The sequence below is a fragment of the Planococcus beigongshangi genome (assembly GCF_016820495.1).
Taxonomy (GTDB): Bacteria; Bacillota; Bacilli; order Bacillales_A; family Planococcaceae; genus Planococcus; species Planococcus beigongshangi.
Map to the genome: position 1 here is coordinate 515851 of NZ_JADHDU010000003.1, position 57197 is coordinate 573047.

Below are 57197 nucleotides of genomic sequence, written 5' to 3' on the forward strand. Positions count from 1 at the left end.
CCACGGATAAGGCAGGCACTTCCGGCGGATCAGGAACAGGCAGTCCGTTCAACGACTCGACTCCAAGCGGCGGCGCTTTCGGCGGCAGCACCGATTACACCGATTCCCTGAAAAAGGATCTTGATAAAGACGCAGAGAAAAATGATAAGAGCGATAAGACGTTCGATAAATGATCTGCGCCCGAACTTCAGCACCCGGCTACCACTCGCAAACAGTGAGTGGTAGTTTTTTTACCAAAAAATATCTGAATATTATAAATCCGTGAGGAGGGTGAATATGTTCCAGTCGTATTCGGTCAAGCCATTTTTTGATGAAATGTTCAATGAAGATAAACAGCCCAAACCTCATTACAGGAACTTCTTCAAACTGCTCCAGCATTTCAGTGAAGACGAATTGCGGGAAAAGCATGAGACAGCCCAATTGTCCTTTCTCAGGCAAGGGATCACGTTCACTGTCTATGACAATAACGTTGGGACGGAACGCACGATGCCATTCGATTTTATTCCGATCATCATTCCTCCGGAAGAATGGGAAGTGGTAGAAAAGGGGATGATCCAGCGAGCCGAGGCCTTGAATCTTTTCCTTGAAGATGTCTACGGCGAGCAGCGGATCCTTGAAGCCGGAATCGTGCCGAGAAATCTGGTCGAAGAGAATCCCTATTATTATGCAGAACAGGTGAAGGGCATCGGGATCCCTTTGAATAATCATATTTTCCTCGCAGGCATTGACCTGATACGGGATGAAAATGGAAAGTATCATGTGCTTGAAGATAATCTCCGCAATCCTTCGGGAATGTCCTATGTCTATCAGAACCGTTACGTGATGAGGCAGGTTTATCCTGAATTCTTTGCCAAACATTCCGTTCAAAACCTCGAACATCAGATGACCCACATGCATCAGGCCATTCTTGACCATGCGCCGGCTTCCCAGAAAGGCAAACCATTTGCCGTTTTATTGACGCCGGGCATGTACAATTCAGCCTATTACGATCACCTCTTCCTGGCCCAGCAGATGGGTATCGATCTCGTTGAAGGAAGGGACCTTATCGTCAAAAAGAATATCGTTTATATGAAATCCATCCGGGGATTGAGGCGGGTTGATATCATCTACAGACGCATAGACGATGATTACCTGGATCCGGAAGCATTCAAGGAAGACTCGGGGCTTGGGGTCCCGGGACTCCTTCAGGCATACAGAAACGGCAATGTTGCCATACTGAACGGCATCGGCAACGGCGTGGCGGATGATAAGGCGATTTACGCTTATGTACCTGAAATGATCCGCTATTACCTCGGCGAAGAACCGCTGATAGATAATGTGAAGACCTATCTTTTGGGAAATGAAGAAGAACGGGCATGGGTGCTCGACCATCTGGATGAACTTGTCGTAAAGAATGTCGGGGCTTCCGGCGGTTACGATATGCTGGTCGGGCCGCATGCTTCGAAGGAAATGATCGAGATTTTCCGCGAGAAGATCATCGAATCGCCTCATCAGTATATCGCCCAGCCGACGATCAAATTATCACGTGCGCCTGCTTATCAGGGAGAAAAATTCTATCCCTGCCACGTTGACTTGAGGGTGTTCGTCATGCGCGGCAAAGAAACGAATGTCTTGCCGGGCGGCTTGTCGCGCGTTGCATTAAAAGAAGGTTCATTAGTCGTCAACTCTTCTCAGGGCGGCGGCGGAAAAGATACATGGGTCTTCAGGAAAAAAGAAGAAAGGGGCGAATCCTGAATGCTGAGCCGAGTGGCGAATTCCTTGTACTGGATGTCGAGAAATGCGGAGCGGGCAGAAAATAATGCGCGCATTCTGGATGTGCAATTGCTGCAGATGATTGAAGCATCCGATGAAGAACTGGTCCGTGCGGATGATTGGAAACTTATCTATGAAATTTGTGCTTCAACGGATATGATGGAGTATATAAAATCCCTTCCGGAATATAATGAAGACCAGCTGGTGCATTATCTTGCAATGGAAGCGGACAACCTGAATTCTGTTGCAAGCTGTGTCCGTTTCATTCGTGAAAATGCCCGGGTCAGCCGTGACCATATTACGGATGATTACTGGGAAATCTGGAATAGATGTTATTTGTCGCTGCAGGATCTGAATGATGAAAAACTTTCCGTCCGGGAGATGCAGGCGTTTTTGGATAAGGTGAAAAACACGGCGCTGACTTCACAGGGGATCGTGGAGTCAGCGATGGCCCGCGGAGTCGAATACCAGATGATCAAGATCGGCAAGTGGCTGGAACGGGCTGAAAAGACTGCGCGCATCCTCAATGTCGTATGCGAGCGGACCATCGCCCGGGCGAAAGCCCAGCAGTCGGAAGATTATTATTACTGGCTATCGGCTCTCCGGATGACCAACGGTTACGATGCCTACCTGAAGGCGAATCCACCGAAAATGGATCCGTCCCTGGTCCTGTCTTTTCTTGTCTCGAATCCCGATTTTCCGCGCTCGATCCGCTATTGCCTGGATCATATGCGTGACGGGATTACGCGGTTGGAGGATGGGAAGATCTCCCATTACTCATGGGAATTGTTTGCGAAAATCGATCAATTGACAGCAGATTTTGATGGGCTGAACTTTCAGGAGCTTGAACCTGAAGACATGCTGAACTTTTTGAATGATTTTCAGAATGGCTGCAACGAAATCGGCCATCTATTCTCGAAAACCTATTATCTTATTGACCCTGCCATGGCAAACAACACGAGCACCCAAAGTCAGACAGGGGATGCGAAAGGAATTACTTCCATGAAATATAAAATTGAGCATACAAACATTTTTAAATATGATACAGTCGTCGACCAGAGTATGAATTCGATCCGCTTGAAACCCAGAACGGATGAAGTTCAGCGTTTACTGTCCTACCGCGCAGAAATTACACCTGCTTCTTTGACGAAAGAGCATATCGATATCTGGGGCAATAACGTGGAGACATTCTTTATCGCTGAACACCATCAGCATCTGGAAGTGAAAACTACATCCATCGTCAGCATCCAGAAGAGCCCATTTATCCATCAGGTCGACTACTCTCCGGAAATGAGCAATATTTTCCATTCCAAATTATTCGGTGAACATTATCTGGCCTATTTAAGTAATACAGCATATACGTATTTGACAACCGTTCAGATGGATCAGGTGGACCGTGAACTGGGGCCGATGGAAAATCCGGTGAAATATGCCATTGATGTAATGGGCTATATCCATGACCACTTTACGTATGACGGCGAATCGACGGATGTTTCAACAAAAGCTTCCGAATCATTCGATCTCCGGAAAGGCGTATGCCAGGATATCACGCATGTTATGCTCGGAATCCTGCGCAGCAAGCACATCCCGGCGCGCTACGTCAGCGGTTATTTATATGTCGGTGAAAACTCCGCGCTGGTCGGGGACGCTGCGAGCCATGCTTGGGTGGAAGTGATGGTGCCGGGTGTCGGCTGGGTAGGGCTCGATCCGACGAATAATGTCGAAGCGCTTGAAAATCATATCCGCGTCGGAGTCGGCCGGGATTATAACGATGTCAGTCCGGTCCAAGGCGTTTACCGCGGCGGCAGCCAGTCGCTTGATGTCAAAGTGTCAGTGAGTCTGCTGGATCAATAAAACTTATCAATCGTTTTGGATCAACTACCAGTCAAAGGGAGATGAAACTCCCTTTGACTGAAGTTTCTCTTTAATGGAGATTGCCGGAATTCCGTGCCATAATAAAACTATCTATATAAGTTGAACTAAATAGTCTACAGAGTCGATATTCCGCAAACGCTGTTTTGCTCCATATCTTAGAAATTTCCCTATTACTAAAGTGAATGCCATAAACTAACTCGGACCTTTGTCCGAGTGGGTGCTCAACACTATACTGAGATGGCAGGGAGTCTTTACTGCTTCACTTCAAATCTAGAAGTCGACCTCAGCAAAGGCGCGGCTCGGGACTGGGTGGAGCAATAAGACGAGTGCTCTTCTCGGCTTATTGCGGGAACCAAGGTACGCCAAACGTAGATGGCGTTACCTTTGCGACGAGCGCAGCGGTGGAGCATAATCTTCGCACTGTCCAAAGCGCCGAAGCGGTATATAAATGTCATTTCTTTGTTTCAACTTATATAAGCTTTTGGACGGAGAAGGAGAATCATACATGGATACAACGCAATTCAGAGATTACAAAATCAGTGAACCCATCCTGCGGGCGCTTGAAGGCTTAGGCTATAAGCAGCCGACAGAAGTGCAGGAAAAGGTGATTCCGGTCGCATTGCAGAAGACTGATATCGCAGTAAAATCGCAGACGGGGAGCGGTAAAACTGCAGCTTTCGGTATTCCGGTCTGTGAAATGGTGGACTGGGAAGAAAATAAACCGCAGGCGCTGATCCTGACGCCTACACGTGAACTTGCCGACCAGGTAAAAGAAGACATCACCAATATCGGCCGTTTCAAACGCATCAAAGCGGCAGCGGTTTACGGCAAACAGCCTTTTGCCTATCAACAGGCGGAACTGAAACAGAAATGCCACGTGGTAGTCGGTACGCCGGGCCGTGTCCTCGACCACATCGAACGCGGTACGCTGAAATTGGAGCGTATCGAGTTTCTGGTACTCGATGAAGCGGATGAAATGCTGAATATGGGCTTTATTGAACAAGTCGAAGCGATCATCAATAAATTGCCGAAACAGCGGATGACGATGCTGTTCTCGGCAACATTGCCGGAAAACGTTGAAAAGCTTCAGCAAAAGTACATGAACGAGCCGGAGCATATCGAAATCGCTTCCACTGAAACATTGAAGAACCAGATTGAGCATGAACTGATCCGAGTTGCCGAAAAACAGAAATTCTCCTTGCTTCGTGATGTGACGATCGTCGAAAATCCGGATAGCTGCATTATTTTCTGCCGGACGAAAGACAATGTCGATTTTGTCATGGAGCAGCTTGAAAAGCATTATTACACCTGCGATGAATTACATGGCGGCATGGTCCAGGAAGACCGTTTCGCGGTGATGAATGATTTCAAACGTGGCGAGTTCCGTTACCTGGTGGCGACGGATGTTGCGGCAAGAGGCATTGACATCGACAGCATTACGCACGTCATCAACTATGACATACCTCTTGAAAAAGAAAGTTATGTGCACCGGGCAGGACGTACGGGACGCGCCGGTAAAACGGGTAAAGCGATCAGCTTTGTAACCCCGTACGAAGATAAATTCCTGCAGGAAATAGAAAAGTATATCGGCTTCGCGATTCCGGAAAAAGCGGCTCCAACTCCTGAAGAAGTGTTCGCGGCTGAAGAGGCTTTCACCGAAAAACTCGAGAGCCGTCCGAAGCTCAAGCGCAACAAGAACGAGCAAGTGAACAAAGACATCATGAAACTCTATTTTAATGGCGGTAAAAAGAAAAAATTACGCGCCTTTGACTTTGTCGGCACTTTGACGAGCATCCCGGGAGTTACCGCTGAAGACATCGGCATCATCAAAATCCAGGATACCGTCACCTATATCGATATCCTGAACGGCAAAGGGCCGATGGTGCTGAAAGAGATGAAGAACAAAACTGTCAAAGGCAAAACTTTGAAAGTACACAAAGCCAATAAATAGTATTTTAAAAACCGTCTCATTCGAGGCGGTTTTTATGTTTAAATTCTAATCTTTTCTTATTATTTCTTCATGATTCTCCCTATTTTGTAATTCAAAGTTACTGCTCACTCAAAACAGGGTATGTTTATATAGAATTTACTTTACTGTGATAAAGTGTCTGATACATAATATTAGTCTTTTTAGAATCGTTAATGTATAATTTTTATACAAGTAATGTATAACTAAAGAATTATAAAAGATGCTTCATTCAGAGGGGATTGTTCTAAACCTCCCAGTGAATGTCAATACGGAATAAGCGGGGGATTCAAATGACGAAACGGATAATTATAATCGGAGCCGGGCCCGGAGGTCTTGCAGCAGGCATGCTGATGGCAGCCAAAGGCTATAAAGTGGATATTTATGAGAAGAATGAGCGGGTCGGCGGACGGAATGCGGCGCTGAAGCTGGGGGATTTCACATTCGATACAGGTCCCACATTCCTCAGTATGCTTCATATAGTGGAAGAGCTTTTTGAAGTTGCAGGACGCAACCTCTTTGATTATATGGAACCTGTCGAACTGGATCCCATGTATGAACTGATTTTCGAAGATCAGAAAATGGTCATGACGCGCAATGCGGAAGAAATGAAAGCGAAAATCGACAGAGATTTTAACGGCAGCGGCGAGGGCTACATCCGTTTCATGAAAGATACGGACCGCAAGCTGAGAGTGTTATCTCCGCTCCTGCAGAACCGGATGGATAAACTGCAGCATATGGTTCAGCCGAAAGTGCTGAAAGCGTTGCCGGAACTCGAAGTCAATAAGAGCCTCTATGACGTGCTTTCCCGTTATTTCAAGGATGAAAGGCTGAAGCTGGCTTTTGCTTTCCAGTCGAAGTATCTCGGAATGTCACCTTGGGAATGTCCAGGCGCGTTTACGATCCTGTCCTATATGGAGCATGCTTATGGCATCTACCACCCGATTGGCGGCGTCAATCAGCTTTCGGAATCGATGGCAAAAGTGATCAGGGAGCTGGGCGGGACGATCCACACAGGCACGGGTGTCAAGAAATTATGGATTGAAAACCGGACAGTAAAAGGTGTCGACCTGGAAGACGGCAGCAGGGAAGCGGCGGATGAAGTCATCATCAACGGAGATTTCGCGCATGTGATGACAAAGCTCGTTGAACCAGGTATTTTGAAGAAATATACACCGGAAAAACTGGCAAAGAAAAAGTATTCATGTTCAACATTCATGATTTACTTAGGTCTGGATAAAAAATACGACCTGTCGCACCATACGATCGTCTTTTCGAAAGATTATAAGAAAAACGTGGAAGAAATCACTGAATCCAAGCTTCTGTCAGCGGATCCATCCATCTATATCCAGAATGCGAGTGTCACAGATCCGACTTTGGCACCTGAAGGGAAATCGGCTCTTTACATATTGGCCCCTGTACCGAATAACTTCAGTGACATCGGCTGGGACAATGAACAGCAGGAATTCCGGGAGCTTGTATTGAATATTATAGAAGAGAAAACAGAGTTCAAAAATCTCCGCGACCACATTGAAGTGGAAAAAGTTTTGACTCCGTTTGGCTGGGAGGAAGATTACTCGGTTTATAAAGGGGCAACGTTCAATCTGGGCCATCAATTGTCCCAGATGATGGTATTCCGTCCGCACAATGAATTCGAAGAGCTGGATCATTGCTGGCTGGTCGGCGGTGGGACCCACCCGGGAAGCGGTTTGCCAACTATTCTGGAATCTGCGCGGATCACTGCCAATGGAATTCTGAAAAAAGATGGCAACGAAGGGATCCCGATTCTTCCTTTGCCTGCATTGGAGGGATTTGCATGAAAATCGCAATCATCGGCGGGGGCATCGGCGGTATGATGGGTGCCTTGTATTTAAGCAAAGAAGGGCATGAAGTGACGATTATTGAGAAAGAAAATCGGCTTGGCGGCCGGATGAACTTCGTCGAAAGGGACGGGTTTAAAATAGATGAAGGCCCGACAATCGTTTTATTGCCTGAAATGTTCAAGGAACTGCTGGCAAATGCTGGAATTTCGGAAGATGAGTATGAATTGCTGCTGTGCGATCCGCTCTATACGATCCGATTCAACGATGGAAAAGTTTATACAAAATATCCGGGCACCGAGCGGCAAATTGAAGAAGTCGCCAAAGTTTTTCCGGGACAGGAAGAAGGGTTCCGCCGATTCATGGAGGAAGGCAATCAGCGTTTCGCAATCGGGAAATCCGCTTTTCTGGAAAATTCCTTTGTTCGGAAAAAAGATTTTTTTACACCCGGCAATGTTAAAAATCTGTTAGCGCTGAAGCCGCAGCTGTCTGTCAAACAGCTGATGTCCCGCTATTTTACAGATGAGAGGCTGCAATTGGCTTATACGCTGCAGGCTTTGTATATCGGAGGCGACCCGTTCAACGCGCCTGGCATGTATTCACTCGTGCCGTTCAGTGAGCATGAACACGGGGTACATTATTTAAAAGGCGGTTATGCAAGCATCGTGCCGCTGCTTGAAGGGAAACTGGAGTCCTTGCCAAATGTGGCGATCCGAAAAGGGCAGACGGTAAAACGGATCATGACAGAAAACGGCACAGCGAAAGGGCTGGAGTTGGAGAACGGCAGGGAAGAGTATGATGCTGTCGTATTCAATGGTGATTTCCCTGCAATTTCCGGTTTAGTGGCTGACCGCAAGAGCAAGAAATTCACACCGTCATCTGCCTGTGTTTTATTGTATTTCGGCTTGGACCGTATCTACGACGAAGTGAATGTGCATCAATTCTTCATCGGAAATGATTACGCGAAACATATGAAAGCGGTATTTACAGACAGGGAAAAACCGGATGACCCGGCATTTTATACGTTTCATCCGTCGAAGATCGATAAAACTTTGGCGCCGGGGGGAAAAGGGGTATTATACACGCTGATCCCTGTGCCAGCCGGTTCTGAAGTCGATTGGGCTTCTGAGCAGGAGTGGATTGACGGCATCATCGACCGGATGGAAGAGCTGTCGTTTCCAGGGCTGCGTGATGCCATTCAATGGATGGAAGTGAGAACTCCCACCGACGCAGAGGCGTTCGGCCTGTTCAAGGGAGGGAGTTTCGGCATCGGGCCGACGCTGTTCCAATCAGGTGTATTCCGTCCGCAAGTGAAGCCATTTGATACGAAAGGGCTCTATGCGGTGGGCGCGTCCGTCCATCCGGGCGGCGGTATACCGATCGTCATGCAGGGAGCCAAATTGCTTGCTGAACAAATCGAGCGTGATCTTCTAAGTGAGAGGAGAGGTTCTTGATGGAATTAAAAGAGGCTTATCGTTTTTGTGAAGAAGTCATCGCAGCCAATTCAAAAAGTTTCTACAAAAGTTTTTCGCTCCTCCCCAAAGAGAAGCGGAAAGCTGTGTGGGCTATTTATGCATTTTGCCGGACAGTGGATGATATTGTTGACGAAGGAAACGACCCGATCCGGCAATTAGCCCTCTTCAAACAGGTGTTCAGGGATTTTTTAGCAGGTAATTACGATGCCCGGAACCCAATGTGGCTCGCTCTTTCCGATGTCTTCAAGAATTACGATATGGATGATGAAGCGTTTGCGAGCATGATTGCGGGACAGGAAATGGATTTATTGATAAAACGTTATCAGACTTTTGAAGAAGTGCTGGATTACAGCTATCATGTAGCAAGTTCGGTGGGGTTGATGCTGCTGCCGGTGCTCGCTCCCGGCAAAACGGCCCTATTGAAAGATGGCGCCATTGCCCTCGGCTACGCAATGCAAATTACGAATATCCTGCGGGATATCGACGAGGATCTGGGGATGGGGCGGATCTATCTGCCGTCTGAACTCATGACTAAATACAATTTAAGTGAGCAGGATCTGCACAATAAAACAGTGACTCCGACTTTTGTAGCCGTATGGGAAGAGATGGCGATCAAGGCGGAATATTATTATCGGAAGGCATTTGAAACGATCAACGAATATCCTGTGAGTTCACGGATTCCGGTAAAAGGCGCAGGCTTGGTATACCGCGAGATCCTGACCACAATTCGGAAGAAAGACCATAATGTATTCGGCCAGAAGCATTTCGTGCCGGATCAATCAAAGCAGCAGATTTTAGCTTGCTTATGAAATGAAACAAAAGGTCTCTGACAGGTAGAGTGGAATTCATAAAAAAGGTATGCCCCGAGATGAACTGTTCCCAGTTCATTGGGGCATACCTTTTTTGAGTGTTTTGCAGCAGAAATTCGATGCCGATCATAAACATCGTTATAGCGATCACAAAAGTGCAAATGGCGATCATAAAAGTCATTATGCCGATCACAAAAGGCGTAATGCCGATCACAAATGAATAAATGGCTCGAATTAACCCTGTTTCGGCTTGCCGAAACTTGAATTTATTCGCAATGGAAGAGGCTTTTCGAAAAAACAGCATGAATCCTGCCTAAACAAAGCCGCCGGTTCAAAAAAGTGTCAAATTCCAAACTTCTTCAATATCCGCAGTGCGACATTATGGCCGCTCATCGTCACCATGGGCGAACCGCCGCCGGGATGGGTGCTGCCTCCGACGAAATAAAGGCTTTTGATATCTTTGCTCCAATTGGGCGGACGCAGAAATGCGTCCTTTTTCTTATGCGATGACGGGCCATATAAAGCGCCGCGGTATGCATTGAAATTCTCCGCAATAAAAGACGGAGTAAAGGTTTTTTCCTCAACCAGATGGCTTCGTATATCGATGCCGTAAGTCTCAAGAAAATCATAGATCCGGTCCTTATAGGCATCGGCGTCAATCTGCAATTTCCCATCAGCGGTCAACGCCGGTGCATTCACAAGGATGAACAGGTTATCCCCGTCGGGCGACACTTCTGGATCAGTGAAAGAAGAGTTGCTGATGTAGACGGTCGGCTGATCGGAATAGCGGTTCTTATTGAAGAGATCTTCAAACTCACTGGCGTAATCATCCGAAAAATAGACATTATGGTGTTTCAGCCCAGGAAGATGGGTGTCCAAACCAGCCAGAATGACGAAAGCGGAAATCGACGGTTCATAAGAGACACTCCTTTTATCGCTGAAAGAAGGGCGCTCGCTTTCTGCCGTCAGTTGAGGGAACGCCGTAAGCAAATCACCATTCAAAATCACGGCATCCCCTTCAGACACACTGCCGTCTTCGAGTTCCACGCCGACAGCCTGTCCGTCACGGACAAGGATCCTGTTCACCGCTGTATCTGTCTGCAGCTGAGCTCCCTGCTTTCTCGCAACCGCGGCAAAGCCTTCAGCGATGCGGACGTTTCCGCCCCTTGCGTAATAAACTCCTCCCACCAATTCCAGGCAGGCGATCAATGAAAAAGTGGCGGGCGCTTTATAAGGGGATGAGCCGATATAAGTTGCATAGCGGCCGAACGCCTGCAGCAATTTAGGATTCTGGAAATAGCGTTTATAGAAATGCTCCATCGTCTCCAACGGACGGACCTGCATCAAAGCCTTACCTAAGGCAGGAGACAGATAATCCCGCCATGATTGGAAACTGGAAGGGAAGAAATAGCGTTCGGACAGATTATAGATGCGGGTGATTTCAGTCAGGAACGATTTGAAATTCGCTGCATCTCCAGGTGCCACACGCCGGAGTTCTTCCAGCATCGCCTCTTGGTCAGACGAAAAATCCAGATGGCTGCCATCGGGGAAATGGTTGCGTGTATGGGCAACCAAAGGAATTAATTCGAAATAATCCCCGGCCCTTTCACCCGTCTGTTCAATGACTGAATTGAAAACTTCGGGCATGGTGATGGTATTCGGGCCGAAGTCGAACGTATGGGTTCCAAGCCGGACCGGCATCAATTTGCCGCCGAGATGGCTGTTTTTTTCATACAGCTCCACAGCCATACCCGCGTTTGCCAGCGTGACTGCCGCCGATAAGCCGCCCAGGCCGCCGCCGATGATAATCGCTTTTTTCATGAGTAATTCCTGCCTTTCCACGAATAGGCCTGCTTGCTCCATGCCTTTTTCATTGCGTGCAGCAGGACGGCAATCATCGCTCCTGCCTGAAGCGGCATGAGAAATGCCAAAGCAGGATTTTGCCGTGTCCGAATCATGATATAGAACTGCTGGAGGCAAGTCAGGATGTACGGAATAAAGAAGAGCCAATTCCATGTAAAAATTCCGGTTACAGCGATGAAGAGAGGAGCTATGTAAAAGATCGTGTAGAAAACTGTCAGGCCAAGCGCCATTATAGGTGAGCGGCCGATGCCGGTGTAGCTGTTTTTCAGAAACCCTTCCCATACTTCAGGGTTGGTTTCGTACATTTTGCTGCTGACGGATTTAGTGACGTTTGCCAGCAGCATCCTGTAGCCCGCTTTTTTTATTTCCCGGGAAATATGAACATCTTCGACGAGCGAGTTCCGCACAGAGAGATGTCCGCCGATTGCATCGTATGCAGTCCGTTCAAAGAGCATCCATGCGCCGTGGGCGGCAGTTGCAGCCGGAAATAAAGCATAATTCGCCAGTGGGAGAGGCAAGTGGAAAAAGACGACAAAGTGCTGCATGGGTACAAGCAGTTTGCTGAGAAAAGGCGCTACTTCGAAAGCCGGAAAACCGGATAGTGCCTGAGCCTTTTTCTTCTGCAATAAAGCGAGGGACTGCCCAAACGCATCAGCGCTGAAACTGATATCCGCATCCACAAACAGCAGATATTCTCCGGTTGCCGCCCGTTGAAGCTGATGGCATGCATGTACTTTCCCCACCCAGCCGTCAGAGAGTTCAGCGCCCTGCAACAGAGTGAAACGGCTGTCGCCGGCAGTTTGCGACTCCAGCAATTCCTGTGTCCGGTCTGTGGACTGGTCATTCAGGATGATGAATTCACAATTCGGATAAGTGCTTCTTTTCAAGGAAGCGATAAGCGCTTTGACGTTCCGCTCTTCATTGCGCATCGGCACCATTACAGAGAGTAATGGGCTGCCATCGACTGAGGGAGAGTCCGGCAAGCGGGGCATGAAGAAGCCGTTGAAAACCGTCCAGACGAGGAAGGCTCCAAGGCATAAGATGAAAATCCATAACGCCATACTTTTCTCACCCCTTTTTCAATAGATCTGTGAAGGCATCCGTATTTTCCGCAATGGCTTCATTTCTTAAATCATCCAATTGCGCCGTGAGCGTCTGCTGCAGTGAGCGGCTCTTCTCTTTACGGGAATTGCCCGGAATCTCTTCAATGGAAACAGGATCGCCTTGACGGATCCATACTTCCGGCTTCTGTTCATGCCTGAATGAATAATAGAACGTAATCGGAACGACCGGAATTTCAGGATGCTTTTCCAAGAGGTAGCCGATGCCGCTGTGAAAATCGAGGGGACGGATTTCCTGATGGAATTCGTCACCCTGTGGAAACAGGACGACCGATTTTCCGTTATTCAGCAATTCTTCCGCATATTGAAGGGAGCGGATAATGTCTTTCGGGTTTCGCTTGTCGATCGAAAAAGCTCCCAAGTAACGGAAGAAGATATAATTCTTCAGATTCTTTTCGTGCATCATCATGTGGATATCATGTTTCCAAACCTTATGGTTCAGCTGGAAAAACAGCAGTCCATCCCACCAGGAGCTGTGATTGGCGATGAAAATGACGGGCCGCTGAGGGATTTCCCGGACACCGGAACCCAGAAGATAGGAGAAAGAGCGGCGCAGCAAAGGCGCAAGATACATACCAAAACCTTTTTCAAATAAACGGCTTTTCTTTGCCTGTATCATAACGGTTTCATTCTCCAGGCGATTGCCGTCAAGATGATTGCCGGCAGGGTGCTTGCCGCAACCGCCAGCCATAATCCGCCAAGGGCTCCGAGCATCGCGAACATACCGATCATCAGGAGATAGAGCAGCACCAGGCGCCGTTCATACAGATCATTTTCAATCATCATGGATTTGCGGCGCATGATGACATCGATCATAAGGTGCAGCACAAAAGAGACGACGAACCAGCCGAAGAAATTCGTCCACGGAATGTCGTAATACCAGCCGGTGTCTTCCCAGATCCAATAGCCCTTGATGTGATAGGCGACAGGGTCGATGATCAAGTCCATGATGACGGCACCAATTCCGCCGATGAAGGCATAGCCGAGCGTGTTGTCAGGGAAGATCCACCTGGCAATTACGTGCGAAGTCGCAACGACCATCAGCCAGGCAAATCCGATGGCAATGGGCACACCGAAGAGGTTGGGTGCGAACCGGTCGGTATAATCGTAGGAACCGAACAGGAAACCGGAATTGGCGCCGGCGCCTTCAACGATGAATGTTGAAAAGAAGATGACCAGGCCGATAATTGTGCCGGTAACCGTTCCAAACCTTCGCAAAAAATAAAGGAAGCCGATTGTACCAGCGAGTATCAGGAATACGGCATTGGCCCATTCTAGCCACGAAGGCAGGATATCAAACCCCAATAAAATGATTCCGACTATGTACCAAAAGATGAATAAACGATAAATCCTGTGATCCCATTTCACTGACAACACTCCAATAGCTAAGTTATACAAATAGTATACTTGAAAAATTTCCGAACTCACAGAATAAGGAATTCAAGGAAATATTCCTTGGTAGTTTAGGGGCATGACAGGTGGGGAAAAAGAGGTAAGAAATTATTTATTTTTTTCATTTAAGAAGAATATTCGAATAACTATTGAAGGAAATCCTGCATTAATGTATACTTATTAGTATAAATTAAGAAGATTTTTCACCTGGGGGCTGAAAAAATGCAGGATTTACTGCGAAATGTGTCGAATTCATACAAAGATTTCAGTTCCGGACAGAAAAAGATTGGAGACCTGTTTTTCAAAGAGCCTATTTTCCTGGCTTTTTCTTCAGCTCTCGAAGTCGGAAGAAGAGTGAATGTCAGTGAATCGACTGTCATTCGGTGGTCGCAGAAATTGGGGTACCGGGGTTATGCAGAGTTTCAGCATGTCCTGCAGCGGAAACTGGCGGAAGAGCGGTTTGAACAGGTCGAAGAATCGGATGCACAGCCCGCAGTCGAGCAATCGTTCCTGGCAAATCTGCTGGATGCGGATATCGCAAGCATCGTCCAGTTGAAACAAACGATGGATGAGGACCAATTGCTTCAGGCAGTCGAGATCATTGGCCAGGCAAGACGTTTATATGTCACCAGCAATTTCTTTGATTACGGTCTCGCGCATTTCATGACGTCCTGGCTGAACCTCACACTTGATCACGCTGAACTCCTGATGCACGGGGATGGCCAATATTACAGGCAATTATCAGCTTTGACGGAGGAAGATACCGTCATCGCCTTTGTCTTTCCGAGGTACTCAAAATCGGTCATTGATACGCTGATGACTGCCAGGAAACAAGGCGCTAGAATTGTGCTGATTACCGATTCGGAAATTTCGCCTGCCATAACTTACGCCGACATTTCACTGAAAGTATATGTGAATTCGAACCTGAACATCGATTCCTATACGGCAGTGCATGCGCTGATCGCTTCCATCATGCGCTTCGTCTATGTAAAGGAACATTCGAAAGTTAAGCGGAATCTGGAAAAGGTGGAAGCGATTTATTCGGAGAAAGATGTCTTTATCTGATCGGCACCCATTACACGGTAAGTCCCGAAATGCCTTTGCGTTTTGGTCACTCATAAATTGAAAAGGGGAGAACAACATGAAAAAGAAGTATTCATTATTAGGAATTGTTTTATCGGCAGGTTTGATCCTTGCAGCTTGTGGCGATGACGACACGTCGAACGGTTCGGATGATACAGGATCTGAAGGGGCAGGAAGCGATTTGAATTTATTGAATGAAGGCCAGTTTACAACGGCTGCAAGCGGACTTTATAAACCTTTTAACTATGAAGAAGGTGGAGAACTGACTGGATTTGACATCGAAATCGGGGCTGCCTTGGCCGAAGAGATGGGACTGGAGCATAATCCGGTTACGAATCCTTTCGAAACGATCATCCAGGGGTTGATCGGCAATAAATTCGATGCGATCCTCGGATCGATGGCCATAACGGATGAACGTGCCGAAACGGTTGCGTTTTCGGAACCCTACTATCTGTCAGGGGGTAAAATCTGGGTTTCAGCCGACAACACGGATATTACAGAAGCAGCGGACCTGGAAGGCAAGAAAATCGGTATTGTAGCCCAAACAACATATGAACCGGCAGCAAAAGAATATACGGACGATATCCAATATTACAATAGCGACGTCGTTGCCCTGCAGGATTTAGTGCCAGGCCGAGTGGACGCTGTCATTACAGCTGACGTTGTCGGGTTTGAAGCACAAAATGCGGGACTGGAAATCAAGGACATCGGTGAAAACCTGTGGATTGAAGAAGCTGCCATCGCAGTGCGTCAGGAAGATACGGCATTATTGGAAGAAGTGAACAGAGCGCTGCAGGCAATTATCGATAACGGAACATATGCTGAAATTTCCGAGAAATGGTTCGGCACTAACCTTCTCGAAGTGGAGACAGAAGGAATTGAAATTCTGCGCTAAACGGAGAGAGGGGAATTGCCATGGAGACCATTAGAACCATATATGATATTTTTATCACCACATATCCCGGTTTTTTGGAAGCGGTAGTCATTACGCTGCAGCTGACAGCGATCTCAATTGTTCTCGGTACAATCCTGGGATTGATCTTCGCGTTGATGAAGATATCAAAATCCAAAATTCTTCAGGGCATCGCCAATCTGTATATTACACTTATACGGGGTACGCCGTTATTGGTACAGATCATGTTCCTGTATTTCGGGATCACGCAGATTATCATTCTCGATAACTTCTGGGCAGGGGCAATCGCTCTCGGAATCCATAATGGCGCTTATATCGCTGAAATTTTCCGCGGCGCCATCCAGGGCATTGATATCGGCCAAACAGAAGCGAGCCGGGCGCTTGGTATGACGAACAACCAGGCGATGAAGAGAATTGTCTTTCCGCAGGCGTTGAAACGTTCAATTCCGCCGCTTGGCAACCAGTTCATCATCGCATTGAAAGATTCTTCCCTTGTGTGGATGATCGGAGTAGCAGAGCTGTTTTCGGTGGCGAACCGGTCCGCCGCCGCTTCATTCAAACAGTTCGAAACTTTTATAGTCGTGGGCTTTTACTATTTAGTGCTGGTCATGATTTTCACTTATATCGTCAGATGGTATGAGAATAAACTCGATGTGGACAAAGCCTAAGGAGGGCAAGACATGATTATCGGAAAGAATATACACAAATCCTTCGGCGATCTTGAGGTACTTAAAGGTGTGGATTTGCATGTGCAACCTCAAGAGGTGGTCGTTCTCGTCGGTGTCAGTGGATCAGGGAAAAGTACGCTTCTCAGATGCTTTAATTTTTTGGAAATGATCAACAGCGGTGAAATAACCATTGATGGCCATACGATCAATCCGAAAAAAGAGAATTTGGCTAAAGTCCGTGCGGAGGTTGGAATGGTGTTCCAGCACTTCAACCTGTTTCCTCATAAGAACGTTCTGGAAAATGTCATCGAAGCACCGGTCACGGTGAAGAAGATGAATAAAGAAGAAGCGAAGAAACTGGGGATGGCATTGCTGAGGAAAGTCGGTCTTGAAGACAAGGCGGATGTGTATCCGAGCAAATTGTCGGGAGGGCAAAAACAGCGGGTCGCCATTGCAAGGGCGCTTGCAATGGAACCGAAAGTCATGCTGTTCGATGAGCCGACTTCAGCACTCGATCCGGAACTGGTCGGAGAAGTGCTGCAGGTCATGAAGCAGCTTGCTGAAGAAGGGATGACGATGGTTGTCGTCACCCACGAGATGAAATTCGCAAAAGAAGTTGCGGACCGGGTCATAATGATCGACCAAGGGAAAATCATTGAATCAGCGGATCCGAAAAACTTTTTTGAGAATCCTCAGAATGAACGAACGAAACAATTTATCCAATTGGTTGAATAACCAGGAAAGCGATTCCGCAGAAGAAAGCGGAATCGTTTTTTTATGTTGAGGAAATGTTTTATTGCCGTTAAAACGGCTAAACAAGGAATACCATAAAAATAAGGAGGCTTTTTCGATGAAAGTGACAGACATCATGACGAGTGAAGTCGATACTTGCACACCGCAGGCGTCCCTCCAGGAAGTGGCAGCAAAAATGAAGGAAATCGATGTCGGATCCATTCCCGTCGTCGATAATGACAAGCTCGTCGGCATCATCACTGACCGGGATATTGTTGTGCGGGGAATTGCAGAAAATATTTCATTGGATGCAGCAGTTTCTGAAATTCTTACGGAGAACATGGTGACAGGCAGCAAGGACATGTCAGTCGAAGACGCAGCTGAATTGATGGCGGACAACCAGATTCGCCGTTTGCCGATTGTCGAAAATGATAATGTCGTTGGAATGGTGTCGCTCGGTGATATTGTGGTTAAAGATAAATCTTATGGCAATGCGGACATTGCGCTTGATGAAGTTTCGGAACCAGCTGAGCCTGATAAATGATCCGAAACCCGCATATTGAAAAACCGGCCCATCAAATGGCCGGTTTTTTCGTTTATTGGACAGTGATGATGGAAGCTGATATGAGTGGCACGTCTTCTTCGGCGTTGCCGTCATATATTCCTTCAACCTGAACGTTATCACCTGTCTCTACAGGAGTTTCAGCCATATTGCGGATGTAGATCTGCTGATCTTCATGGGTAAGGATAAAAGAAGGGAAGCCGACTTCATCCACCAGTTCTTCCACAGTCCCTGATATTTTGACGGGGGCGCCGTCCTCAATGGCGCCATCTGCGAGTTCAGCAGCAGTCACGGTTTCTGCATTCTCCACTTCTACGGGATCGGTGGGGTCAAGTTCATCGCCTTCAGGTGCCGACACTTCAGTTTGGGATTCTTCTTCCAAAGGGGGTGTATCTTCTCCGCCGCAGGCAGAAAGCATAAGGACAAGGACAAGGACAAGGACAAGCGGCAAGTACCATTTTTTCATCGTTGATCACTCCAGTGCATCAGAATTTAGTAGTTACAGGAAATATACCCTTCTTCCCGGTTTTTTAAAACGGTGCAGGGTAGTCGCTGTCTGTTGTCGAATTGACAAGGGGAGGAGAAGAAAAGAGGTGCAGAATGGAACTGTTTAAACTGCCTGATCACTTGAAGGGTAAAAACAAGCATGTGCAAAAACTCGTAAAGTTTGAAAAAACCAACATCGTCAATATGCAACTGGCTGCAGGTGAAGAAATCCCTACACATAATTCCAGCGCGGATGTATTGATCATTGTAATCACTGGTAAAGTCGAGCTTACAGTGGAAGGGGAAACGGCTGAAGTATCACCGGATGTCATGATGAGGATGGCGCCGAAAGAAAAGCACAGCCTCAAAGCCATTGAAGATTCAAATTTCCTGGTCATTCAGATCCAGCCATAGTAAAAGCCCAAGTCCGATAAAGACTTGGGCTTTTAAATTCCCTGCAACTCACCATTCGAAGTCCTCGGGATACTCTGCAGAAACTTCAATTTGATGGATCTGTTTTTTTGCCGGGGCTGCAGCAGAAAGAACCTGCTTGCGGAATGCCTGGTATTCCTTATCCGGGACAGCAAGTTTCATGGCGACCGTCGACAGGCTTTGTTGGCGCTGCTGTTTTGCCATCTCGATCCACTTCAGATTTAAAAGATCCACGTATTGGATGGCATAATCATCCATCGTCAGCGGCTGGTCGAATGCAGCGAGCACCGTCCCGTATTCCTCATCGGGGATATGCCCGCGGAGGCAGTCAAGAACGAGTGACTGGAACCGGTAAATCACGGGGAGGTGGATATCCCAAACAGATTTCGATACCTTTTTCTGATAAAGGCCGACAAAATCTTTCAATGCAATTGCTGCGAAGATCAACTCAGGCCACAGGACTTCCACGGAGAAATAAATGTTTTTATCCGGCGCAATAAAACCATGTTCTTTCATTGTATGGTCATGGAGACCGTTAAAGACAAAATCGACATTGCGGTCGCCTTGGGCAGCGTGGCGGATTTCATAGGACACAGCAAGAATCCGCATGCGCGTCCCTTCATAGCCATGGTACTGGCCCTCATCTCCGATTACTTTATAAATCGCCTGGTTCAGCTCATCGAGATCAAAATAATCACCGCTGATTTTAACTCCGGTGTGATTCGGGGTGCTCATCATTGTCAGCATGCAAAATCCTCCTCAGCGTTTCGGTTTATAGTCGAGCTGCCTGAATAATTCATTGCGTTCATCATCGGCCAGGTCACGCCATTCGCCGACAGGCAGGTCATCCAGGCGGATATTCATGATGCGCACCCGCTGCAGGCTCCGAACTTCGTATCCGAGTGCGGAGCACATGCGGCGGATCTGCCGGTTCAATCCCTGACGTATCGTCAATTTGAAAATATATTTTGTGAGCTTTTCCGCTTTGGCAGGGAGCGTCACCGTATCCAGTATTTCAACGCCCTCTTCCATTTTCTTCAGGAAGGAGTCGGTGATCGGCATATCAACTCTGACGATATACTCTTTTTCATGTTCATTTTCAGCCCGCAGGATTTCATTGACGATATCGCCGTCATTGGTAAGAAGGATCAGACCCTCGGAATCCTTGTCGAGACGGCCGACGTGGAAAATCCGCTCCGAATGATTGACGAAGTCGACGATATTCCCTTTGATGTGGCGTTCCGTCGTACTGGTTATGCCGACGGGTTTATTCAAGGCAATGTATACATATTCCCGCTCCGGCTGTTCGATCACCCGGCCGTCAACCCGGACTTCATCACCCGGCTGCACTTTACTGCCGAGTTCTGCCGGCGCACCGTTGATCGTGACGCGTCCGCCTTCAATATATTTATCAGCGCCGCGGCGTGAGGTGATCCCTGTTTCACTTAAAAATTTATTGATTCGCATAATAAAATCCCTTCGTTCTGTAGAATGTACCCTATATTTCCATTATACCCTCAAAGCAAGGAGAACAAAACGGTCTGCTGGTTATGCAGATTATTAAAAAGAAGAGATTAATCTATTGCAATTTTCCGATTAATTTGACAATATAGGAGGTAAGCTGTTTAATTATGTGCAGTCAAGGTATCGCATTTAATGAAAGCGCATACAAAACGGCAATTCATGTAAGGGGAGGAAACAGAATGGTAATGGAATACGCAATTCCGAATACGGCCGGTGCTAAGAGTTCATTTAAGGAAAGGTACGAAAATTATATTAACGGTGAGTGGAGAGCACCGGCAAAAGGACAGTATTTTGACAATGTTTCTCCTGTAAACGGAAAAAAATTCACAGAAGTTGCACGTTCGACCGCCGAAGATATTGAAGCTGCGCTGGATGCGGCCCATGCAGCGAAAGATGCCTGGGGCAAGACATCAGTTACGGAACGTGCCAACATTCTTTTAAAGATCGCAGACCGGATGGAACAAAATCTGGAAATGCTGGCAGTCGCGGAAACCTGGGACAACGGGAAGGCAGTCCGTGAAACCCTGAATGCCGATATTCCGCTGGCAATCGACCATTACCGCTATTTTGCAGGGGTCATCCGTGCGCAGGAAGGCTCACTCAGCCAATTGGATGAAGATACGGTCGCCTATCATTTCCATGAGCCGCTGGGAGTAGTGGCGCAAATTATTCCATGGAACTTCCCATTGCTGATGGCGACCTGGAAGCTGGCGCCGGCGCTGGCAGCAGGCAACTGTGTCGTGTTGAAACCGGCAGAGCAGACTCCCGCCAGCATCCTGGTATGGGCTGAACTGGTCGGCGACCTGCTGCCGCCAGGCGTCCTGAATATCGTCAATGGTTTCGGCCTTGAAGCAGGGAAGCCGCTTGCCTCCAGCCCGCGTGTCGCAAAAGTCGCATTCACAGGTGAAACGACGACTGGCCGGATGATCATGCAGTATGCATCACAAAACTTGATCCCTGTCACATTGGAGCTGGGCGGAAAATCCCCGAACATCTTCTTCAAGGATATTATGGACCAGGATGACGCGTTCCTCGATAAAGCCATTGAAGGCTTCGTCATGTTCGCACTGAATCAAGGAGAAGTTTGTACTTGCCCATCCCGCGTTTTGATTCAGGAAGATATTTACGAAGAATTCATGGAACGTGCGCTGAAGCGCGTCGAAGCGATTAAACTCGGAAATCCGCTTGATCCGGAAACGATGATGGGCGCACAGGCGTCTCAAGAGCAGATGGAGAAAATCATGTCCTATCTGGATATCGGCAAACAGGAAGGTGCGGAAGTCCTTGCCGGCGGCGAACGGAACATGCTGGAAGGCGATCTCGCAGAAGGCTTCTATATCAAACCGACCGTCTTTAAAGGAAACAATAAAATGCGGATTTTCCAAGAGGAGATTTTCGGACCGGTGGTGTCGGTGACGACATTCAAGACGAAAGAAGAGGCGCTTGAACTCGCCAATGACACGCTGTATGGACTGGGAGCTGGCATCTGGACGCGCGATACGCACACAGCCTACCGTTTCGGCCGCGGCATCCAGGCGGGACGCGTCTGGACAAACTGCTATCACCAGTATCCGGCTCACGCTGCATTCGGCGGTTACAAAATGTCCGGTTTCGGCCGTGAAAACCATAAAATGATGCTTGACCATTACCAAAACACGAAAAACATGCTCGTCAGCTACAGCCAGGACAAGCAAGGGTTCTTTTGATCTAGAGAAGGTTTCTTCTTTAGTGTCCAGACTCCGGCGGCCCAGCTCTTCGGGTCATCATAAGCCAGCTCAGCTGCGTGGCAAGAAGCGCCACTTCGCTGATCCGTCATATGCCGTTCAGAGCTAAGCGGGCGCCGTCACTTTTCTTCATGGAAAGGAAGGGATCTCAATGGTTGAACGTGTCGTAGCTACGGATGCTGCCCTTGAATTGATTGAGTTTTTAAAGGACAAGCATGGGCCTTTGATGTTCCACCAGTCTGGGGGCTGCTGTGACGGCAGCTCGCCGATGTGCTATCCGGAAGGCGACCTGTTTATCGGCGACCAGGATATGTACATGGGCGAAATTGGTGGAGCTAAGTTTTACATGCATAAAAACCAATTCAATTATTGGAGCCATACCCAGCTGATCATTGACGTGGTGGATGGCCGGGGCGGGATGTTTTCGCTCGAAGGCGTCGAAGGGAAGCGTTTTTTGACCCGCTCCCGCGCATTCACGGCAGATGAAACGAAGGAATTGCAGGAACAGATTTGAGTAAAAGGCGGGATGCTATCCCGCCTTTTTTATATTCATTAAATAAAATTATTTCCAGATAGATGGGAATAAAAAGATGGCGATCACAAATGGTCAAATGCCGATCACAAATGGCGCGATGCCGATCACAAATGGTGAAATGGCGATCACAAATGGTGAAATGCCGATTACAAATGGCCCAATGCCGATCACAAAAATCCACTCAAAAATACATCCTCGAAATTCCCTCAAAACTGCCGGCAATACGGCAGTTTTTCATCGGAAAAGACCTGTAAATAATTATTTCTGTAAAGAATTTGAAAAGAAAAACGAACCAGAATCAGAAGTTTGAAAACGCATGGAAATCCAAGCAGGAAACTAGTGGAATCAATCATTTTTTCATTGGAAAAAGCCTTGCTGTCAATGGATATACCAACAGAGAAATGGTATAATGAGAGAATGAAAGGTGGTCATCAATTTGACGAAATTAGGTAGCCGTATTTCTTTTGAACAGGCGGAACACGCCCTTTCCTATGCTTCACATTCCCTCCATATCGAGGGCTTTGATGTGACACACGAGGACTGTGATTTTGTCCGTTCAGTTCTGACTGGAGAAAAGACGGAAGCTCAATTCCACAAGGCCATTCGAAACCGATTTGATGTCTAGATACAAGCATTCTTCGATGTATTGTTATCCGGACACGGATGTTCTGATCAACCATTTCTCGATCATGGATGATGAAAAGCTGAAAGAAGTCGAAAAGGTCTACACGCTGTTCCGGCTTTCCGAATTGCAATTGAAACAGCCGGCGGATCCGCTTGATTCAAAAGCATTTATCGAAATCCACCGGTGTATTCTGCAGGATGTCTATCCGTTTGCAGGTGAATTGCGGAAAGAGATGATTTCAAAAGGATCTTCTTCTTTTGCCCATCCTGATCACATAGAGACGCAATTGAACCGGGTCTTCAACGAATTGAAAGAAGAGAATTACCTTAAAGATCTGCCGCGGGACAAGATGATCAAGCGCCTGGCCCATTATTTGGCGGAGCTTAATGCGCTGCACCCATTCCGTGAAGGCAACGGGCGCACGGTCCGCGAATTCGCACGCCAGCTGATGAGCAACGCCGGCTACGAATTGGATTGGGAGAAAATTGCCGGTCCCGCTGAAATCATCAATGCGTTCGTGGACTCTTTTAATGCCACCAACGACAGGCTGGAAAATATTCTCGATGAAATGATAAAACCATAGGATCACGCAAAGACAATGCGGCGATCCTATGGTTTTATTTTTTTGTGTTTTCTTTTAGCCACTCCATTCCGAAATTCACCAGCGGCCGCATTTCTGTGAGGCGGCATTCTGCCTGTCCAAGCAGGCCAATTTTAATGTCCCCCGGGTAATCCTTGGCGATTTCCGGAAAGCGGTCCGAATCCATATCCACACACTCATAATGCTGCCAGACTCTTTCGCCGTTCAGCATGATAGCTGCCCCCTGCGGAGAAGTGGTGCGGTCATCCTGCGCGAATTCGGCATAATGCAGAGCCGTGCATGTGTCGAAACCAACGCCGATCAAAAGGATTTTGACGTCAGCATGCATCATTTTTTGCAGCGGCGATTTTTTGCCGAAAGAATCTTCCAGTGGCTGCTCACTCATCCAGTCTGCGGCATTTTCACCCCAAGCCATGAAGGAATGCGCAGGATGCGGGCTTCGGATGGTGTCCGGATGGCGATGAAAACATTCTGCGATTTTCCCCATCCCCCGAAGCGGAGTCAGGTGGGGGTCATATGCCGGGAAATTTTCCCGCAGCTCGAGGTGCCAGTTTTTCGGAATCGGGGGTTCCATCCAATAGATCGGATCCGAATTATCCGCAGATTGTGCCGGCATCACGATTGTGCCGCTTTCTGTAACGGTTTCCATCAGCGCTTCAACCACGGCCTGCGCGCCTCCGGCAATCCAGCCCATTGATTTCAGCGAAGAATGGATCATGACCTGGTCGCCTTTTTGAATGCCGAGTTCCGCCAATTGCTTCTTTACCGTCTTCTTTGATTGGAATTCGGGAGTGTTTAAAATACTCATCAATTCTGTCATAAGGCACCTCCTGTATTTTCAATATACCATAATGCTGAAAGTTGCCGCTTCGATCATTTATGGTTAGCATGGAATAAACGGCAATGCTATTTTAATTGAAATGGAGTGAAGGTCATGGAAGCAAGGCTGATGAAAGAATCAAGAACGATCCAGACAAAGTTGGTTCTGCCGCCGGATACGAATCACATGAATTCGATTTTTGGAGGAGTCGTGCTTGCCTATATCGATGAAATTGCCGGTATCACAGCAATGAAACATGCCCGCAGGCAAGTGGTGGTGACAGCTTCCATCGATTCGGTCGATTTCCTGTCATCTGCACATGTGGGGGATATACTCGAGCTGGAAGCCAATGTCACGTCAACCGGCCGTACCTCAATGGAAGTTTACGTCAGGGTGAAATCGATAAACCTGCAGACGGGTGAAGAGAGGCTCACGACGGAATCTTTCCTGACGATGGTGGCGATGGGCGAAGACGGTAAGCCGACGCCGGTTCCAGCGGTCATCCCGGAATCGGAAGGGGAGAAGAAGTTCTTCGAAACGGCGCCGGCACGGAGGGAATACCGCAAAATGAGAGCGAAAACGCCGAGATAAAGAAAGGCTCCGGAAGTGTGTCCGGAGCCTTTTTGATTTTAAAGGTCTTCTGCACCTTTCACATTGGCAAGCGCATCTCCCGCTTCGCCTTGGATGATTGACATACTGCCGTCCGTTTCCAGCACCACAGCCTGCACTTCTTCCATGCTGCCCTTGCCCTGATTGCGGACAGCCTGCAGAATCTCGATTTTATTGATGCGTTCCTTTTTCATGGCATCCGTCATAAACCTGCCGTTCAGATAAAGCAATCTGGGCTCGGATTTGATGATTTTATTGAAGGCATCCGAGCGCATCGCCAGGAAAGTGATGCTGTATTGCATGGCGATCAGCAGTGCAAAGGCAGTCAGCCCTTCCAGGAGGCTGATGTTGCTGTCCAATAGAATCGTGGCCAGTGTTGAACCGAGTGCCACCGTGACGACGAGATCGAATGCATTCAATTTGGTCAGCGTCCGCTTTCCGGAAATCCGCAGGAATACGACCAGTCCGATATAAGCGAGCAGCCCGACAGTGACAATTCTTATGAAACTGCTCATTGTGATTTCAAACATCTGCTCAACTCCTTTCTTTCACCTTTTCCCTGCCTATGAGCAGACAAACTGATTCCCTGTGATTTTCCTTCCGCCGAATAGAAAAGGGAAAATGGGTATATAGAGTAATAAGGTAATTACTAGAAGAGGGGAGATAGTCATGAACGGTTTTCTGAATGCCGTCCGTTACACGGGACTCGTGGTTTTCGGAGTGGGTATCCTGCTGCTGCTTGCCGCCATACTCAATTATTTGGTGTCGTTCACTGATGTGATCTGGATGCAACCGTTATTCATGCGGCTTTATCTGTTTCTTGCGGTCACGGGAATCCTTGCCTATATATTGGTCACGTTCAGAAGAAGGGAATGAAAAAAGAGCCGCTAAAGAGCGGCTCTTTTTTCATGATAAAGAAGTGAATTCTAAAACCTTTGCTCCTGTCTCTGTCCCTGCATCGCTGCGCTAGCTTCGGGACATGAAAGTGCGCTGCATCGCTAACGCTAGCTTCGTCGCAAAGCCTTGTCTTCATCTTTCCTTATTTCTTCGCCAGCAATTCCTCGAAATAAGCGCCGAATTCCTTCGAGCGTTTCAGGATTGTGCTTGAAGACACGTCGAATTTCTCGCTTAATTGTTTCGGTGCAAGCATTGGGCCTTTGATCAATTCGTGGTCCTGCAGGAATCTCCAGTAACCGCCGACAAGTGCTTCAGGCTTTTGGACGCTTGGCTGCTGGCTTACAAGATAGCTGTTCAGGATACTCGTCACGTTTTCGACAGTTTCCTCATCCATTTCAGCATCTTTAATGTGCTTCTGTAATTCGTCCATGACGGATTGGTGTTCCGGAGAAAGTTCGATGCTGTCGTCGACTGTGCCAGTCGAATACTTGACGATGCTTTCAACAACTGCCAAATAATTGTCACGTACATATTGTTCGCCGTCAGTTTCGTTCGCTTTCGCCATCTCGGCTTTCAGCTGCTCAAAGAATGGTGCGAATTCACCCACGATAGTCAAATAGCCATTCAGGAACAATGCGCCGTCTTTTCCTGCACGGGAATCCGGTAAAAGAATGGCAAGGAGGCCCTGGCCATCTTCCATATCCGTCGGAGGCTGATCTGCCATTGTGTATGTTTCTCCTGTGAAGGCATCTTTGAACTGCGCGGAACTTTCATCGCCTTTCAGATACTGGCCGACGAAGATCTTGACGTTCGTCCAGTCTTCCAGCACTTCCTGAGTGGTCGGACGCTGGGAGATTTCGATCTGCTTGTTCAGGTGCTGCTCCCAAAGTTCAGGTTTTTTCATGAACAGGAAATTTTCGATGACAAATGCTTGGGCATCGTTTTCTGCCATCGTCTGCATCAGACGAGGCTGCCATTCCTGCTGTAATTCGCGGAATTCCGCAATGTTATCCTGGTTCGGGTTTTCTGAAAAGAACAATTGGCGCACTTTGAATAGTTCATCGTTCACCAGGTCATTAATCGACACAGTTTGTTCTTTTCCGTGGCATTTCTTGTATTTCTTTCCGCTGCCGCATGGGCATGGGTCATTTCTTCCTACCATTCTAATCACCTACATTTTTTCTTCAGTGTACCATACATGGCAGTTTCGCTCAAAAGTCCGACGATTCTGACGCCATTTTCATCCATTCTCCGTGAATAAGTGAATCCCAAGAGCGTCCAACACATATTGCGGAACAAAAAAGCGAGCAGTCACCAGTGGATCGACAACCTGGCTGATTTGCGCTTCGCCGGCTGCGCTCATCAGCATGGTCATTCCGCTGACACTGAGATCGGTGAATGGCAGTAAAAGATCGATCATTTCTTCAGTTGCCGTTTTCACAGCTTCGTCGAGGGTCATGGCGGAAACCAGAATGGCTGCGCCTTCCTTATTAACGAGCACCGGGAACTTCGAATGGAAGCCTTTGATCACTTCGAGTGTAACGGTGGCGCGTCCCGGCACTTCAATTCCGGAGACGCTGACTTCGCCGTCCCCCATTGCAGCATGGAAATCGCCGAGCGCAAACAAGGCGCCTTCCGCAAATACCGGGAAATACAGCGTCGCGCCTTCAGCGATGAATTTCGTATCCATATTTCCGCCGTGGGCACCCGGTGTTCCGCAGGAAACGGGCTCACCTTCAGGGGCTACACCGATAACTCCGATCATCGGGTTCAGCGGGAGATGCAATTTTTCATTGAAGAGGGCTTTATTGTTTTCGATCGGAATGATTTTGGATTCCATCGTCTCCAACCGGTGTCCCATCACACCGAGGTCCGGCCCGGTCACCATGACACCCTGATCTCCGATTTCCAGTTTATCGATCGTCACTTTCAGCAAGTCTCCGGAAACTGCGCCTTCGACATAAACAGGGCCGGTTGCCGGATTGATGCGGTCCCAGTCGATCGCTGACACTTCCTGGTCCGCCGACTGGATCTGGTTTGTGAAGCAGTCGAAAGTTTCGATGCGGACGGTATCGCCTGATTGCACGTGCAGGACAGGAGAGTTCTTTCTTGAAAATGAATAAATCACATCTTTTGTGGACAATTCATGCATGGATTCCAACTCCTTTTCATACTATTTAAACAATTGTAGCAAGGGGGAGTTTAAATGGCAAAGCGTCCGGATGCACCTGGATCGGCAGTATAGTATGATGATAAAAAACAACTATATAATTTGAACTAAAGAAATAAAAGAAATATCGCTTCGGCGCCAGGTTTAGCACCCACTCGGACGAAGGTCCGAGTTAGCTTACGGTAACCACATCAGTAGGAAAAGGATTTCTTACATATGGAGCAAAACAGCGAAGACTCGGCCTCGCGAACGTCGGCTAATGTCTTCGGAGCTGTTTTACGGTATATCGGTTATTGAAAATTATTAGTTCAACTTAACTATTCCTTAAGGAGGCGGTTTTCTTGCCTAACGAACCTTCCCAGGTGCTGATCGCCTGGATGAAAATGATTATTTTAGGGGCGATCGTCATTTTGGCTTCACGCCAATTCATTTATGAGCCGGTGGAAGTCCACGGCAAATCCATGCTGCCGACTTTTGAAGAAAATGATCGGATCATTTTGATGAAAATAAGCAAAATCGAACGCTTCGATATGATTGTGTTTGAGGTGAATAACGAAAAGAATTACCTGAAACGTGTAATCGGAATTCCGGGAGATGTAGTGAAAATGGAAGATGACCGTCTGTACATCAACGGGGTTGAAACTGAAGAACCGTATCTCGAAGAAAACAGGATGGCAGCCGAGCAGATGGGCTATCAGCTCCTGACGGCTGACTTTCCCGCCGTGACCGTGCCTACAGGCTATTATTTTGTGCTGGGTGACAATCGGTTGAACAGCGTAGATTCGCGGATACTTGGGTTTATCAAAAAAGACCGGGTGATGGGGGAAGTGAAATTCAGGCTGTCCCCGCTGGAGCATATCGGACCGGTGAAATAACATTGGGGAGAAAGAGGGGGATTTTGTGAAAATTGTCGTGATGTCGCAAAATGACCTGGAAGCACAAGGGCTGAAATGGGTTGCAGAATCACATCTGAACAGGGTGGAGGTCTCGTTTTCCAAAGAGGGCGACGCCGACTGTTTTATTGTCGATATGGAATTATGGGATGAAGAGCTGGAAAAGGATTTTTCTCAGCGGAATGTCCCTTGGATCGGCCTGTCATCCGATCGGACGTTCTTGACCGCTTACCGGGCGTTGAAGGGGAAAGCCGCCGATCTATTGTTTCGGCCGTTTGATCCTTTGCTGTTGGTGAAGCAGCTTCAGCAGATCCGTTTCCAGCTCCGCAATGAAAAATCAGGGCAGAAAAGTGAAGAGCCCGCATACCTCAGATACGAAGATTTCTTCGATGCGGATGTGCTGTCTCCGCCAATCACTCTCGCGGCTTTCGTCTTGCCGGATAAAACAAATTATCCATTATTGAGTAAACAGCTGAAGCAATATCCTTTCCATAAAGGAGCGGAGATTTTCGCCTTCTCGGATTTCGTTCTTGCCGCATTTCTGACGAATGATGAGCAAGCCTGCATCGAAGAAAGCCGCATGTTCCATGAATTATGGAAACGGGAAATAAAAGAGGACCTGTCGATTTTCGTCAATGCCCGCCGGCGGAACAAACTGAAGGATTATTATCAGGATACCCGCGATATGACTTCGCTGGTTTTTTACGAGGGCTATGATATTTCGGTGATTGAACACGAACCCATTGCGTGGCTGCCGGTCGATCCATTTTTGACGCCGGTGGAGCAGCGGCAATGGATCGAGATGCTTGAAAGTAAAGATACAGCTGCCATCCATGCCTGGATGCAAAATGAGTTTCTTTCCTATTCCCGTCCCTATCCTGATCCCGAAATGATCCGTGTGCGATTGACCAGCGTGCTGGCACAGGCCCGCCGCTATATGAAATCCGTCCATCTTGAGGATGGACACTGGGAAAAGAGCTATCATGAAGTTTTCGAAATCATCGTCAAAGATCCGGTTGTCTACCGCATCGCCCAGTCGACGCTGAACTTCATTGTCACCGTAGTGTCGGCAGCCGTTAAAAAAGCGGAAATCGGGGAATCGGCGATGTCAGAGGAAGTCCGCGCGCTGATGGAAGCGAATTACTGGAATCCGAATTGGAATCTGGCAGCATGCGCGGAGCAGCTGGGGATGAGTAAAAGCACGCTTAGCCGCCGGTTCCAGCAGCAGAATGGCCGGAAATTCAGTGAATTGCTGATACAGCTCCGGATCCGTGAAGCCAAACGGCTGATGAAGGAAACGGAAGTGCCTCTCGATGAAGTGGCGCGGCTTAGCGGTTTCGGCACCGCGTCCTATTTCAGTTCCGTCTACAAAAAACATGAAAACCTGACGCCTTCCCAATACCGGCAAGGCAAACTTCATCTATAGAAAAAGAACGGCATCCCGGATGATGCCGTTTTTATTTTATCAAAAAATCAGCAGAAAAATGATAAGTATAAAATAATTTAAAAAATTTTTAAATTTTATGATAAAAAATGAAACAAAGCGATAAAAATAAAATATATTAAAACTAAATAACAGAATTTTTCCTATAGAATGAAAATATAGACAAAGGAGGAGTTTGAAAATGAAAACGGTTTCAGAACAAAAGGTCATCCAATACAGAGGCACAAAACTCAATACGAAAGGCTGGCAGCAGGAAGCAGCTTTGCGGATGCTGATGAATAATTTGGATCCTGATGTGGCAGAACGTCCGGAAGATCTGGTTGTATACGGAGGAATCGGCAAAGCGGCACGGAACTGGGAAAGTTTCGATGCCATCGTCCGTTCGCTGAAGGAACTTGAAAATGATGAGACGCTGATGGTGCAATCGGGCAAGCCGGTCGCTATTTTCAAAACGCATGAAAACGCGCCGCGGGTGTTGATTGCCAATTCGAATATCGTGCCGGCCTATGCCAATTGGGAAACGTTCCACGAACTCGATAAAAAAGGGTTGATGATGTATGGGCAGATGACTGCGGGAAGCTGGATCTATATCGGTTCGCAGGGCATCGTCCAAGGGACATATGAAACGTTCGCAGAACTTGCAAAACAGCATTTCGGCGAATCGCTGAAAGGGACGATTACGCTGACTGCGGGACTTGGCGGCATGGGCGGTGCGCAGCCACTTGCAGTTACGATGGCGGGCGGCATCTGCATCGGCATTGAAGTCGATGAGACGAGAATCGACCGGCGCATTGCTACACGCTATACAGATATCAAAACCGATTCGCTCGATGAAGCGATTCGTCTCGCAGAAGAAGCGAAAGCGGAAGGGCGTGCCGTGTCGATCGGGTTGCTCGGCAATGCATCGGATGTACTGCCGGAAATGCTCGAAAGAGGTTTTATACCGGATGTGCTGACAGACCAGACTTCCGCACATGATCCACTGAACGGCTATATCCCATCGAAAATGTCACTTGAAGATGCAGCATCTCTCCGCGAATCGGATCCGGCTGCGTATATGAAACTGTCGAAAGCATCGATGGCGCAGCACGTACAAGCTATGCTCGACATGCAGGAAAAAGGCGCCATCACATTCGATTACGGCAATAACATCCGTCAGGTCGCGAAAGATGAGGGTGTTGAAAATGCCTTCGATTTCCCGGGATTTGTACCTGCATATATCCGTCCGCAATTCTGCGAAGGAAAAGGTCCGTTCCGCTGGGTGGCGTTATCCGGTGATCCGGAAGATATCCGTAAAACGGACGAAGTGATCCTGCGTGAATTCAGCTACAACACACATCTCTGCAATTGGATCAAAATGGCGCAGGAGCGGATCCAGTTCCAGGGGCTGCCAGCCCGCATCTGCTGGTTAGGATACGGCGAGCGTGCAAGGTTCGGGAAAATCATCAACGATATGGTGGCGAGCGGCGAATTGAGTGCACCGATCGTTATCGGCCGCGATCATCTGGATTCCGGTTCAGTTGCCTCACCGAACCGTGAAACAGAATCAATGAAGGATGGTTCAGATGTGGTCGCTGACTGGCCGATTTTGAACGCGATGGTCAATGCAGTGGGCGGCGCGACGTGGGTATCACTTCACCACGGCGGCGGAGTCGGGATGGGGTATTCGATACACTCCGGTATGGTCATAGTTGCGGATGGCACGAAAGATGCCGAAGCGCGTTTGGAAAGAGTATTGACGACAGATCCGGGAATGGGCGTAGCGCGCCACGTGGATGCCGGCTATGACATTGCTGAAAAAACAGCACGTGAAAAAGGCGTCAATATTCCGATGATGAAAGGTGGAAACCAGAAAAATGGTTAAAGCGGTTTGGATCAAACATGCACAGTTAGCGACGATAAAAGGACAAAATGGACCGAGGTCAAAAGAAGCGATGAGCGAACTCGGCTTGATCGAAGACGGCAGCGTCTGGCTGGAAGACGGCAGGATCAAAGCGGTCGGCACGACGACGGAACTGGAGCAGCAATTTGCAGACCGTGCAGCTGAAGCGGAAGTCATCGATGCAGGCGGGCAACTCGTGACACCCGGGCTGGTCGATCCGCATACACACGTCGCTTATGGGGGCAGCCGTGAAGGTGAATTCGAAAAACGCCTTCAGGGAACTTCCTATATGGATATCATGAATGCAGGCGGTGGAATCCATGCCACGATGCGCATGACGCGTGAAGCGACGGAAGAGGAACTTGTTGAACAGACGACGAAACGGCTCGATTCTTTCCTCGAACATGGCGTCACGACAGTCGAAGGCAAAAGCGGCTATGGCATGAACCTGGAAACTGAATTGAAGCAATTGAAAGTCATGCAACGGTTGAACGCAGAACACCCGATCGATCTTGTTCCGACGTTCATGGGCGCGCATGCGGTACCTTCCGAATATAAAGGGAAAGAAGACGAATTTGTCGATTATTTAATAGAAACGATGCTGCCGGAAGCGGCGGAACTCGCTGAATTCAATGACGTATTCTGCGAAAAAAATGTTTACACGCCGGAACAGTCCGAGCGCATTTTGGAAGCCGGTAAAAAATATGGCCTGACTCCGAAAATCCACGCTGATGAAATTGTCTCCTATGGCGGAGCGGAACTGGCTGCGAAAGTCGGCGCCATTTCAGCCGAGCATTTACTGAAAGCATCCGACGAAGGCATCAAAGCGATGGCAGCTGCGGGCGTCATTGCCTGTCTGCTGCCGGCGACGGCCCTTTACCTTCGGGAAGACGCAGCGCAAGGCCGCAAAATGATCGATTCGGGAGTGGCTGTCGCGATTTCAACCGACTGCAATCCCGGTTCATCGCCGACTGTTTCCATGCCGCTCGTCATGAACCTGGCCTGCATTTCAATGCGCCTGACACCGGCGGAAGCCCTGGTGGCCGCCACTTATAATGCTGCCTGCGCCATCAAACGCGAAGACCGTGCAGGATCGATTGAAGTCGGAAAACAGGCGGATATCGTTTTATGGAAAGTGAAATCCTATCAGGAACTTCAGTATTTATTCGGCGTGAATCATGTGCAGCGTGTCTGGAAAAACGGTGAGAGGGTGGTTGGATGATTTATCTGAAGAAACCGGAATGGAGCTGGCAGCCTGCGGAGCGGGTAACGCATGTGCATCATTGGGTGAAACAGGAAGGGGAAGCGGACGTCATTCTGTTTGGCGCGCCGCTGTCCCGTTCCTCTATTTCCGCTTCTGCGGCTTCCGAATACCCGGAAGCGTTCCGGAAAATGTGGAAAGGTTTCGCCGCGTATAACCTGGATGAACGAATCGATCTGACGAAGGTTTCTGTACGGGATGCAGGTGACGTCGCCATGCATACGACGAACATCAAAGAGTCGCACCGCCGCATTGAAGACACGGCAGAAAGTCTCGCGAACGGCAAACTGACCTGCATGATCGGGGGCGACCATTCGACGACCGCCTGTGCAGTGAGAGGTTTTAAGAAAGCATTTCCCTATGAACGGATCGGCATCCTGCAGCTCGATACCCATCTTGATGTCCGGGACCCGAAAGAATTGGGTCCGGCAAACGGCACGCCGATCCGCCAGCTGATAGATGGAGATACGGTCCGCGGGGAAGATGTCGTGAACATTGGCCTCCATGGCTATTTCAATACGAAAGAGCTGGTGGATTATGCGGATGAAAAAGGCATCCAAATGGTGACGATGCGTCAGACAAGAAAAAAAGGCCTCACTGAAACCATCCAGGAAGCCATCCAGGCACTTGGTGATGTCGATCGCATATACGCCACAATCGATATGGACGTTTTGGACATTGCTGTCGCTCCCGGCGTCCCGGCTTCGACACCGGGCGGCATGAAATCGGAAGAATTGTTCGAGGCTTTATTGGAAATAGGCAAATCGGAGAAAGTTCGGCATATCGATTTTGTCTGCCTGGATCCGCAAAAAGATGATCATGTGTCAGCCACAGTCAAAACAGGGGTGTATGCGTGGCTGCAATGGATGACAGGGGTAGCAATGAGAACATAAACAGCAGATCGCCTACCTCATCCTTTAGTATGCTAACGCGTTACCGCTGTATCTTGTTAAAATATGGTAATTAATCCTTGAGATTTAGGTTAATGAAATTTATACTGAGGGTAACTCAAGATGCGATGGCGGCTGCTATCGCATCTTTTTTCGAAGGGATGGGAAGTATCATGATTACTTTGACAGGGAACGATTTAACGATTGAACAATTAAGAAGAATTTTATTTGAAGGCGAAGCCATTGAACTGGACGCAGGTGCCATGGAACGTGTCCGCAACAGCAGAGCAGCTGTCGAACGGATCGTAGCGGAGAAAAAGACAGTGTACGGCATTAACACGGGATTCGGCAAATTCAGTGACGTCAGCATTGCTGAAGAAGACGTGAATCCGCTGCAGCTTCATCTGATCCGCTCGCATGCCTGCGGAATCGGCAAACCGTTTTCGGAATCCGTTTCACGTGCGATGGTCGTGCTGCGCCTTAATGCGTTATTGAAAGGGTTCTCTGGAATTCGTCCGCTCGTCGCAGAACGGCTGGCGATGATGGTCAACGAAAAGATTCATCCGGTCATTCCGCAGCAGGGTTCGCTTGGCGCTTCAGGTGACCTTGCGCCGCTTTCCCATTTGGCGCTTGTACTGATCGGAGAAGGCGAATACTGGAAAGACGGTGAGGCTGTGAATGCTTCATCTGTATGGCAGCAATTTGGCCTGGATCCCGTCGAACTGGCGGCGAAAGAAGGGCTTGCGCTGATCAACGGCACACAGACGATGACGGCACAAGGCGCAGTCACTTATATAGAAGCAGAAACTTTGGCATTGCAAAGCGAATGGATTGCGGCAATGACTTTCGAATCGCTGTTTGGAGTCATGGATGCTTTTCATCCGGCAGTCCACGAAGCGCGTGGTTATAAAGAGCAGATGGCGGTGGCAGAACGCATGCGCTGGTGGCTCGACGGCAGCCGTCTGTCCACAGTGCAGGGAGAGAAACGCGTCCAGGACGCCTATTCGCTGCGCTGTATTCCACAGGTTCACGGCGCCAGCTGGCAAACGCTTGCTTATGTAAAAGAAAAGCTTGAAATCGAAATGAACGCAGCAACTGATAATCCACTGATCTTTGAAAATGGCGATGTCGTTATTTCCGGAGGGAATTTCCACGGACAGCCGATCGCGTTTGCGATGGATTTTCTAAAAGTTGCAGTTGCTGAACTGGCCAATATCTCGGAGCGCCGCATTGAGCGCCTCGTCAATCCGGCGTTGAACGAAGGGCTGCCGCCTTTCCTCAGCCCGGAACCGGGTCTTCAGTCGGGAGCGATGATTCTGCAATATGCAGCGGCAAGCCTTGTCTCAGAAAATAAAACCCTGGCTCATCCGGCATCGGTCGATTCGATTCCATCTTCCGCCAATCAGGAAGACCACGTCAGCATGGGGACGATCGGTTCACGCCATGCGCGCGATATTACAGAAAATGCCCGCCGCGTATTGGCCATTGAAGCATTCTGTGCGGCGCAGGCCGTTGAATACCGCGGAGCGGAAAGAATGTCGCCGAGAACGGCCGAACGTTTGACAGCAATCCGCAATGTAGCGGGGCCAATCGATGAAGATCGTGTGTTCAGCCCGGACATCGAACGGATTGCGGCATTCCTTTTCGAAGAGGCTTATCTCGGAGTTAAAAAAAGTGTTGTTTCCTGAAAAGACAACCTGCGCATTCTAAATACTTTCAAGCTCATTGAATTCGCTGTTTTACGAATGAAATATGAAAAAGCGCTGTATATTGCAGCGCTTTTAGTTTGCCCAAATCATTTCTGGTCGGCTTAAAATAATTTTAATTATAGGTGCTTACCATGAGCAGCAAATTAATGGTGACCCATTTTTCACTTGTTGAAAAAGATTGTCCTATTAAATCATAGGTGAAAAGCGTTCGTAAACGTGTATGCTTGACGGTGAACGTTCGTAAAGTCATTTGACACGTTTACGAACGCTATTTTTGGTCATTTTCAGTTGTTTTTAAACTGTTCGTAAAAGTGTACTTTTACGAACGCTTTTTAAAGAGCTCACTTAATATAAGAAACTGTATTTAACATATCTTCACTGTCCGTCTATTAGTTCATCGCCATTTTGCGCAATGCTTTTTGCGTGGTTCCTTCAACTGCTGTGCATATTATGACGTTTCCAGGGAATAGACGACTAAAGGACAGAAAGAACGTTAGCAAAATAGACAGATGCTTCTGTTGTGTATTTAGAATCCGTGTAGTTTTTCTAAAATCAAAACTGAAACAGGAGAGGGATGTATTATGGCAAAAGCTCATAAATCCACCAAGAATATTAAGTTGGCTTTCGTGATCAACCTTCTATTTTCAATAGGCGAACTCATTGGGGGCTTTTTAATTAACAGCGTCGCAATCATGTCTGATGCCATTCATGATTTAGGAGATGCCATTGCTTTAGGGATTTCCTGGTTTCTACAAAAATTTTCAAATAAAGAAGGGGATGAGAAGTTTTCGTTCGGTTATAAACGTTTTTCTCTTTTGGGCGCATTAATTAATGCAGCTGTTTTGATTGCTGGCTCTATTTATATTTTTACTCAAGCCATCCCTTTGCTGTTTAATCCGGAACATTCCAATGCCCAAGGGATGATTTGGTTTGCCATTGTAGGTGTTCTTTTAAATGGTTATGCAGCTTTCAAGTTACATAAAGGAAAATCAGTAAATGAAGGAGTCCTATCCTGGCATATGCTCGAAGATGTTTTAGGATGGGTGGCAGTGCTGATTGTCGGCATTGTTCTGCTTTTCAAGGATATCCACATCCTCGATCCGATTTTATCCCTTGCAATTGCACTGTTTATTTTGGTGAATGTTGTGCGTAATCTTACTAAAACCATGAAAATTCTGTTAGAAGGCGTACCAGAAGGAATTGATATAAATGAAATACAGACGAAAATCGAGAAAATTCCAGGGGTATTGTCTGTCGGGGATTTAAACATTTGGTCGATCGATGGAGAAGAGAATGCATTGAATCTACATCTTTCTGTCGAGGGAGATAGCCTTGCGGATTCAAACGTTATAAAAGAAAAAGTAAGAAAGGTCACTTCTGACCTAAAAATTGCCCATTCTGCCATTGAACTGGAATGGAAAGACCGTTAAAAACCTTCCTTTTAATGCGTGTGATTTTTAGTACGGAACTATAGATTACTAATTGGTTGTTTTAATCAGACTTTCAAAAAGGAGGCGTTGCAGTTGGGAAGTGAACATGGCCATTCTCATGGCAGTAATAAAAAAGCATTATTGATTTCTTTTGTAATTATTACAATCTATATGTTTGTAGAGGCGATCGGAGGCTTTCTGACGAATAGTCTGGCATTGATTGCTGATGCAGGACATATGTTAAGTGATTCCATTTCGTTGGGAATTGGTATACTGGCTTTTACAATCGGCGAAAAGGCAGCGGATCAATTCAAAACCTATGGGTATAAGCGATTTGAAATATTGGCTGCTGTCTTTAATGGTGTCACACTTGTTTTGGTATCCCTTTATATTTTTTATGAGGCTTATCACCGGTTTTCCGATCCGCCAGAAGTTGCGACAACGGGCATGTTAATTATTGCGGTTATCGGGTTACTGGTGAACATTTTGGTTGCGTGGATCCTGATGCGGGGTGGCGATACCAAAGATAATTTAAACCTTCGGGCTGCGTTCCTTCATGTCATGAGCGATTTACTTGGATCTGTCGGCGCCGTCACAGCCGCGCTCCTTATTATGTTCTTTGGCTGGGCATGGGCAGATCCATTAGCGAGTGTAGTAGTAGCAGTACTCGTATTAATCAGCGGCTGGCGTGTTACAAAAGAAGCCGTTCATGTATTAATGGAAGGGACACCAAAGAATGTGCATATCGATGAAGTGACTGCAACTATTGAAAACATTCCAGGTGTAATAAATATACACGATTTGCATATATGGAGTATTACCAGCGGGCAGAATGCATTGTCAGGGCATGTGGTCATTGTAAAAGGAATTTCGTTTGAAGAAAGTCAACTCATCCTAAGGGAAATTGAAAAAACTATGGCTGCCCATATGATCGGACATGTCACAGTGCAGCTTGAAACCGCGGAACATCCACATAAAGAATCCATTACGTGCCAAGCCAATTCAGAAACAAACAGTGCTGATCGCAATCATCACTAGTCTGATGCAGATAAATCCTGCCATAACGAAGAAGAGGAACGGAAAATCCGTTCCTCTTCTTTTAATTTATAATATTTTAGGAATGCAAATTCAAGATGATTCTTTCGCTTTTTTTTGCTGGTAGAAAAACTTCGTCCATAAAAAAAGCGCAAAGCCAATGAACAGGATTGGCAATTGCAAACCGATTGTGTCATTAACGAAGAAATCGTAAATAGCCCAAAGCAGCAACGCTGCAAAATAAAAAATGAATCCATAAATTGAAGCATTATCCTTCAGTACTTTCTTCTTTTGATTCATGTGGTTCTCCCCTCATTTTAAGCGATTGGTTGTGTAGTTAGTATTGCGCAAGTACTGCTACAGTAATAAACAGCCACCTATAGTTTCATGGGTGCTTTCGCTCTGCATACTACTTAACTTTAATCTACAGAAATTGAAAATCAACCAACTTTTATGTCTTTTTAAAGAAAGAAAAAGTTAATTAATTCTTGTTAGAGTTTGTTTTTATTAAATCGGCAGGTTTTATTGTTCGGCATTCACAATATCGTTGGAAATTTGCGACAGATTCCCGAATTGATGCGAGGTCGCATAGAAGTAAAGCAATGATTCTGATAAACTGAACCGAATGCAGGAATGGAATTCGGCATTCTGAAGGAGGAAGCCGAAGTGAAACTGAAATTGATTTCAGCTGTGTTAACTGGATTATTATCCATTTTTTTGGTTACCCCAAACATGGCTGCAGAAAAACAATCTTTACAAGAAGAAATAATATACGATCTGCTGGTCGACCGTTATTTTAATAAAGTAATCCAAAATGATAGTAAGGTGAATTCTGTGGATCCCACTGCATTTAATGGCGGGGACTTCGCAGGTCTCAGCAGTGAAATGCAGTATATCAAAGACATGGGTTTTACAGCGCTCTCAGTCGGCTCTATATTCTCCAGTGCGACTTATGACGGAAAAGAAGTGTTGGACTACGAGCAGCTTGAACCAAGTTTTGGAACAGAGGAAGAATGGCAGGAAGTAATTGCAAAAGCACATGAACTGGACATGAAAATAATTATCGATCTCCCCACTCAAAAAATCAGCAAGAATCATTTATGGAGGGCAAGTAACCCTGAATGGTTCACTGAAAATGAAGATGGAACGGTTGCGCTCAATACCAGCATTCGGGAAGTACAAGATCAGTTGATTGAGCGTTTCAGCTCGTTTGTCACTGAATTTGAGGTGGATGGAATTCGGTTGCAGACGGCTGATAAATTGGATCCCGCTTTTATCGAACGCTTCTCAAAAAGCATGAAAGATCTTCGGGATATGTATATATTGAGTGACGTTGCGATGGATTCTGTCTCCGGGATGGATGCAGTTATGATGCCAGGGATTGAAGAAGCACTCCGGAACAGCTATAAAAATTTTGATCCCGATTCAAAAGTTCCTTCCGACTATTGGGAGCAGGCGAAGGGCAATCTGACTCAAGTGGATTCCCTGCTAAGTTCCCGTTTTACATCTGATGTAATTGAAGAAAGAGGGTTCCCCCCAACAAGATGGAACTTACTGATGTTTCAATTATTGACGATGCCGGGCACCCCCGTGGTTCAGTACGGTTCAGAAATTGCCGTAAATGGAGCTGCGGCTCCGGATTCCCACCCAATTTTAGATATGGGGGTAGGGGAGGAATTAATTGATCATATTACCAACTTAACTTCCCTTCGAAACGAATCAGAAGCGCTCCGCACAGGTGAAATGGAGATATTGTATGATAAAGAAGGGTGGCTCGTCTATAAGCGTTCCGATGAAAAGGACACTTGGATAATTGCGATCAATAATTCTTCTTCCACTAAAACTTTCGCCATTCCAGCAAATGTAATTGGCTCAGGGAAAGAGATGCGCGGATTATTTGAAAATGACATTATCCGCGAAAATGATGAAGGCAATTATCAAATTACATTGGATAGAGAAGTCGGCGAAGCGTTCACTATAATTGAGCAAAGAGGTTTAAACAAAGCTTATATTGCTGCATTGATCGTTTTGTATTTTACGTTTATGATTTTCTTGTGGTTTGCATGGCGGAAAGGCAAGAAAAGGTCAACAAATGGGAAGAGAAAACTTTGAGGTAGTGAAAAGATGTGCTGCTACAAAATTATTAATCGCCAAGAACTACACTAGTCAACAATTAAATTGTCCCCACTCCAACATTTCTGGAGAACATAGCCTGGATATGCATCTGCATATTCGGGCTTTTATTTTGGGGAATGTGATGTCTGGCTAATAGACGAAACTAGAGGATTTGGCGGAAGGGAACTGCATCGGCAAGTAAATATTTATATAAATGGATATTATAGCCAAAAAAATTTCAGTGACAAAGTCAAACTGTAAAGTTATTGTAACAGAACGATGCGTTTCAAGTGATACAATACAATAGTTGAAATTTAACAATGCATTCAAATCAAGCGAACCTTATTGCAAAAAATTGTTATTTTAAAGTATGAAAATAGAGAAATAGAGATATAAATAGAGAGATAGAGATACAAATTGAGAGGGGAACATGAACTTGAAATCAAAAATGATATTGACGGGTTTGTCATCAGTATTGGCTTTGTCGATTTTAGTCCCGACAGCGAATGCAGACAAACTGACTGAACTTGAACAAAAGAAACAGGAAATTGAACAAAGACAAAGTGAATTGAATTCCGGTATTCAGGAAAAATCGAATGAAATCAGTATAAATCAGTCTGAACTGGAAAAAATCATGACTAAAATCACAGAGCTGAATACTAAAATACAAGAGACAGAAGCTAAAATGAACAGCGTACAAGCTGATATCGACCAAACGAAAGTGGAAATCGAGGAATTGAAAGGTTCCATTGAGGAACTGGAACGCAAGATTGCTGAGCGGACAGAATTGCTGCAGGACCGTGCGCGTGCCATCCAATTGAGCGGTGGATCCGTTGACTACATTGACGTTTTATTGGGCGCCAACAGTTTTATTGATTTTATTGATCGCTTTTCAGCGGTTAGTACTTTAATAGAAGCAGATCGGGAAATTATGAAAGAACAGGCGGAAGATAAGCAACTTCTAGCGGAACAAAAGGCGGAAGTTGAAACCAAGCTTGCTGAACAAGAAAAGCGCCGGACAGAACTTGTGACATTAAAAGAATCTCTTGATGGCCAGAAGAAAGAGCAGGCGGGTCTGCAAAAAGAGTTAGAAGCTGAACAAACCCGTTTGGCTAAAGAAAAAACAAATCTGGAAAGTGAACAGGCCGAAACTGTAGATATCAGTGCAGAATTGGAAAAAGAGATTGGCAAAGAGCAGGCGCGTCTGGCTGAATTAGCCAAAAAAGCAGAAGAAGAGCGACAACGCAAGTTAGCGGCAGAAAGAGCGGCAGCTGCACAAAAAGCGGCCAGTGAAAAGGCGGCAAGCCAAAAATCAACTTCTCAAAAATCAACTCCACAAAAGTCAACAAGCTCGGCTGTAGCTTCTTATACAGCACCGGCGAGTAATTCTGGGTTCATTGCACCAATTAATGGTCGCTTGACTTCAAGCTTTGGCGGACGGGATATCGGAGCTGGTCTGGAGAGCCATAAAGGCATCGATGCTGCGGTTCCAACCGGAACGCAAGTCTCTGCATCTGCTTCAGGTTACGTATCGTATGCAGGACCAATGGGAACATACGGAAATGTCGTCATGCTGACCCATTCGATCAATGGCCAAACGTTTACAACTGTTTATGCACACTTGAGTTCCGTCAGTGTTTCTCAAGGACAATCCGTTTCTCAAGGACAAAAAGTTGCGGCATCCGGAAACACAGGGCGTTCTACAGGTCCGCATCTACATTTCGAAATCCATATTGGCTCGTGGAACGGCGCACGTTCAAATGCTGTAAATCCTTTCAATTACATCGGTGGATAATTCATAAAAAGTCGGCAACCTTCGAGGTGTCGGCTTTTAATTTTAATCGACTAAATGAAAATAAGAAACTGTTTGGATATTGAATTTAGAATGCCATAAACGCTCTTGTAGCAACAAAGGTAGTAGCTATAAATAAAAACGAACCCACTCAATTCAAGCTTTAAAATCTTCGGAAAATTGAAAGACAATGCCAATGCTAATGTCGCTTCTGTTGAAAGGAAAGGGGTCTTTTCATAAGGTGAAGTGAGTTTAAGTTGGGGAGTACCAATATGGGAAAGTTTACTCTAAGTTCTTTGCTGAAAATATAAAAGGCCGCCGATTCTGTACTCGAATCAGCGGCTTTTCGTTCATGTTATTGTGCATCTCAAAGTTTTACTTCTCATTAATACTTGCTTTTCATCAGACGCAGGGAATTGAGCACGACGATTAATGTAGCTCCCATATCTGCAAAAATGGCCATCCAAAGGGTCAACCAGCCTGGAATGATCAGCAATAAGGCCAGTACTTTTAAACCTAATGCAAACGCAACGTTTTGGTAAATAATCGTCAATGTTTTTCTGCTTAGACCAATCGTGTAAGGCAACTTGTCCAAATCATCTGCCATTAGGGCAATATCAGCCGTTTCAAGTGCCGTATCGGTGCCTGCACCGCCCATGGCAATACCCACCGTAGAGCTTGCTAATGCCGGTGCGTCATTTACTCCATCGCCAACCATAGCGACCTTGCCGAACTTTTCACGAAGAGATTTGATGGTTGCCAGTTTATCTTCGGGCATCAAATCTGATTGGACTTCGCTTATATTGAGTTGATTTCCGATGGCATTTGCGGCAAGTTGATTGTCGCCTGTCAACATGATTGTCTTTTGAATACCTAAGTCATACAGTTTTTGGATGATGGTGGAACTGCTTGGTCGGATTTGGTCTGCTACTGCAATATAGCCTTTGACTTCATCGCTTGATCCTAATAGCATAACTGTTTTGCCGACAGCCTGAAGAGCTTCCACTTCTTTTTGGATATCACTGGACATCTTCAAGGTTTCTGCAAAAAGATTCGGGCTGCCGATATAGTAAGTTTGATTATGAATCTCTGCTTTTGCACCTTTTCCGGTAATTGATTGGAAATTCTCCACTTCGGTTAAATTGATATTGGAATTTTCTGCTTTGCGCAAGATAGCAGAAGCTAAGGGGTGCTGAGACAATTTTTCGATAGATGCTGCGGTTTCCAAAACTTCATCAACACTCATATCCGACAAAGAGATGATGTCAGTGACTTCAGGTGTTCCTTGTGTAAGTGTCCCGGTTTTATCGAAAGCAATGACATTTAAACGGCCGGTTTCTTCCAAATGAATGCCGCCTTTGATCAAAACACCATTTCTTGCAGCATTTCCGATTGCTGTCACAATGGCGACAGGAGTCGAAATGACCAAGGCACAAGGGCAGCCTACCACCAACACCGCAAGTCCGCGGTAAACCCATTCACTCCATTCGCCTCCAAAAAGAAGAGGAGGGAGCACGGCAACCAACAAGGAAATTACAAGTATAGCAGGTGTATAATATTTGGCGAATTTATCTACAAATTGCTGGGAAGGTGCACGTTCTGCCTGCGCTTCCTCCACTAAATGAATAATCTTGGCGATTGTAGTATCTTCAGATCTTTTCGTCACCCGTACTTCCAAAGCGCCTTCTTCATTGAGCGTGCCGGCGAACACTTCATCGCCGACTGCTTTATGGACAGGAACGGACTCCCCGGTGATGGCCGCTTGATTGATTGACGAAGCACCTTTGACCACTTCTCCATCCATAGCCAGTTTTTGACCGGGTTTAATGACCATGATGTCACCGATTTGAATGTCGTCCACATCAACTTCCAACTCTTGCGATCCACGTTTAATGATGGCTGTATTGGGTGCAATGTCCATGAGTGACCGGATGGAGTTTCGCGCCTTGTCCATCGAATACGTTTCCAATGCCTCGCTGATTGCAAACAGGAAGACGACAACTGCACCTTCACCCCACTCACCGATAACGGCTGCACCGATAACGGCAACGGTCATTAAAGTCGCCATATCGAATTGCAGTTTCACCAGATTTCTTAATCCTTCTTTAAAAAGGCTGAAACCCCCAATGAGAATCGCCAAAGCGAAAAGCCCGATGGTCATTGCATGCTCTTCGCCAACCTGGGTGGAAGAAATGTACCCGAATATAAGAAAAAGAAACGAAATCATTGTTGTTTGGTTTTCCCTCTTTTTCCAAAAAGGCTCTTTTTTATCGATAACTCGCTGCTTTTCCGGATACACCCGAATACCGTCAAAAGATCCCGCTTGTTCCAATTGTGCTATTGAAGCTTCACCAGCGACCGTAATTTTCGAAGCGCCAAAGTTTAGTTTTACATCTTCGACCGTAGGAATTTCACGGATATTCTTTTCGAATTTAGCAGCACAATTTGTGCAAGACAAGTTTTGCAGTTGATAAACATTTTGATTTTCACTCATTTGTACCGATCCTCCTCAGCATGTTCACATGCAATTCGGACAAGCTGGTGCACATGGTCGTCCGTTAGTGAGTAAAAGACCAGCTTGCCTCTCTTCTCATAGTCCGCCAATCCCATATTCCGCAAATAGCGGAGATGATGTGAAGCGGTAGCGGTAGTCGTTCCCAGGATATTCGCTACATCACACACACAAAGTTCGGGTTCCAGTGTTAGCGCATAGGCGATTTTTAAGCGCGTTGCATCTGAAAGGGCCTTGAAAATCAATTCTGCCCCGCGGATACCGACGAGCTTGGGCTGAACTCGTTCAATTACTTCTTCGTCATAACAAAAGGTCTGGCAAGCATCGTGCTTTTTACTAGTTTCTATTTCTTCCATCATTTCCACCTCATTCAAATGTTCGTTTGATTATAATCAGTTTAGAAAAAATTCATTGCTTTGTCAATTCTAATATTCAAATCATTGTTTTAATGTTAACGAATACTTGATAAAATGAACAAGGTATAAAATTACCGGCAACACTGAATGAATACTCATTACATTATTTTTCAATTAGGCAATCATAAAGAGAGGAATAAAGAGAGGAGTACTACAATGCAGAAAAGTTTGTTATTAACGCTAGTTATTTTATTGTGGTCATCTGCTGTCGTTTCCGCCCACACGGCCTTGGAAGAAAGTTCACCAGCTAATGGAGAGACAGTAGCTGAGGAACCTCAGGAAATTGTCCTGAAATTCAATACGGACTTGGAGAAAACGAGCTCTTTTACTGTAGAAAATACTGAAGGAGAGGAAATTCCTTTTGGCATTGCACTTGAAGAACAAAAAATGATTGGGACACCGGGGTCTTCCATGGCAGATGGTGAGTATACCGTCAACTGGAAAATAATTGGAGCCGACGGACATCCGATTGAAGGGACATATGCCTTTACGGTGAAGAAGGAAGAAGAACTGGTTTCCTCAGCAGAGGATGAAGAAACAAACGGTTCTGTATCCGAAGATTCGGAACAGGAAACAGGATCTCTGCTTGAAGGACAGCAACCGGATCAAGAAGAATCTTCCAACGCACCATATGTTATGGTAATCGTGTTAATGATACTGGCAGTAATTGCTGTTGGAACCCTTATTTGGGTAGTGAAGAGAAGAGGGGACTAAATGATTTGGATTTACACGACGGAGATGCTGCTTTATCTTTGTTTTTCACTCTTAATGGGTTCGTTGCTGATCCATCTGATTCCTAGCCGCCGAAAACCGGAGGTGAAAGTCAGCAAGCGTGTTCTGCAACTTTCCATTTTGGGAATCGCTCTCTTATCAGCGGCACCTGTCATTCGTTTGATTTTGTTTTTATACGAAGACGTTGGACTTATACTGACCATACAAAATGTCCTCGGAGAGTTCGAAGTAGGACAAGCTTGGTCGATAACGCTGATTATTTCAATCTTCTTCTATCTTTTTGTTTCTATTGCTCCTGTCTTTAAAAGCAAGGTGCTGATCGGAATCTCGCTTCTTTTCACTTTCATGCTGCTGCTGTGCTTAGGGTGGGCAAGCCATGCCGCTTCCTTGACGGACTGGAGTGGCTTTGTTTTTCATACTGTGCACTTTACCGCAGCAACTATTTGGGTGGGAATATTGCTTATGGTGAGTTGGTTTTCAATTTCGTCCCAGAACTGGCTGCCGTTTCTCAAGTGGTTTACGCCGGTCGCTCTCTTTTGCCTGGCAACCATCAGCGCCACTGGACTTTTCATTATGACATTGGCTGTTGAGGTGGAGGACTACCAGAATGCCTGGTTGATGCCTTACGGTCAAACAATTTTGATTAAGCATTTGATTATCCTCCCATTGTTGCTGTTTGCGTATATTAATGGCATTCTGATCAGACGTAAGTTGCAGTGTGGAGATATGATCAATCCAATTCCGTGGGCAAAAGCAGAAAGTGTGGTCCTGCTTCTTATTTTTGCGGCCACTGGTATATTGGGTCAGCAAGAACCTCCTCATTCCATTGAAGCTTACTTGAGAGGAACAGGGGTCTCCGAAATTTTTAACTATTTTTATGCCGGGGAGATTTTTCCTGCCATGCAGCTGCAATTTGATTTTAATTTGCTGGGTCTTTTGTTTATGGTGCTGGGGTGCGCTTTCGGCGTTCTTGTCGTTTTCTGCTTCAAGCAGAAGGCACCTGCTTATCTCTCGGTATTAATGGGGATATTCTGTGTCTTAGCGATTTATGCCGGATTAATGACAAGCATTGGATAATCAATCAATTACAGAAAAGAGGATGACAATGGAAAAGAAAAGTAAGCGCAACACTAACGAAGGAATGAAGTGGGCGGTTTTAGCTACCGTTTTGATTTTTGGTCTTGTTGCGGTCATCGTAGTTGTAATGAATCAGCAAGAAACGCCGGTTGTGGAAACAGCACAAACGGATATAACCGGTCAGCCGACTCTGGGTGAAAGTGATGCGCCTGTGACGGTTGTCGAATTTGGTGACTTTAAATGTCCATCTTGTAAAGCTTGGGGAGAAATGATTTACCCTCAATTGGTCGAGGACTTCGTCAATACAGGAGAAGTGGAATTCGCTTATATCAACGTCTTCTTTCACGGAAACGAATCGATTTTAGGCGCTTTGGCTGCGGAATCTGTTCTCGAGCATAGTCCGGAAGCATATTGGGATTTCCACAAAGCACTGTTTGCGGCACAACCGGTTGTAGATCATGACGCCGCTTGGATTACACCGGAAAAAGTATTGGAAGTGGCATCTGCATTACCTGCCATAGATCAATCACAATTGCAGGGAGACATAGAGCAAGTGGCACAGCAAGAAGCACTCGAAACGGATGAAGCATTGGTGGAAGAAGCCGGTGTTTCCCAAACGCCTACCATTGTCATCAATGGGAAGACGCTAGAAGATCCGTTCGATTACGACGCAATTAAAGCCCTAATTGAACAGGAATTGGCAGGTGAAGAATAATGGAAGAAACAAAGACGGAATCTCGAATAAGTAGCCTGTTGCTTTACGGGGCATGGTTTGTCTCGCTCATCGCAATGCTTGGCAGTCTGTACTTTAGTGAAATTAAAGGTTTTATACCATGTGAACTTTGTTGGTATCAACGGATTTCCATGTATCCATTGGTTCTGATTTTAGGCATGGCGACATTCAAAAATGACCTGATGGTCCCTCGTTATGTATTGCCTTTGTCTCTTTTAGGGGGAAGTATCTCTATCTTGCATTACCTGGAGCAGAAAGTTCCGGGATTTGGAGGGATTAAACCTTGTGTAAACGGTGTACCTTGCAGTTCGGAGTATATCAATTGGCTGGGATTCATTACCATTCCCTTTTTGGCATTTACAGCTTTCCTGTTGATTTCCATTGCGATGCTGATAATTACATTTAAGACGAAGGATCGTTGATCTATTATTAAAAGATCATCGGTACAACAAATCCGGATTCAAGACACTCTTTTTGAGGAGTTAGTTTAAGGAGATCTGCAATTCAGTTATGAAGAAGGAGGTTACAGTTAATGGCAGCGAAAAAGAAGAATCGATTGATATTGAGGACCACTATTTTAATTGTCATGGCAGGGGCTATCATTTTCACCATTTATAATGGGGTAACACAAGAGAAAAGTGACTTATTGAAAGTTGGAGATGAGGCACCAGACTTTGCCCTGACTGATTTGAATGGCGAACGGCATCAGTTGTCTGAATACAAAGGACAAGGGGTGTTCGTGAACTTTTGGGGGACGTGGTGCAAACCGTGTGAAAAAGAGTTTCCCTTGATGGAAGAGCAGTATCAAGTCTACAAAGACCAGGGTGTGCAAATTTTGGCTGTTAATATTGCCCAGTCGGATTATGAAGTAGAACAATATGCCGAACAGAAAAACTTAACATTTCCGATTGTCATCGACAAAGACAAAAGTGTTATGAATACTTACAACATCCGGCCTCTCCCCACCACCATACTGGTCAATCCAGAAGGTAACATCGTGAAAATCATTACAGGCGAAATGTCTGAAGAAGATATTATAAGCTATATGGAGCAAATCAAACCGGGTTGATTCGAAGGACAAAGCAGCTTTTTCAGCAGTTTAAGATCATACATCGAAAGGAGCAGAAAATTGGTTCAATTTTCTGTTCCTTTATATTTTTTGGAAAATATAGAAATTACCCCTTTCTATGTAGTGCTTTCAAGAAGGAGTAATCACTTTCATAGTTATAGATCACCTACTATTTTTTTGCCCCTCGAGTCGACTCTCTCACTTTACAGCGATTTTTTCTCATTTTTTGACTTCGCTTACAGGCGATCTTCACTTTAATTCTTTTCTTCAGGGGATTTTTTAATTCATTAAACTCCAAAGAAAACGAAGTGTCCCATTTTCCACCAGAATCAAGATACCCAGTCCGATAAAGACAATCGGCACTATCCAGCGTTCCCATTTTTCAATCGTTTTAGAAATTGATTTAACGGATGCCAAGCGGTAACTGAGGTAGCACAAAACAGCTGTCATAATGGCAAAGACAACCAGCATCACAATGGTTTCACTCAGATTCAAGGTTGAAAAGTATGGTATGTAGACACCGATGTTATCGCCGCCGGCAGCGAGTGTAATGGCGGTGATGGTTATAGATAAGCGCTCGGGTTTGCCGGAAGACAAGCGGGATAGAAGATCTTCTTCATTTTCTTCCTTTTCTTTTTTCCAGACTCGCAATCCCAGATAAATCGGGATAAGACCTAGCAGGCCAACCCAGTGTCCAGGCACGAAGGTAAGACCGTATGCGGCCAATAGACTGGCACCCACCAATATGGCTGTCCCCAAATACTGCCCAATGACAATGGACTTTAACTGTCCTTTTTTCATCGTTCGAGAAAAAAGGATAAGTAAAATGATGACATAATCAATACTTGTGGCAATGTACGCTGCAACAGCAGAAAAAATTGTGGTAATCAGATATATCGGCTCCTTTGCAAATTAGCTTTATGGTTATAAGAATAGTCGAAAAAGGGCTGGGTTAAAGCGAGTTTATAAAGTTTTCGTTAAATTGTCAATTATACGTTCAAATGATTGTTTTAATGTGGAGATAGGTTTGTTAGGATGAATGAGTGCTGAGCGCAAATAGAATCCAGCGAATTTGACTCTGTCAAACTTTATTCAACTGGCAGATGAAAGACGTGTAGCGGGGTTACTGCAGACTGGGTTATTTTTTACTACAAAATTTAAACGAGGCCCTTTGCGAAGAAGTAAGAGTGGAAAGAACGGATTAATATAGTTGCCCTAATTAATGATCACATTACCTTTTTGAAAAAAAGGTATTTGGTACAGCTAGTTTGGCCGAACAATTGAAATTCATCAAAAAGGAGATCATTCTATGGCTGAAGTAAGTTTACTGTTGGCGTTCGGTGCTGGACTATTATCGTTCCTCTCGCCTTGTGCATTGCCGTTATATCCGGCCTTCCTGTCCTATATTACCGGAGTTTCGGTCAATGAACTAAAAGAGGGCAAGGGAATGATGAGAAGCACCGCGTTGATCCACACAATTTTATTTCTGATCGGGTTTTCGATCATCTTTTTAGCGTTGGGCTTGTCAACGTCGCTGATCGGAAATTTTTTCTTGGAATATCAAGTCCTTTTACGTCAGCTTGGTGCCATTTTAATGGTATTCTTCGGGTTGGTCCTAACAGGCGTTTTGAAATTTGATTTCCTGCTTTCAGATAAGAAAATTCACTTTCAGAAGAGGCCCTCCGGATACGCCGGTTCGGTCCTCATCGGCATCGGTTTTGCGGCTGGATGGACGCCATGTACCGGCCCCATACTCGCGGGCGTGATTGCGCTCGGGGTAGCAGATCCGGACCGGGGTCTCCTGTACATGCTGTTTTACGTTTTGGGTTTCTCCATTCCTTTTCTCTTGATGTCATTATTCATAGAAAAGATGAGTTTCTTGAAAAAGAAGAGTGCTCTTTTCATGTCAGTGGGCGGAGCCTTGATGATTGTCATGGGTATTTTATTGTATTTTGATATGATGACAGAAATTATTGCCTTTTTATCGCAATTTACAGGTGGATTCACAGGATTTTAAAATTGGTGGACGCTAACTTGAAAATGGAGAGCTTTTGCTTGGGTCACTAAAAGAAAAATCGTTTGACAGTTAGGAGAAGCACCTTACTCCATATGGCCGGTTCAATTGCCCGGCCGAACGACGTTATGTAGTCTTTGTAAGAATGAAGGCGCACAAAAGATGTAAAAGAAGAATTTTTAGTTGGTGAGTAGACTAAGCGAAAATGTGGTGTCAGGTTTGGGGAGAATTAAAACAAAAAACAGAAGGCAATCGAATGAGGAGACGAATAAACGGGGTGGTGTTTTAAAAACAATTGGAGCAATCGCAATAGTATTCGCTATCGTTGCACTAGTTATCGCTTTTAACCTGGTAAGTGAAAATCCAGTAAAAAAATTCGCCCAGCAGATGTTCGAACCGAAGATGCCAGAAGAAAACATTCCACTCTACCAAAAAGCGGCAAGTGCATACGATATCCCGTGGACCTTATTGGCTGCCCATCATCGTGTGGAAACAAAATTCTCTACGATGGATCCTCTTACATCACCAGCAGGTGCAGAAGGGCATATGCAATTTATGCCGTGTACATTTGTTGGCTGGAGCCACCCGACTTGTACGGATCTTGGAAAAGGCGATATTGACGAAAGCGAAAAAACAGATCCTGCAGCAATTCGTAAATACGGAGGATACGGTGTAGATGGCAATAATGACGGGGTAGCGGATCCTTACGATTTACAAGATGCTTTATACAGTGCAGCAAATTATTTATCCCAGCATGGGGCATCAGAAGGTGATTTGGAACAGGCTATTTTGACTTATAACCATAGCGATGAGTATGTCAAAGACGTATTATTCTACTACAATAAATACGAAGAACAATATCGGGACGAATAAAAAGTTTCGTGACTCGTTTAGCGCAACGCCGGGTAAATATGGATTTCAGTTTTTTCAGTTCTTAAAATTAGCGTAACTCTCGAATGTTCAAATTTAAGTATCTATCCTGAAAAAACGGTTCTGTGCGAAGAATTCTTTTTTAAAATGGAAAAACTCACTTCGATAAAAAGGGAAGTATAAAAAGCCGGTTTATTGGCAATTAAGTATTATTCGATACGAAGTTTATTCTTTGCAGATAGTGTTTTTTGGGGGATGTTAAAATACCGTTGAAGTTAAATAAATGCTATTTCAAACACGAGTACTCATCTAGATTTAAGGAATAGAGGTGAACAATGGCTCCAAATAGAGTTCGTACAATTAATTTGTTGCTCATTGATGAAAATTCTCTTTTTCGTGAAGGGCTAAAAAGGGAATTAGAAAGGGATATGGAGTTTCAAGTGTTGGCAGAAGGAGACACGGAAGAGCAACTTAAGTTTTTATATCAGAAATATCTTCCCCACGTCGTGATCATGGATGTAGATTTTCATAAAAAAAGTGGCATCGATACGTTAGAGGAACTCACTACCGTGCAGCCTCACTCGAAGGTGCTTATTTTTACTAGTACGGTCGATTCTTATTTCGTGTCCTTAGTCCTTAAAAAGGGTGCCTCCGGATACATGTTAAAGAAAATGGATGTTCCTGCTATTGTGGATGCGATTAAAACGGTTTTTAGGGGGGAAGTCTATTTACATCCGGAGTTAACAGGGGATTTTATATCCGAATTCAGGCAATTGAAGAAAAGAGAAAGTGATGGAAAATTTTATCAGAAAGCTGTCATGCGACCATATCATCTCCTTACCCGCCGTGAAACGGAGGTATTACAATTATTAGCAGAAGGTTATAGCAACAAAAACTTAAGTAAAGTTTTAGAGATTAACGAGAAGACGGTAAAAGGTCATGTTTCTGCTATCTTACGAAAGATGGACGTTCATGATCGGACACAAGCAGTTGTAACGGCGATAAAGAATGGATGGATAGAACTGAAATAACTGTTTTTATTAGTCAGGAATTCAAATGATATGAGCTTTGAAAAAATTAATGCTTATGCAGTACTAATAGATTAGTAAATTTCCAATTGTTTCTAAAAAAGCGATATTCGAAATGCAGATAATTTAGAAGTCTTAAATATCTTTGGTTGGAATTTTTAGTTTACATATCATGATGTTATCGGAAGTAATCAGTTGTATCTCATATAACTAAAACAAAAAGGGACTGCTCCAAAAGGTCATGAAAATTATGACTCTCAGGGACAGTCCCTTCCTTTTTTATCTAACGCTCCGATTTACATCAATTCCTTGTTTCTGTTATAGGAACGCTTCAAAGAAATGAAATTAATGAAAAACATCATCAATCCTGCCAATGTTGAGAAACCTAAAGTTCCAAGCCATTCACTGATACTGGCTGGCAACCCACTTATAAATGGATATACTAAAATAAACATAGCCGTAAATCCGGCTGATTTCACAACAATCACTTTTAATTCTTTTTTATATTCCTGTTCAGTTGCAATATTCGTAAATTCGATGCCCGATATGATATATCTTCCTAAAACGTAAATCACGAACAGAACAACGTGCAGAAAGAGAACTGTTTCTGTGTCAAAGTTAATGAACCTGCTGCTAATGAGTGTGACAAGAAGGGATAAGAAAAGGATGATTGCCCCTTCCGAGAGGAAATGCAACAACTTTTTCTCTTTGTATTCGTCATCTGGTAATAAAAAGGATATCCAAGATTTCATGATTACTCGACCTCCCAAAATAATTCGTCCAAGGTTTTGCCCAGTTCTTTTGCGATAGACACACAAAGATGAAGGCTGGGGTTATATTGTCCTTTTTCAATTAATCCGATTGTTTGCCTTGTTGCTCCAACTCTGTTGGCTAACTGTTCTTGAGTGATGGATAGTTTCATCCGAGTTATTTTCACATTATTTTTCATTGATCCACCTGCTCTTTGCAATATATATCTAACATATGCAATTTATATATTACATTATATCTGGAAGATGTCAACTTCTTATAGCCTTTTTATTTAATCGAAGATGGAAATTGAGTGAAGAACGGTTTACATATGAGGGATTATCAGAAGTAGTAATTATTTTAATAGCAACCTACAAAGGGGGAGAGCGCTGCTAATCAGCAATGCTTTTCCCCTTTTGTCTGCAAAAGTGTACTTTTACGAACGGTTACTTCTATAGAGAAGTGGTTTACTTTGCACTTATTCCAGCAGTTCACTATTCAAGTTCGAATTACAAATGATATCGATTTTAAATAGACAATTAATAATTTAAATTGAAGGGACTTGTGGATGACTACATGGATTGTTACAACGGAGGTTTGTAAACAATGGAATTTAAAAAAGATGACTCCGCAAAACATCGAAATCATCTTATCTCAATCCAACTTAAGCTATCCTTTTATTAGATTGTCCATTAAATGGAGCTCAGTTCATCAATGAGTAGATTTTTTTCTTTTCTGAGACAGCAACATAAAAGAAACAACGACAGAGTAAATAAATAGAAACAGCACAATTCCTACCTCTATACTTGACTCAAACATGGGAATCTCCTTTCTCATAACTCTTTATACTAAAAATTCCCTTTTTTGAATAATGTAAACACTCTATACTAAAACAAAGAAAAGGCACTAAATGATAAAAGTCTCAATTGTACTCATAGCAAAATTTATTGATCAGAAAGATTTCGTATTGAATGTTGTTGCCATTACTAGAAAAGTAGGGGAATTTAAAGTTATTTCTTTACTAATGGCTCCAGGTTTACATACCAAGAGTTATCGGAAGTTCGTAAATAACAAATACTTTTATTATAGGAGTTTAAAATATCAATAAGAGGATGGATAGCTTGAACAAGCCTTCCATCCTCTATTTTTCTTAAAAAATTTACAATGCATTCTCTATATTATCCTACATTTTAATCCCGCGAATCTTGCAGTTCCAGTTTCAATAGGTTTTAGAGCATTGACTGGGTACAAGCACTGGTTGTTCAAAGCACATCTTCTTTCGTTTCCATCATTTATTTTTTCTCTTTGGTTAATGCGAATGCTATTCTGTTCACGCCATCTTCCAAAATTGGACGGGGGCAGGCAACATTTAAACGGAGGTATCCCAATCCGGCTTCTCCGTATTTACTGCCAGGTTCCAAAGCAACTTTTCCGTGCGTAAGCAGAAGATCCATTACTTCTTTCTCCGATAAATGCAAAGACCGATAATTGATCCATAACAAATAAGTCGCTTGAGGTTTTGTGACTTCAATTCCAGGAACTTGACGCTTTAATTCTTTAATGGCGTAATCCATGTTTCCGGAAATTACTGACAGCATTTGTTCGAGCCAGGATTCACTTTCGTTATATGCTGCAATTAATGCAGTTGAAGCAAAAGAGTTCAGCATGCCAGAACCATGAGCTAATGCATGTTTTTCCAGTTTTAAGCGTTTTTCTTTGTCGGTTGCCACAACGGCAGCAACTTGGATGCCTGCCAGGTTAAATGTTTTGGTAGGGGCGAGGCAAGTGAAGATCCGATTGCTTTCTTCTCCAGCAATTTTAGCTAAAGGGGTATACCGTTCGGGACCAACAATTAAATCTCCATGAATTTCATCTGAAATAATGAGGACATCGTATTTGCTGCAAAGTTTGATGACTTTCTGCAATTCTTCAATCGACCAGACTCTGCCTCCGGGGTTATGCGGATTACAAAGAATGAAAAGAGAGGATTCTTTTAATTTCTCCTCAAAGTCTGTGAAATCGATGGTATAGTGACCGTCTTGTTCGACAAGATTCGAATACAGCACTTTCCTGTCCTGATTTTGGGCTAATTGAAAAAATGGAGGATAGACAGGTGGCGTGACTAATATTTTGTCGTCTTTCTCTGTATAAGTCTCGATGATTGAGGCGATAGCCGGAATGATGCCGTGATGGAACAGTAGCCATTCAGGGTTGATTTGCCAATCATTTCGTTTAGCTTGCCAGTTGATGACGGCTTCCCGGCACTCATCGCACATAAGAGAATAACCAAAAATAGAGTGATCGAGTCTTTTTTGTAAAGCCATTAGAACTTGTGAAGGAGCAGGAAAATCCATATCAGCGATCCACATAGGCAAAACATCAGAAGTCTCATCTAAATTATAAATTTCGCCCATTGCATCCCATTTGACGGATCGGCTATTTTTACGGTCATATATTTCTTCAAATGAATTCATTTTATCTTTCCTCTTTAAAATTCAATTTTACTCATTTAATCCGAGTTTACTGCCAGCTTTATTTCTTCCCAGCGCATTGATAATAATAACCCCAGCAAGAGCAACGTTTCCACCTGTAATTGAAAGAGTTTCAGGCCATTCTTTTAACCAAACCCATGCAACAGCTATAGCAATGGCGGGTTCCAAGTACATCATACTCGCTACCGCACTGGCATTTCCGGAAGAAAGGGCCTTTGCCCAAGTTACATAAGCAATACAAGCTGGAAAGACACCCACGTATATAGCGGATAGATGCGCTTCATCAGTAGATTGTTGGAGCGTATCCAACAGGCCAGGCGAGAATATGAAAAAGGGAAGCGTTCCTGCCCATGTAAAATAGGCGGTAAGTTCAATCGGGTTATATCTTTTAAGCAATGGCTTTTGAAATACAAAGAAAATAGAAGTTGCTATGGCGGCGCCTAATACAAATAAGGCTCCGCTGGCTAAAGAAAAGGATGATCCACTGGAACCGACAGCGATTAAAACTATGCCGACAAAGCCCACTCCCAAGCCAACCCATCCTAATACGGTTAATCGTTCTTTTAATACAAGCATCGCAATAACCGCTGTGAAAATCG

General features: G+C 45.5%; 57 protein-coding genes and 1 pseudogene (2 of these 58 only partly in view). 39 read left to right on the forward strand and 19 right to left on the reverse strand.

Translation table 11 applies throughout. From position 1 onward, the window contains the following. The 8 genes and pseudogenes from IQ294_RS09680 to IQ294_RS09710 all read left to right on the forward strand — a co-directional run. Positions 1-173, forward strand: partial view of a hypothetical protein gene (locus IQ294_RS09680; protein ID WP_203333826.1) — the 3' portion only. 376 nt of this gene lie to the left of the window's left edge; the window shows 173 of its 549 coding nt (coding positions 377-549); its start codon lies beyond the left edge, outside the window; it ends in the stop codon at positions 171-173. A 103-nt stretch (positions 174-276) separates the two neighbouring features. Further along, on the forward strand, positions 277-1734 hold the full coding sequence (locus tag IQ294_RS09685) for a circularly permuted type 2 ATP-grasp protein (protein ID WP_203333827.1): 1458 nt from the start codon (positions 277-279) through the stop codon (positions 1732-1734). After that, positions 1735-2667, forward strand: a pseudogene (locus IQ294_RS16500) (alpha-E domain-containing protein); the annotation flags it as partial. It lies immediately after the preceding gene. Positions 2668-2754: 87 nt separating this feature from the next. Then, positions 2755-3606, forward strand: coding sequence for a transglutaminase family protein (locus tag IQ294_RS16505; protein WP_432419955.1), 852 nt, complete (start codon positions 2755-2757; stop codon positions 3604-3606). Between the two features lie 526 nt (positions 3607-4132). Continuing rightward, positions 4133-5578: a DEAD/DEAH box helicase gene (locus IQ294_RS09695; RefSeq protein ID WP_203333829.1), complete on the forward strand. Its 1446-nt coding sequence runs from the start codon at positions 4133-4135 to the stop codon at positions 5576-5578. Positions 5579-5886: 308 nt separating this feature from the next. Continuing rightward, entirely contained in the window at positions 5887-7413 is a 1527-nt protein-coding gene (locus IQ294_RS09700) for a phytoene desaturase family protein (protein ID WP_203333830.1), read from the forward strand. Beyond that, on the forward strand, positions 7410-8867 hold the full coding sequence (locus IQ294_RS09705) for a phytoene desaturase family protein (RefSeq protein WP_203333831.1): 1458 nt from the start codon (positions 7410-7412) through the stop codon (positions 8865-8867). The genes IQ294_RS09700 and IQ294_RS09705 overlap by 4 nt, the downstream gene beginning before the upstream one ends. Beyond that, positions 8867-9697 carry a phytoene/squalene synthase family protein gene (locus IQ294_RS09710; protein ID WP_203333832.1) on the forward strand — a complete coding sequence of 277 codons (831 nt, stop codon included), beginning with the start codon at positions 8867-8869 and terminating at the stop codon, positions 9695-9697. The genes IQ294_RS09705 and IQ294_RS09710 overlap by 1 nt, the downstream gene beginning before the upstream one ends. A 342-nt stretch (positions 9698-10039) precedes the next feature. On the opposite strand, the gene IQ294_RS09715 is transcribed toward IQ294_RS09710, so the two are convergent. From IQ294_RS09715 to IQ294_RS09730, 4 genes are read right to left on the reverse strand one after another with little or no spacing between them, the layout of a single operon-like run. Further along, on the reverse strand, positions 10040-11518 hold the full coding sequence (locus IQ294_RS09715; RefSeq protein ID WP_203333833.1) for a phytoene desaturase family protein: 1479 nt from the start codon (positions 11516-11518) through the stop codon (positions 10040-10042). Next, complete coding sequence (locus IQ294_RS09720; RefSeq protein ID WP_203333834.1) at positions 11515-12621, reverse strand: glycosyltransferase family 2 protein; 1107 nt, start codon at positions 12619-12621, stop codon at positions 11515-11517. The genes IQ294_RS09715 and IQ294_RS09720 overlap by 4 nt, the downstream gene beginning before the upstream one ends. A gap of 7 nt (positions 12622-12628) precedes the next feature. Beyond that, positions 12629-13300, reverse strand: coding sequence for a lysophospholipid acyltransferase family protein (locus IQ294_RS09725; protein WP_203333835.1), 672 nt, complete (start codon positions 13298-13300; stop codon positions 12629-12631). After that, positions 13297-14049: a carotenoid biosynthesis protein gene (locus tag IQ294_RS09730; protein WP_203333836.1), complete on the reverse strand. Its 753-nt coding sequence runs from the start codon at positions 14047-14049 to the stop codon at positions 13297-13299. Before IQ294_RS09730 ends, IQ294_RS09725 begins: the two co-directional genes overlap by 4 nt. A gap of 246 nt (positions 14050-14295) precedes the next feature. On the opposite strand from IQ294_RS09730, the gene IQ294_RS09735 reads away from it, so the two are divergent. From IQ294_RS09735 to IQ294_RS09755, 5 genes are all read left to right on the forward strand, one after another. Beyond that, entirely contained in the window at positions 14296-15138 is an 843-nt protein-coding gene (locus IQ294_RS09735) for a MurR/RpiR family transcriptional regulator (protein ID WP_203333837.1), read from the forward strand. Between the two features lie 76 nt (positions 15139-15214). Then, a complete protein-coding gene (locus tag IQ294_RS09740) occupies positions 15215-16051 on the forward strand; it encodes a transporter substrate-binding domain-containing protein (RefSeq protein WP_203333838.1) in 837 nt (278 codons plus the stop codon). Positions 16052-16071: 20 nt separating this feature from the next. Then, the gene (locus IQ294_RS09745; RefSeq protein WP_203333839.1) at positions 16072-16737 is read left to right on the forward strand and encodes an amino acid ABC transporter permease; all 666 of its coding nucleotides are present in this window, start codon (positions 16072-16074) and stop codon (positions 16735-16737) included. A 12-nt stretch (positions 16738-16749) separates the two neighbouring features. Further along, the gene (locus IQ294_RS09750; RefSeq protein ID WP_203333840.1) at positions 16750-17472 is read left to right on the forward strand and encodes an amino acid ABC transporter ATP-binding protein; all 723 of its coding nucleotides are present in this window, start codon (positions 16750-16752) and stop codon (positions 17470-17472) included. Positions 17473-17587: 115 nt separating this feature from the next. After that, positions 17588-18013, forward strand: a complete 426-nt coding sequence (locus tag IQ294_RS09755; RefSeq protein ID WP_203333841.1) for a CBS domain-containing protein — start codon at positions 17588-17590, stop codon at positions 18011-18013. A 52-nt stretch (positions 18014-18065) separates the two neighbouring features. Here the strand turns inward: IQ294_RS09755 and IQ294_RS09760 are convergent, their stop codons facing one another. Continuing rightward, entirely contained in the window at positions 18066-18497 is a 432-nt protein-coding gene (locus IQ294_RS09760; RefSeq protein WP_203333842.1) for a hypothetical protein, read from the reverse strand. 134 nt (positions 18498-18631) lie between these two features. Here IQ294_RS09760 and IQ294_RS09765 point away from each other — a divergent pair, with 134 nt between their 5' ends. Further along, positions 18632-18931, forward strand: a complete 300-nt coding sequence (locus IQ294_RS09765) for a cupin domain-containing protein (RefSeq protein ID WP_203333843.1) — start codon at positions 18632-18634, stop codon at positions 18929-18931. Between the two features lie 48 nt (positions 18932-18979). On the opposite strand, the gene IQ294_RS09770 is transcribed toward IQ294_RS09765, so the two are convergent. Then, the gene (locus IQ294_RS09770; protein WP_203333844.1) at positions 18980-19696 is read right to left on the reverse strand and encodes a DUF6904 family protein; all 717 of its coding nucleotides are present in this window, start codon (positions 19694-19696) and stop codon (positions 18980-18982) included. A 12-nt stretch (positions 19697-19708) separates the two neighbouring features. After that, complete coding sequence (gene rluF, locus IQ294_RS09775) at positions 19709-20416, reverse strand: 23S rRNA pseudouridine(2604) synthase RluF (protein WP_203333845.1); 708 nt, start codon at positions 20414-20416, stop codon at positions 19709-19711. A gap of 242 nt (positions 20417-20658) precedes the next feature. Between rluF and adh the strand changes: the two genes are divergently transcribed. From adh to IQ294_RS09800, 5 genes are all read left to right on the forward strand, one after another. Continuing rightward, positions 20659-22179, forward strand: coding sequence for an aldehyde dehydrogenase (gene adh, locus IQ294_RS09780; protein WP_203333905.1), 1521 nt, complete (start codon positions 20659-20661; stop codon positions 22177-22179). Positions 22180-22348: 169 nt separating this feature from the next. Continuing rightward, the gene (locus IQ294_RS09785) at positions 22349-22711 is read left to right on the forward strand and encodes a DUF779 domain-containing protein (RefSeq protein ID WP_203333846.1); all 363 of its coding nucleotides are present in this window, start codon (positions 22349-22351) and stop codon (positions 22709-22711) included. A gap of 76 nt (positions 22712-22787) precedes the next feature. Beyond that, complete coding sequence (locus IQ294_RS09790) at positions 22788-23042, forward strand: hypothetical protein (protein ID WP_203333847.1); 255 nt, start codon at positions 22788-22790, stop codon at positions 23040-23042. A gap of 126 nt (positions 23043-23168) precedes the next feature. Then, the gene (locus IQ294_RS09795) at positions 23169-23357 is read left to right on the forward strand and encodes a hypothetical protein (protein ID WP_203333848.1); all 189 of its coding nucleotides are present in this window, start codon (positions 23169-23171) and stop codon (positions 23355-23357) included. Then, positions 23350-23940, forward strand: coding sequence for a Fic/DOC family protein (locus IQ294_RS09800; protein WP_203333849.1), 591 nt, complete (start codon positions 23350-23352; stop codon positions 23938-23940). The genes IQ294_RS09795 and IQ294_RS09800 overlap by 8 nt, the downstream gene beginning before the upstream one ends. Positions 23941-23974: 34 nt before the next feature. Here the strand turns inward: IQ294_RS09800 and IQ294_RS09805 are convergent, their stop codons facing one another. Beyond that, the gene (locus IQ294_RS09805; RefSeq protein ID WP_203333850.1) at positions 23975-24778 is read right to left on the reverse strand and encodes an AAC(3) family N-acetyltransferase; all 804 of its coding nucleotides are present in this window, start codon (positions 24776-24778) and stop codon (positions 23975-23977) included. A 114-nt stretch (positions 24779-24892) separates the two neighbouring features. Between IQ294_RS09805 and IQ294_RS09810 the strand changes: the two genes are divergently transcribed. Continuing rightward, the gene (locus IQ294_RS09810; protein WP_203333851.1) at positions 24893-25369 is read left to right on the forward strand and encodes an acyl-CoA thioesterase; all 477 of its coding nucleotides are present in this window, start codon (positions 24893-24895) and stop codon (positions 25367-25369) included. Between the two features lie 38 nt (positions 25370-25407). On the opposite strand, the gene IQ294_RS09815 is transcribed toward IQ294_RS09810, so the two are convergent. After that, positions 25408-25917, reverse strand: coding sequence for a DUF421 domain-containing protein (locus IQ294_RS09815; protein ID WP_203333852.1), 510 nt, complete (start codon positions 25915-25917; stop codon positions 25408-25410). A gap of 139 nt (positions 25918-26056) precedes the next feature. Between IQ294_RS09815 and IQ294_RS09820 the strand changes: the two genes are divergently transcribed. Then, positions 26057-26263 carry a hypothetical protein gene (locus tag IQ294_RS09820; RefSeq protein WP_203333853.1) on the forward strand — a complete coding sequence of 69 codons (207 nt, stop codon included), beginning with the start codon at positions 26057-26059 and terminating at the stop codon, positions 26261-26263. A gap of 163 nt (positions 26264-26426) precedes the next feature. Here the strand turns inward: IQ294_RS09820 and IQ294_RS09825 are convergent, their stop codons facing one another. Together IQ294_RS09825 and IQ294_RS09830 are read right to left on the reverse strand one after the other, a co-directional pair. After that, complete coding sequence (locus IQ294_RS09825; protein ID WP_203333854.1) at positions 26427-27446, reverse strand: YecA family protein; 1020 nt, start codon at positions 27444-27446, stop codon at positions 26427-26429. Positions 27447-27524: 78 nt separating this feature from the next. Further along, a complete protein-coding gene (locus IQ294_RS09830; RefSeq protein ID WP_203333855.1) occupies positions 27525-28436 on the reverse strand; it encodes an acetamidase/formamidase family protein in 912 nt (303 codons plus the stop codon). 359 nt (positions 28437-28795) lie between these two features. On the opposite strand from IQ294_RS09830, the gene lepB reads away from it, so the two are divergent. From lepB to IQ294_RS09870, 8 genes are all read left to right on the forward strand, one after another. Continuing rightward, the gene (lepB, locus tag IQ294_RS09835; RefSeq protein WP_238942734.1) at positions 28796-29329 is read left to right on the forward strand and encodes a signal peptidase I; all 534 of its coding nucleotides are present in this window, start codon (positions 28796-28798) and stop codon (positions 29327-29329) included. Positions 29330-29354: 25 nt separating this feature from the next. After that, positions 29355-30773, forward strand: coding sequence for a helix-turn-helix domain-containing protein (locus IQ294_RS16450; protein ID WP_203333856.1), 1419 nt, complete (start codon positions 29355-29357; stop codon positions 30771-30773). Between the two features lie 199 nt (positions 30774-30972). Next, a complete protein-coding gene (gene hutU / locus IQ294_RS09845) occupies positions 30973-32655 on the forward strand; it encodes a urocanate hydratase (RefSeq protein ID WP_203333857.1) in 1683 nt (560 codons plus the stop codon). Continuing rightward, the gene (gene hutI, locus IQ294_RS09850; RefSeq protein WP_203333858.1) at positions 32648-33895 is read left to right on the forward strand and encodes an imidazolonepropionase; all 1248 of its coding nucleotides are present in this window, start codon (positions 32648-32650) and stop codon (positions 33893-33895) included. Before hutU ends, hutI begins: the two co-directional genes overlap by 8 nt. Then, positions 33892-34827, forward strand: a complete 936-nt coding sequence (locus tag IQ294_RS09855; RefSeq protein ID WP_203333859.1) for an agmatinase family protein — start codon at positions 33892-33894, stop codon at positions 34825-34827. The genes hutI and IQ294_RS09855 overlap by 4 nt, the downstream gene beginning before the upstream one ends. A gap of 170 nt (positions 34828-34997) precedes the next feature. Next, complete coding sequence (gene hutH, locus IQ294_RS09860; protein WP_203333860.1) at positions 34998-36512, forward strand: histidine ammonia-lyase; 1515 nt, start codon at positions 34998-35000, stop codon at positions 36510-36512. Positions 36513-37114: 602 nt separating this feature from the next. Next, positions 37115-37963, forward strand: a complete 849-nt coding sequence (locus IQ294_RS09865) for a cation diffusion facilitator family transporter (protein WP_238942735.1) — start codon at positions 37115-37117, stop codon at positions 37961-37963. A gap of 93 nt (positions 37964-38056) precedes the next feature. Then, positions 38057-39001 carry a cation diffusion facilitator family transporter gene (locus IQ294_RS09870; protein WP_203333861.1) on the forward strand — a complete coding sequence of 315 codons (945 nt, stop codon included), beginning with the start codon at positions 38057-38059 and terminating at the stop codon, positions 38999-39001. Between the two features lie 90 nt (positions 39002-39091). Here the strand turns inward: IQ294_RS09870 and IQ294_RS09875 are convergent, their stop codons facing one another. After that, positions 39092-39298 carry a hypothetical protein gene (locus tag IQ294_RS09875; protein ID WP_203333862.1) on the reverse strand — a complete coding sequence of 69 codons (207 nt, stop codon included), beginning with the start codon at positions 39296-39298 and terminating at the stop codon, positions 39092-39094. A gap of 366 nt (positions 39299-39664) precedes the next feature. Here IQ294_RS09875 and IQ294_RS09880 point away from each other — a divergent pair, with 366 nt between their 5' ends. Beyond that, a complete protein-coding gene (locus tag IQ294_RS09880; RefSeq protein WP_203333863.1) occupies positions 39665-41110 on the forward strand; it encodes an alpha-amylase family glycosyl hydrolase in 1446 nt (481 codons plus the stop codon). A 433-nt stretch (positions 41111-41543) separates the two neighbouring features. Beyond that, on the forward strand, positions 41544-42908 hold the full coding sequence (locus IQ294_RS09885; protein ID WP_203333864.1) for a murein hydrolase activator EnvC family protein: 1365 nt from the start codon (positions 41544-41546) through the stop codon (positions 42906-42908). Positions 42909-43290: 382 nt separating this feature from the next. Here IQ294_RS09885 and IQ294_RS09890 read toward each other — a convergent pair whose 3' ends face one another. Together IQ294_RS09890 and IQ294_RS09895 are read right to left on the reverse strand one after the other, a co-directional pair. Then, positions 43291-45399 (reverse strand): heavy metal translocating P-type ATPase, encoded by a 2109-nt coding sequence (locus IQ294_RS09890; RefSeq protein ID WP_203333865.1) that lies wholly within the window; start codon positions 45397-45399, stop codon positions 43291-43293. Then, positions 45396-45773 carry an ArsR/SmtB family transcription factor gene (locus IQ294_RS09895; protein WP_203333866.1) on the reverse strand — a complete coding sequence of 126 codons (378 nt, stop codon included), beginning with the start codon at positions 45771-45773 and terminating at the stop codon, positions 45396-45398. Before IQ294_RS09895 ends, IQ294_RS09890 begins: the two co-directional genes overlap by 4 nt. Before the next feature lie 216 nt (positions 45774-45989). Between IQ294_RS09895 and IQ294_RS09900 the strand changes: the two genes are divergently transcribed. The 5 genes from IQ294_RS09900 to resA all read left to right on the forward strand — a co-directional run bounded on the left by IQ294_RS09900 (position 45990) and on the right by resA (position 49444). Beyond that, a complete protein-coding gene (locus IQ294_RS09900) occupies positions 45990-46547 on the forward strand; it encodes a copper resistance CopC family protein (RefSeq protein WP_203333867.1) in 558 nt (185 codons plus the stop codon). After that, entirely contained in the window at positions 46548-47642 is a 1095-nt protein-coding gene (locus tag IQ294_RS09905; RefSeq protein ID WP_203333868.1) for a copper resistance D family protein, read from the forward strand. A 28-nt stretch (positions 47643-47670) separates the two neighbouring features. Next, the gene (locus IQ294_RS09910; RefSeq protein WP_203333869.1) at positions 47671-48357 is read left to right on the forward strand and encodes a DsbA family protein; all 687 of its coding nucleotides are present in this window, start codon (positions 47671-47673) and stop codon (positions 48355-48357) included. Further along, complete coding sequence (locus IQ294_RS09915; protein ID WP_203333870.1) at positions 48357-48797, forward strand: disulfide oxidoreductase; 441 nt, start codon at positions 48357-48359, stop codon at positions 48795-48797. The genes IQ294_RS09910 and IQ294_RS09915 overlap by 1 nt, the downstream gene beginning before the upstream one ends. Before the next feature lie 110 nt (positions 48798-48907). Further along, entirely contained in the window at positions 48908-49444 is a 537-nt protein-coding gene (resA, locus tag IQ294_RS09920; RefSeq protein ID WP_203333871.1) for a thiol-disulfide oxidoreductase ResA, read from the forward strand. Positions 49445-49723: 279 nt separating this feature from the next. Here the strand turns inward: resA and IQ294_RS09925 are convergent, their stop codons facing one another. Next, entirely contained in the window at positions 49724-50335 is a 612-nt protein-coding gene (locus IQ294_RS09925) for a CadD family cadmium resistance transporter (protein ID WP_203333908.1), read from the reverse strand. A gap of 418 nt (positions 50336-50753) precedes the next feature. Here IQ294_RS09925 and IQ294_RS09930 point away from each other — a divergent pair, with 418 nt between their 5' ends. The 3 genes from IQ294_RS09930 to IQ294_RS09940 all read left to right on the forward strand — a co-directional run bounded on the left by IQ294_RS09930 (position 50754) and on the right by IQ294_RS09940 (position 53359). Next, on the forward strand, positions 50754-51461 hold the full coding sequence (locus tag IQ294_RS09930; protein ID WP_203333872.1) for a cytochrome c biogenesis CcdA family protein: 708 nt from the start codon (positions 50754-50756) through the stop codon (positions 51459-51461). A 345-nt stretch (positions 51462-51806) separates the two neighbouring features. Further along, entirely contained in the window at positions 51807-52331 is a 525-nt protein-coding gene (locus IQ294_RS09935; RefSeq protein WP_238942770.1) for a lytic transglycosylase domain-containing protein, read from the forward strand. Between the two features lie 332 nt (positions 52332-52663). Further along, positions 52664-53359 carry a LuxR C-terminal-related transcriptional regulator gene (locus IQ294_RS09940; RefSeq protein ID WP_203333873.1) on the forward strand — a complete coding sequence of 232 codons (696 nt, stop codon included), beginning with the start codon at positions 52664-52666 and terminating at the stop codon, positions 53357-53359. A 293-nt stretch (positions 53360-53652) separates the two neighbouring features. On the opposite strand, the gene IQ294_RS09945 is transcribed toward IQ294_RS09940, so the two are convergent. From IQ294_RS09945 to IQ294_RS09960, 4 genes are all read right to left on the reverse strand, one after another. Continuing rightward, positions 53653-54108 (reverse strand): DUF3278 domain-containing protein, encoded by a 456-nt coding sequence (locus IQ294_RS09945; protein ID WP_101805187.1) that lies wholly within the window; start codon positions 54106-54108, stop codon positions 53653-53655. A 2-nt stretch (positions 54109-54110) separates the two neighbouring features. Continuing rightward, complete coding sequence (locus IQ294_RS09950) at positions 54111-54305, reverse strand: helix-turn-helix transcriptional regulator (RefSeq protein ID WP_101805186.1); 195 nt, start codon at positions 54303-54305, stop codon at positions 54111-54113. A gap of 1093 nt (positions 54306-55398) precedes the next feature. Next, a complete protein-coding gene (locus IQ294_RS09955) occupies positions 55399-56580 on the reverse strand; it encodes a MalY/PatB family protein (protein ID WP_101802577.1) in 1182 nt (393 codons plus the stop codon). Between the two features lie 27 nt (positions 56581-56607). Then, on the reverse strand, positions 56608-57197 hold the 3' portion of the coding sequence (locus tag IQ294_RS09960) for a DMT family transporter (protein ID WP_203333874.1). Its footprint extends 292 nt past the window's final position; only the last 590 of its 882 coding nucleotides appear in the window; its start codon lies beyond the right edge, outside the window; the stop codon is at positions 56608-56610.

What these genes read in the sequence shown, in the direction of transcription:
- IQ294_RS09940 (WP_203333873.1), top strand. Translation starts at nt 52,664, where the DNA reads ATGGCTCCAAATAGAGTTCGTACAATTAATTTGTTGCTCATTGATGAA.
- IQ294_RS09805 (WP_203333850.1), bottom strand. Translation starts at nt 24,778, where the DNA reads ATGACAGAATTGATGAGTATTTTAAACACTCCCGAATTCCAATCAAAG.
- IQ294_RS09865 (WP_238942735.1), top strand. Translation starts at nt 37,115, where the DNA reads ATGGCAAAAGCTCATAAATCCACCAAGAATATTAAGTTGGCTTTCGTG.
- IQ294_RS09695 (WP_203333829.1), top strand. Translation starts at nt 4,133, where the DNA reads ATGGATACAACGCAATTCAGAGATTACAAAATCAGTGAACCCATCCTG.
- resA (WP_203333871.1), top strand. Translation starts at nt 48,908, where the DNA reads ATGGCAGCGAAAAAGAAGAATCGATTGATATTGAGGACCACTATTTTA.
- IQ294_RS09820 (WP_203333853.1), top strand. Translation starts at nt 26,057, where the DNA reads ATGAACGGTTTTCTGAATGCCGTCCGTTACACGGGACTCGTGGTTTTC.
- adh (WP_203333905.1), top strand. Translation starts at nt 20,659, where the DNA reads ATGGAATACGCAATTCCGAATACGGCCGGTGCTAAGAGTTCATTTAAG.
- IQ294_RS09750 (WP_203333840.1), top strand. Translation starts at nt 16,750, where the DNA reads ATGATTATCGGAAAGAATATACACAAATCCTTCGGCGATCTTGAGGTA.
- IQ294_RS09705 (WP_203333831.1), top strand. Translation starts at nt 7,410, where the DNA reads ATGAAAATCGCAATCATCGGCGGGGGCATCGGCGGTATGATGGGTGCC.
- IQ294_RS09855 (WP_203333859.1), top strand. Translation starts at nt 33,892, where the DNA reads ATGATTTATCTGAAGAAACCGGAATGGAGCTGGCAGCCTGCGGAGCGG.
- IQ294_RS09755 (WP_203333841.1), top strand. Translation starts at nt 17,588, where the DNA reads ATGAAAGTGACAGACATCATGACGAGTGAAGTCGATACTTGCACACCG.
- IQ294_RS16505 (WP_432419955.1), top strand. Translation starts at nt 2,755, where the DNA reads ATGAAATATAAAATTGAGCATACAAACATTTTTAAATATGATACAGTC.
- IQ294_RS09735 (WP_203333837.1), top strand. Translation starts at nt 14,296, where the DNA reads ATGCAGGATTTACTGCGAAATGTGTCGAATTCATACAAAGATTTCAGT.
- hutI (WP_203333858.1), top strand. Translation starts at nt 32,648, where the DNA reads ATGGTTAAAGCGGTTTGGATCAAACATGCACAGTTAGCGACGATAAAA.
- IQ294_RS09955 (WP_101802577.1), bottom strand. Translation starts at nt 56,580, where the DNA reads ATGAATTCATTTGAAGAAATATATGACCGTAAAAATAGCCGATCCGTC.
- IQ294_RS09930 (WP_203333872.1), top strand. Translation starts at nt 50,754, where the DNA reads ATGGCTGAAGTAAGTTTACTGTTGGCGTTCGGTGCTGGACTATTATCG.
- IQ294_RS09710 (WP_203333832.1), top strand. Translation starts at nt 8,867, where the DNA reads ATGGAATTAAAAGAGGCTTATCGTTTTTGTGAAGAAGTCATCGCAGCC.
- IQ294_RS09890 (WP_203333865.1), bottom strand. Translation starts at nt 45,399, where the DNA reads ATGAGTGAAAATCAAAATGTTTATCAACTGCAAAACTTGTCTTGCACA.
- IQ294_RS09765 (WP_203333843.1), top strand. Translation starts at nt 18,632, where the DNA reads ATGGAACTGTTTAAACTGCCTGATCACTTGAAGGGTAAAAACAAGCAT.
- IQ294_RS09785 (WP_203333846.1), top strand. Translation starts at nt 22,349, where the DNA reads ATGGTTGAACGTGTCGTAGCTACGGATGCTGCCCTTGAATTGATTGAG.
- IQ294_RS09740 (WP_203333838.1), top strand. Translation starts at nt 15,215, where the DNA reads ATGAAAAAGAAGTATTCATTATTAGGAATTGTTTTATCGGCAGGTTTG.
- IQ294_RS09915 (WP_203333870.1), top strand. Translation starts at nt 48,357, where the DNA reads ATGGAAGAAACAAAGACGGAATCTCGAATAAGTAGCCTGTTGCTTTAC.
- IQ294_RS09950 (WP_101805186.1), bottom strand. Translation starts at nt 54,305, where the DNA reads ATGAAAAATAATGTGAAAATAACTCGGATGAAACTATCCATCACTCAA.
- IQ294_RS09700 (WP_203333830.1), top strand. Translation starts at nt 5,887, where the DNA reads ATGACGAAACGGATAATTATAATCGGAGCCGGGCCCGGAGGTCTTGCA.
- IQ294_RS09800 (WP_203333849.1), top strand. Translation starts at nt 23,350, where the DNA reads ATGTCTAGATACAAGCATTCTTCGATGTATTGTTATCCGGACACGGAT.
- IQ294_RS09895 (WP_203333866.1), bottom strand. Translation starts at nt 45,773, where the DNA reads ATGGAAGAAATAGAAACTAGTAAAAAGCACGATGCTTGCCAGACCTTT.
- IQ294_RS09900 (WP_203333867.1), top strand. Translation starts at nt 45,990, where the DNA reads ATGCAGAAAAGTTTGTTATTAACGCTAGTTATTTTATTGTGGTCATCT.
- IQ294_RS09910 (WP_203333869.1), top strand. Translation starts at nt 47,671, where the DNA reads ATGGAAAAGAAAAGTAAGCGCAACACTAACGAAGGAATGAAGTGGGCG.
- IQ294_RS09745 (WP_203333839.1), top strand. Translation starts at nt 16,072, where the DNA reads ATGGAGACCATTAGAACCATATATGATATTTTTATCACCACATATCCC.
- rluF (WP_203333845.1), bottom strand. Translation starts at nt 20,416, where the DNA reads ATGCGAATCAATAAATTTTTAAGTGAAACAGGGATCACCTCACGCCGC.
- IQ294_RS09770 (WP_203333844.1), bottom strand. Translation starts at nt 19,696, where the DNA reads ATGCTGACAATGATGAGCACCCCGAATCACACCGGAGTTAAAATCAGC.
- IQ294_RS09815 (WP_203333852.1), bottom strand. Translation starts at nt 25,917, where the DNA reads ATGTTTGAAATCACAATGAGCAGTTTCATAAGAATTGTCACTGTCGGG.
- IQ294_RS09715 (WP_203333833.1), bottom strand. Translation starts at nt 11,518, where the DNA reads ATGAAAAAAGCGATTATCATCGGCGGCGGCCTGGGCGGCTTATCGGCG.
- IQ294_RS09830 (WP_203333855.1), bottom strand. Translation starts at nt 28,436, where the DNA reads ATGCATGAATTGTCCACAAAAGATGTGATTTATTCATTTTCAAGAAAG.
- IQ294_RS09875 (WP_203333862.1), bottom strand. Translation starts at nt 39,298, where the DNA reads ATGAATCAAAAGAAGAAAGTACTGAAGGATAATGCTTCAATTTATGGA.
- IQ294_RS09790 (WP_203333847.1), top strand. Translation starts at nt 22,788, where the DNA reads ATGGCGATCACAAATGGTCAAATGCCGATCACAAATGGCGCGATGCCG.
- IQ294_RS09945 (WP_101805187.1), bottom strand. Translation starts at nt 54,108, where the DNA reads ATGAAATCTTGGATATCCTTTTTATTACCAGATGACGAATACAAAGAG.
- IQ294_RS09810 (WP_203333851.1), top strand. Translation starts at nt 24,893, where the DNA reads ATGGAAGCAAGGCTGATGAAAGAATCAAGAACGATCCAGACAAAGTTG.
- IQ294_RS09760 (WP_203333842.1), bottom strand. Translation starts at nt 18,497, where the DNA reads ATGAAAAAATGGTACTTGCCGCTTGTCCTTGTCCTTGTCCTTGTCCTT.
- hutU (WP_203333857.1), top strand. Translation starts at nt 30,973, where the DNA reads ATGAAAACGGTTTCAGAACAAAAGGTCATCCAATACAGAGGCACAAAA.
- IQ294_RS09885 (WP_203333864.1), top strand. Translation starts at nt 41,544, where the DNA reads ATGAACTTGAAATCAAAAATGATATTGACGGGTTTGTCATCAGTATTG.
- IQ294_RS09905 (WP_203333868.1), top strand. Translation starts at nt 46,548, where the DNA reads ATGATTTGGATTTACACGACGGAGATGCTGCTTTATCTTTGTTTTTCA.
- IQ294_RS09685 (WP_203333827.1), top strand. Translation starts at nt 277, where the DNA reads ATGTTCCAGTCGTATTCGGTCAAGCCATTTTTTGATGAAATGTTCAAT.
- IQ294_RS09825 (WP_203333854.1), bottom strand. Translation starts at nt 27,446, where the DNA reads ATGGTAGGAAGAAATGACCCATGCCCATGCGGCAGCGGAAAGAAATAC.
- hutH (WP_203333860.1), top strand. Translation starts at nt 34,998, where the DNA reads ATGATTACTTTGACAGGGAACGATTTAACGATTGAACAATTAAGAAGA.
- IQ294_RS09725 (WP_203333835.1), bottom strand. Translation starts at nt 13,300, where the DNA reads ATGATACAGGCAAAGAAAAGCCGTTTATTTGAAAAAGGTTTTGGTATG.
- IQ294_RS09720 (WP_203333834.1), bottom strand. Translation starts at nt 12,621, where the DNA reads ATGGCGTTATGGATTTTCATCTTATGCCTTGGAGCCTTCCTCGTCTGG.